This is a genomic window from Microvirga massiliensis (assembly GCF_001006805.1).
GTDB classification, from domain to species: domain Bacteria; phylum Pseudomonadota; class Alphaproteobacteria; order Rhizobiales; family Beijerinckiaceae; genus Microvirga; species Microvirga massiliensis.
In genome coordinates this window covers 95,858-153,528 of the sequence record NZ_LN811367.1, presented here as the reverse complement: position 1 = coordinate 153,528, position 57,671 = coordinate 95,858, and the positions used below count along the sequence as shown (strand labels likewise).

Below are 57,671 nucleotides of genomic sequence, written 5' to 3'. Positions count from 1 at the left end.
TCGACCCTCATAGGCGTATTTGACCGCGTTCGTCAGGAGTTCCGTGACGACGAGGGCCAGCACGACGGCCTGATTGGTCGGGATCAGCACGCTGCGCGCGTGAACCCTGATCTGCCCGGCCCAGGAACTTCCCCACGCTTCGAGCAAGCCCTCGCTCAGCTCTCCGAGATAGACGCCGAAATCGACGCTCTGAATGTGATCGGACCGCCACAATCGCTGATGCACCGTGCTCACCGCCATGATGCGCCGCGAGGCCTCCTCGAAATAGGCCTTCACCTGAGTGTCGGTCGCTTGTCGCGACTGGAGATTGAGCATCGAGTTGACGAGTTGCAGGCTGTTCTGCACCCGGTGATGGACCTCCTGCATGAGAAGATCCTTCTGAGTGAGCAGCGCCTCCTTCTCGGACAGCGTGCGCCGAAGCTGCACGTTCAGTTCCTTCAGCGCATTCTGGTGGCGCAGGTCGAGGAGCGTTCGCCCGAATCTCCGGGCCGCATCGATCTCGGCAATGGTCCAGGATCGGGACTGATGCCGAACGGTCTCCTTCCAGGTCTCGAACGATTTGCGCGGCGTCAGCGTGCCGTATTCCGCACCCGGCTCTGCCGGCTTGTGGGGATTTCCGGCCCAATTGATCGTCTCGATCTGTTCCGCTCTGAACCAGAGCAGTACGATGGGCTCCTCGCGGGATATGACGGTGGCGAGAAGGCCGCTCGCTTCGGCGGCAAAGGCCTCGCCAGGAGCATACTGCCGGACAAGGCTGTTCGTGGCGAAAGGCTCCAACGGGGAAGAGGGAAGCAACCAGGCCGCAAGCTCGCGGGTCTGCTCCTCCGAAGGCGTGTGGCCGATCTGGCGTATCGCGTCCCGACACAGAACCGCGGCTCCATGGGCCGGGAGCAGATTGCGGATCTCGTCGATGCGTTCGAGCAGATCCTGCTCGAACGAGACTGCTCTCGCCAGAGTTGTCACGAGTTCGTCGCGCGCCCTCGCGAAGCGCAGCGTCTGCTGGTGCAGCGCGCTTTCCTCGCGCGCCTTGATCTGCTGACTCAGAACCTGCCCGAGATGCTTGCAGACCTCCCGCAGCTCATAGGGAACGAGCTTCGGAGTACCGTGGTGGCATGCGATGAGACCCCACAGGCCTCCGTCGACGACGATCGAGACCGACATGGATGCACCGACACCCATGTTCCTGAGATACTGTAAATGGATCGGCGAGACGCTGCGCAGGGCGCAATCGCTCATTTCGAGCGGTTTGCCGATCCTGGGGTTGAGAGCCGGAATGAGCGGTGCCGGCGTGTAGCTTGCATCCGGAATGACCCGGACGAGATTTCGAAGGTATAGCGCCCGCGCCTGCTTCGGAATGTCGGATGCCGGGTAGTGGTGGTGGAGGAACGGGACGAGCGTCTCGATCCTGTCCTCGGCGATGACGGAGCCGCTGTCATCCTCGAGAAAACGATAGATCATCACCCGGTCGTATCCGATGAGGCGCCGTATCTCGCGGGACGCGACCTGAAGCATGGCGTCGAGATCAGGCGCTGCTTCCAGCTCGGTGCTGATGCGGCGCACTTCGCCCAGCATCTGTGCCGCGGTGCCTCGGCGGACCGCAGCTGGCTCGAGTTCCAGGATGAGAACGCCGTCGCGGGTATGCGCCGTCAGATCGAACAGCCGTGCGGGATCGGCAGGCGAGGGGAGCGAGCCCACATAGAGCGGCTCTGCCAGTCCCACGTTCGAGGAGCGGATCAGAGAGGTTGCCTCGCTACCCAGGACATGGCCAATTGCCAGGTTGATGAGGCCGCCATGGTCGCGCCCTAGAATTGCTTCCACGTCGCCAGCGGCCTGAAGGATCGTAAGCTCTGTCGGATCGAGGGCCAGCAGAGTGCCGTGCGGCTGGATCGACCCCGGGATATGGATCGGCTCCCGATCGCAGTTCGTGAGATCGAGTGATGGAGAGGGTTCGGTCATCGTGCCAGCAGGCTATCCTGGCTGGCCCGGTCTGCGCCGGCCGACCGGATCCGGAGGAGTGGAGGCGGGGTCTTTGGCATGATCTCCTTCCGGCTGGCCCTGCGGCGGAAAGCACCGCTGGAGAGTGTCCCGTAGCGAGTATCGCCCTTGGCATTGTGCACAGGATGGTCGTCTCGCGGGAGCTGAGATACCCTTACATAGTGCGATGCTCGCATTCGAGAATAGAAATCCCGCTGCGTGCCGGTCGAATCGGCAGCTCCATAAACGTGTTCCCGGGACATCTGTCCACCCGAAATACGTTTCTAGCGAAGCATGAGTCCCTGGAGTGCTTTGATCGTGTCGGGCGGAAGCGGCTTCGATCGGCGTGTTGCTTCGTCCTGCATGACGATCACGCCTTCCACGGTTGCAACGCATCGCCCTTCGTTGAACAGTCCCTGCGCGAGAGTCATCGAGCTGCGGCCGACACTGAGCACGCCGGTGCCGATCTCCACGGTGCCCGGCCAGAAGAGCTCAGCCCGGAAATCGATCGCGAGCCGGGCGATGACGAAGCTCGTGCCGTCGGGGGCGAGCGGCCGCTCGGGATCATACAGGAACGCGACCCGGCCGATTTCGCAGAAGGTCGCGAACACCGCGTTGTTGACATGGCCCTGCCGGTCGAGGTCGGCATAGCGAATGTCTGTGGACGTGTGGCTCGGATAGGCATCGAGAGGCAACGGCTCGGAACGGGCCATGAGGGCTCCATGGTCTGAGGTGAATGACGCAGCGCAGGCGCGGATTGCTGCTTACACGATCGTCGCGGTGGCCTGAAGCACCATCGGGCGTCGCCGGCGGCCCCAGTGACCGGGCGCATCCTCGAATACGCCGGCGCAACGCGTACCGCATGTGCCGCAGCACCCATCCGGAGTCAGGTTCCAGGTCGAGAGCTCGTACCAATCGCGTCCGATCAGCACCGTCCCGCAGGCATGACAAAAGGTGCTCTGCCCTTCTTCATCGTGCGTGTTGCCCGTGAACACGTGATGCAGCCCGATGTCCTTTGCGATACGGCGGGCCGTCTTCAGCGTAGCAGTCGGAGTCGCAGGCTTGTCGAGCATTTTCCAGTCCGGGTGGAAGGCCGTGAAATGCAGCGGCACGTCGGGCCCGAGATGCTCCAGCACCCAGCGGCTCAGCGTTTCGATCTCGGTGGGCGAGTCATTCTCGCCCGGGATCAGGAGCGTCGTGATCTCGAACCAGACCTGCGTCTCGTTCTTCAGATATTCCAGGGTCTCGAGCACCGGGCCGAGGCGCGCCGAGCACAGGGTTTTGTAGAAGTTCTCTGTGAAGCCCTTGAGGTCGATATTCGCGGCGTCCATGTGCCGGAAGAATTCGATCCGTGGCTCCGCGCAGATATAGCCGGCGCTCACTGCGACCGACTGGATGCCCCGCTCCCGGCAGGCCTGCGCGACGTCGACGGCGTATTCCAGGAAGATCACCGGATCGTTGTAGGTGAAAGCGACCGAGCGGCAGCCGGTCGCGATGGCAGCCTCGGCGATCGCTTCGGGCCTTGCCAGATCCTGCAGCCGATCGAATTCGCGGGCCTTCGAGATGTCCCAGTTCTGGCAGAACTTGCAGGTGAGATTGCAGCCGGCCGTGCCGAAGGACAGGACCGGCGTTCCGGGCAGGAAATGGTTGAGCGGCTTCTTCTCGATCGGGTCGATGCAGAAGCCGGAGGAGCGGCCATAGGTGGTCAGGACGATTCGGTCGTCCTGACGCGCGCGGACGAAGCACAGGCCGCGCTGTCCCTCGTGGAGCTTGCACAAACGAGGACAGACGTCGCACTGGATGCGCCCGTCGTCGAGCCGGTGCCAGTAGCGGCCGGGTTCACCGGAGAGGATCTGTTGAGGCATGCCGAAGCCCACCATCTATCCCGGTAGATCTGGGCATGGCTTCAGCCGGGAGGAGCCTCCTGTGACACCGAGGCAGCATCGATCGCACGTCAGACCAGCCGCCGTGGCGGGCCAGTTCTATCCGCGCCTGCCGGCTCGGCTCCGCGCCGATATCGAGGCATTCCTCGCGAGAGCGGGAACGGCCGCGACGACGGCGCCGAAAGCACTGATCGCACCTCATGCCGGCTATATGTATTCCGGAGAGGTCGCGGGGGCGGCCTTTGCCACGCTCCGGGATCATGCTCGCACGGTCGGCCGGGTCGTGCTGATCGGGCCGGCTCACTACGTTCGCTTTAGCGGGCTTGCCCTGCCGAATGCCGACGTTTTCGAGACGCCGCTCGGGCCTGTGCCCGTGGCGCGCGACGCTGCTTCCGCCCTCGAAGACCTCGCTTTCGTCGTTCGGGCGGATGCGCCGCACGCGCCGGAGCATGCGCTCGAGGTCGAGCTTCCCTTCCTGCAGGTGCTGCTGCCAGCCTTCGAACTGGTGCCGATCCTCGTCGGCGAGGCGCATCCGGAACAGGTGGCCGCGGCGCTCGAGCGGGTCTGGGGCGGCCCCGAGACACTGATCGTGATCAGCTCCGACCTGTCGCATTTCCACACCTACGAGATGGCGCAGCGCCTCGATGCCGCGACGGCCGCATCGATCGAACGAGGCGACTGGGCCAGCCTCGGCCCGAATGACGCCTGCGGCTATCTCGCGGTCGCGGGTCTGCTCATTGCGGCGAAGAAGCGGGGCCTCGGGGCGCGGCGCCTGAGACTGTGTTCGTCCGGCGATACGGCCGGATCGCGGGACCGGGTGGTCGGCTACGGTGCATGGACCTTCCCGGCATGCACCTGATCTCGAGCGCGCAACGACATAACCGGAAGAACAAGCGACCCTGTGACGATCAAAGCCGGAGCAGGACGCCGAAACCCATGGCCACCACATGGGCCAAGGCGTGGCCGAGCATCGCCGCTTCCAGCCCATCGCGAACGAAGAGGAGGCCGAAGGCAAGCCCTGCCAGAGAATTGGCTGCAATGACGAACACCACGAGCCAGAGAGGCGGCGACAGGAGTGCCGCATGGAGAATCGGAAGGTGGCCCGCCGCGAAGAGGAGCGCTGCAACAGCCATCCCGATTCCATAGGCACTCCGGGAAGGTCTCGCGGGACGGCCCGTCAATCGCCAGACGATCCAGACGACCAGGGTCATGATGCCCCAGCGGGCGATGATCTCCTCGGTGATTCCGCCATACAGGACCCGAACCACAGCCGGCGCCTTCAAGGCTTCGATGCGGGCAAGTGCGTCGTTTTCGGCCGAGGCGACGAACGTCTCGAAGGTGATGCCATAGGCGATCAGGAGAAGGCCAACCACGACTGCGACCGGCACGGCTCGTCCGAGCTGGCGCAGCAGAGCCCGCATTGGCGATCGCCCGTTCGCGAGCAGCCGGATTGCAGGAGCATCGAGGCTGACTTTCGGCGCAAGCCTGGTGCCAAGATATCCCGCTCCAATCGTGAGCAGGAGCGGTTGGATCAACGAGAGTGCGCGTATGAGGCCGGTCGGAAGCGGCGGCGCCTCCGGGCCGAGCGTCTCGACCGGCAGAACGAGAAGGGACGCCACGCCGATCAGGCCCAAGGTGATCAGCAGCAGCGTGAAACGGGTTTGGATACGCATGCAGCCCGTGTAGCCCGACCCCGAGGTGAATCGATAGGGGCTCCGGGCGACGTCCCTCGGCGGGGCCGGGAGGAGCAGTTCTCGCTCAGAGCGGCACGGGAGAGTTCCGCCGATCTGTCGTATGTGACCTCTCGCACGGAAACACGCGTCGAAGCCGCTCATAACTCGCCTTCCGAGTTTACTTCGGAAACCGCGGAGCGAGGCCATGAAAGCACCGCAGGTCAGAGCAGCCAGATCCGGTGACGAGAGGCGGGTCATCGATACCCTCGTGCTCGCGTTCAGCACGGATCCTGCTGCACGTTGGATGTATCCTGAACCCGAGCGATATCTCCGGAATTTTTCCGAGTTCGTGCAGGCCTTCGGCGGGCGGGCCTTCGACTATGGGACCGCTCACCTGACGCAAGACGCTCTGGGGGCCGCGATGTGGCTTCCGCCGGGAGTGCACCCGGATGACGAGGCCGTGACCAATCTCATCCAGCGCACCGTTCCGGAGCGCGATCAGGAATCCCTCTTCGTCGTCTTCGATCAGATGGGGCGCTACCATCCCGACGAGCCGCACTGGCATCTTCCGCTGATCGGCGTCGATCCAACCCGGCAGCGCAACGGCTATGGCGCGGCCCTGCTCGAATACCTTCTCTGGCTCTGCGACGACGACGGCACGCCGGCCTATCTCGAATCCTCGAACCCGGTGAACATCTCGCTTTATCAGCGCCACGGCTTCGAAGTGCTCGGCACCATTCAAGTCGGCACGTCTCCGCCGATTACACCGATGCTGCGCCCACCGCTGGGCAGCATGGATCGCCGGACGCGAGAGATGGATGCTGTATTGGCTGGATGAGAAGGGGCGGGAGTCGTGCGTGAAGGATTCGCGGTGCGTTGATCGCGCGTGAGTCTTTGCACTGTGCCCTCCTCACATCCTCCTCGTCATTGCGAAGTGAGGCAATCCAGCAGCGCGTCCGTCGACGGGTAGATTGCTTCGCCTGCGGCTCGCAAGGACGGCAGTACAATGGGAGAGCCAGTGCATCGCGCCTGCGGCGCGCAAGGACAGGAGTGGGTCCGGCACGATTCCGTCTCCAGACGCTCTCTTCGCTCCCTCACGCCCACCTCGTCATTGCGAACGAAGTGAAGCAATCCAGGTCTCTGGCTCAGAATGAATTACTCCGCCTGCGGTTCGCAGCGGCGCGGTGGGTGCGACGATATCCACCTCATGATGATCTCCCTATCGGAGAACTTCTGCCCACAGTGGAGTAATGGATCAGCCGCCGGTGCGCTTGAGTACGCCGAGTCCGAGCGCGTTCAGGTCATCGATCTTGACCCCAATCGCCTTCTGGTCCGGCCCAATCTCGAACGTGATCGCAGCCGGCATGGTCGGCATCTCGGGGGACGGGTGATAAGTGAACAGGTCGCGATCGAAATGGCTTAGCGGAAAGGCCCTCTTGCCGTCCGGCCCGAGCCGGATTTCGAGCCTTCCGTCCTTTTCGACGACCACGGCTTCGCCGATATACGGATTGGCGTAGGTCCCGGCATAAGCCGACAATGGCAGCGCGGGCAGTCGTGAAGTAGGCGGTGTGCTGTAGCGCTGGATCGCTGCTTCGATAGCCGGCCCGAAGAGCTGACCATAGAGGCTGTCCCAGTCCGCAACCCAATCGCGGGTCGTCATTCCCGACATCACGAGGTCGAAGAAGGTATCTGCGAGGCTTTCGGGCACACCGGTCGGGAAGGCGTTGGAGAGAACCACGATGCCGAGTTGCTCCGCCGGAAGCAGGCTGACGAGCGTGCGTGCGCCCATGCTGAAGGCGCCGGCATGACCCCAGACCTCTCCATAGCGGCCATACTCCACGTTCCAACCGAGGCCGTAGAAAACCGGTGCTCCGGTGATGGGGTGTTTCCCGCGCTGCATGAGCGGCAGATGCGTCTCGCCGATCGCGTCCGCGTCGATCAACTGCTTGCCATCATATTGGCCCTTGCCGAGTTCGAGCCGCATCCAAGCCGCGAGGTCGCGTGCGCTGGAACTGACCCCGCCGGCTGGCGACTGCGCGTCGGGATCGCGCTTCGCGAGCGGCCGCCATCGGGCGTCGAGTTGTGCGTGGAGAGTGGCGCGATTCTCGCGCGAGACGAAATCCGCATACCGTGAGCTGGTCGAGGTCATGCCGAGCGGCTTGTAGAGCTTCGCCTCGGCGGCATCCTCCCAGCTCATGCCCGCCGCCTTCGCAGCGGCAACCGCACCCTCGGTGAGGCCGAAATTGCTGTAGGAGTAGGCTGAGCGGAAACTGCTCGCCGGCTTGACCTGCCGGAGACGGTGCAGAATCGTGCTGCGGTCATAGCCGAGTTCCTCGAGCTCGTTTCCGGCGTCTCCGGGCAGCCCGCTGCGATGGTTGAAAAGGTCACGGACGGTGACCTGCTGAGTCGGATAAGCCTCGTAGAGTTGGAAGATCGGATCGATGTCGGCGATGCGCGAATCCCAGCTCGCTTGACCATCACTCACGATGGCCGCGACGACGGTCGACGCCATCGGCTTGGAGAACGAGGCAAGCTGAAAGACCGTGTCGGCATCGACCGGCACGTCCTTGCCTTCTTCCCGTACGCCGAAGCCGTTCAGGTAAACGACCTCATTCTGATAGACGACAGCGATCGACAGGCCCGGCACCCTGTCCTCGTCGACCATGCGCTGCGCCATCTCCTCCAGCGTGGGCAGAGCGGCCGTCAGCTTTTCTTTGTTCACATGCTCGAAGGATTGACCACGCGCAGCAAGCGGCGCGAGGGACGCCAGTAGAGCCAGGAAAAGACAAAAGCTGAGACTGGAGAAGCGGGTACGCCGAGTACCTTGCTCGGATGTGTCAGCCACGACCACCCTCCCGTTTGGCAATTACGCGACTATAGCTGGCCTGCCCGATGGTTGACACTTGGGTCCGCCGAAAGGGTGTGTATTCCACGCTTTGCAGCTGGAAGAGATCGGCATCATCGCATCATAGACGCACCGCAGCGAGCCGGAATGAGAACCGTTGGTCGTCGCGCTCGCGCTTGTCGAGAGACAGGTGTATTATTCTCAAGCGCTGTCGCACCTGCCAGCAGAGGGCGACCGGCTGGGGCGGCGTAAGCGGGATCGGCATTTAACGATTCTCTTTTCCGTATCGACCGTTCACGTACACGCTTCGCTGCCAAGCTTCTTCCCAGCCGGTCCAGGGTCCCTCCGACGCAACAGCAATGGAGGATCGAGATGCAATTCCGTATCGCACAGAGCCTCGTCGCCGGTGTCGCATCGAGTCTGGTCTTCGTCATAGCGCCTCCCGGGCGTGCCGAAATCACGAAAGTCACCGTCACCTCGGCCAAGGATATCGGGCCGTTCGGCGGAAAGGCATATCGGGAAATCGACGCCACGATGGAGGGCAGGGCACCAGGAGGGCCTTACTCCGTGCCCGTCACTCTGGCCTTTCCGACGAGTCCGGCCGACCATAGTGGCGTGGCCGTGGTGGACATCGTGAACACCGCAACGATCGGGAGAGCACAGTGGGTGATCGGCGGTCGCGCGCTTCCGCTGGCGCGCATTCACATGGGCGATGCATTCCTGTTCGGGGGCGGTCGGTCCTATGTGGCTCCCATCTGGGACAAGGCTGCCATCGAAGCGCTCAAGACCGGATCGATTGCCGCGCCTGCCGACGGCTACACGATCATTGGAGATGCCGGTGAACTCGCACGTAACTCTGCCCGGTATATGGCGGACGGACCGCCGCCCGTGAAGACCATCATCGCCTATGGCTTCTCGCAGACGGGCGAGCTGCTCCGCGGTTGGCACGCGGACAAGTATAACACCCGTTCCGGCCGCCCAGCCTTCGATGGTAGTCTGGTCGGCGGAGCCGGTGGCAGTTGCCGCGATCTGATCGTGCAGAAGGGAAAGCGCTGCCCGGGCGCGGTGGCTGATGGTGGAAAGGTCATAATCTTCGCGACGGAGACGGATGTCGAGTCCGGAGGGTTCGAAGAGCGCGCCGACCGCCCGGACTACCGTGTTATCGAGGTTGCCGGGGTCTCGCATATTCCCGCCAGCGCGGCGGACTTTCGCCAGTCCGGAATGCCCGAGCAGAGCCCGGTCGATTTCGGTCCTGCGCTGCGCGCTGCGCTCGTCAATATGGAAGCCTGGATCGAAGGGACGGAGCCGCCGCCGAACGTCCTGATCGAGCTGACGGACGATCCCGTGCGGGACGTACAGGGATCGCCATACAGAAAGGCGAAGCGCGATGCAGATGGAAATGCGCTCGGCGGAGTGAGGCTCCCGCATTTGCCGAGAACGTTGGAGAACGGCTCGACGGCCGGTGCACCGGTCGGCAGCAACAATGGCCTTGCGTGGAAACATGAGAATGGGAATTTTATCTTCTTCATCAGCGGAAGCTTCGAACCCTTCCCGCCCGAGAAGCTGAAGACCCTTTATCCGAATCAGGCGGCCTACGTCGCTTCCGTCGCCGCTGCAGCGGACGAACTCGTCAGGCTTCGGCAGATTCTACCGGAGGATGCTCGAGGTTATGTCCTGGCTGCCGAGGCAGTGAAGCTGGATTGATCAGGATCGCACCTCGAGCGGCGTCCATTTGCATTGGGCGACATGTGTTCATGACAACGGTGAGAGGCTGTCATGGAAACCGAGCTTTCTCAGTCCACCCTTCTGGCCTCGCCGGTGCGGCGGGCTGCTTCGGGACGGACCTTCGCCTGCGATGACCCAAACAGGCGGGATGTGGTTTGCGGCGGAGGGGCTGCCGTCTTCAGCCTGATTCTCGCGGGCCTCCTCGGCGAGTCGAAGCCAGCGGTAGCCCAATCCCTCACGGGCTCGGTTCCGGAACTGGACAGAGTTGCCGTCCGCATCGTGACCGACAGCTACCAGTTTGCCGTTGCGCCCAGCCGCAATTTCGATGGGCTCGACATCGAGAATTTCGGATGGGGCATCAGTCCCGACCGGCCACCCGGCAGAACGCTCGTGAGCGAGTTCGGCCTCGCCATGCATGTCGAGGCACGCCGCGGAAACGAGACGCGTCAGATACTCGTCGATTTTGGCTTCACGCCGGAGGCGCTCAACAACAACCTTGCGATGCTCGGCATCGAGCCGAGCGCGCTCGACGCGCTTGTGTTGAGCCACGGGCACTACGATCATTTCGGCGGGCTCGTCGGCTTCCTTCGGCAGAACGAGGGACACCTGAAACCGAGGCTGCCTTTCCATGTCGGAGGCGAAGACTGCTTCTGCGCCCGTGAGTGGACTGCGCCGCCTGTAAAGGGTGACTTTGGCGTGATCGATCGCGAGGCGCTCGAGAAGGCAGATCTTGCCGTGACGTCGACGCCGCAGCCCTCCCTCATTGGGGAGCACGGATTCACGTCGGGGCGCATCCGGCAGGAGAGCTTCGAGAAGCTCCTCTCGCCGAGTGCCATGCGGCTCGGTTTCACGCATGGATCGGGCTGCTATGCGGATCGCTTCACGGAGGCGGAGCGCGCCCAGGGCGTGATGCCGGATCAGTTTCAGCACGAAATCGCCACGGCGTTCAATCTGAAGGGACGGGGCCTCATTGTCCTGACCTCGTGCAGCCATCGAGGAGTCGTGAATGCAATGCGACAAGCGCAAGCGGTTTCGGGCATCGACAAGGTGCATGCCGTGATTGGCGGTTTCCATCTGGCACCCTATCCACCCGATTACCTGCGCGAGACCGTCGTCGCCCTGAAGGAAGCGAATCCGACCTATGTCGTTCCACTACATTGTTCCGGTGAAGCATTCTACGAACTTGCCAAGGCGGAGATGCCGGAGAAACTGGTGAGAGCCTATACGGGGACACGCCTCGTCTTCTCCGGCACCGCCTCGTGATCACCTCCGCTCCGACTTCCGGCTGTGCACGCCCGCGACCCTGTTCCGGTGGGAGTGGTTGCCGCGTGCCTCAAGGTTAAATTTCGGGAACATTGCCAGCTGCCTTCCGACGCTTCGGCGCGATGAGCTGGCTGGATGGAGCCGGCAGTATGCCCGATGTTCATGATCGAGCGAAGGATCACATGCGCGTGCTGCTCATCTACTGTCATCCGCGCGCCGACAGCTTCTGTGCGGCCCTGCGCGATGCTGCCGTGAGCGCGCTCGAATCTACTGGCCACGGGGTGGAGGCTCGGGATCTTTACGCCGAAGGGTTCTCACCGGCTCTGAGTGCCGAGGAGCGCGGGCGCTACTACGACGAGGACACCAACCGAGATGAGATCGAGAGCCATGTCGCGTCGCTGCAGCGCGCCGACGCGTTGCTGCTCGTCTATCCGACGTGGTGGTTCGGGCTCCCGGCCATGCTCAAGGGCTGGCTCGACCGGGTCTGGGTACCGGGCGTCGCCTTCCGCCTCGGCGGGCGCAGAGTGCTGCAGCCGCAGCTCTCGAACATCCGGCGGATCGGTGTGATCACGACCTATGGCTCGCCGCGCTGGCTTCTGTGGCTCGTTGGGTGGCCGGATTGGCGCCTGTTCAAATACGGGCTGAAGACCCTCTGCGCTCGGAACTGCAGATTGGAGTGGCTCGGCCTGCCGAACATGGATCATTGCACGGCGCTCCAGCGTAACCGGTTCCTGGCGAAAGTGCGCAGGCGGCTTGCACGCTGGCGGTGAGATTGCACACCACCGCCAAGCCACTTGCGAGGACACTCCGAGAGGTCCATTCTCTCGATAGCTCAAATCCAGTGGCCATGCCCCAGTCGGCGGCAAATCCGGAGGCGGTCGGGCAGGCTGGAGTGCAGGTCCATTTTGGGCGACGGCGGGCTTCGGGGGCATTCCGAAGGAGATGTGCCGTGGCGACCTATATCATGCTCGCGAACTGGACGGATCAAGGGATCAAGAGCGCCAAGGAATCGCCCCGTCGTTTCGATGCGGCGAAGCAGGTGCTGAAGGACCTCGGGGGAGAGTTCAAGTCCTTCTATCTCACCATGGGCGATTACGACATCATCGCCGTTCTCGAGGCTCCCGATGATACCGCGGTGGCGAAATTCATCCTGCAGACCGGCATGCTCGGCAACATTCGAACGCGAACCCTGAAGGCTTTCCCCGAGGACGCCTACCGGCAACTTCTCGGCTCGATGGGCTGATACGGAATGAGCGATCCGATGCTCGGTGTCGCGAGAACCGAGGGGTGGCGCAACATCGGCACGGTTGGGCAGAGGCCGCCATTCCAATGGCGACCTGTCTGCCGCCATGCAAACATTGCAGGAGGCCGACATGGCCATTGCCCCCATGCTTCAGAAATACTTGTTTGACCATAATGTCACATACGACGTGCTGGTGCATGAACTGACTGAGTCTTCGGCACACACCGCGGAAACCTCTCACGTTCCGCTGGACCGCTTGGCAAAGGGCATTCTCCTGAGGGATCGGCAAGGCTACTGGCTCGCCGTTCTGCCCGCGTCGCACCATGTGCGGCTGTCGGATCTCAAGACCGATCTCGGCGATCGCGTGGCGCTGGCCAGCGAGGACGAGACCGCCGAGGTGTTCCAGGATTGCGCCCGCGGCGCCGTCCCGCCGGTCGGCGCCTGCTATGGGCTGGATGTGATCATCGATACCAGCATCGATCGGCAGCCGGAACTCTATCTCGAGGCCGGCGATCACGCCACGCTGCTGCGGATGAGTCAGGCCGAGTTCACACGGATCAACGACCAGGCCCGGCACGGCTCGTTCAGCAGCATCGACTGAGAGTCGACGCAGCAGCACCGGAGCTCCGGTTACAAGCTCCGGCCGGCTGTGCGCTCAGGACAGAAACGCTCGGCTGGTCGGAGAGCCTCGCCGGCCAGCCTCTGCTCCGGACGGAGGAGACGCCGATGGCCTACACTCTCGAGACGCCCGATCAGGTCCTTCAGACCATCAAGGACAATGACATCGTCATGATCGATCTTCGCTTCACGGACCTCCCCGGTCTGTGGCAGCACTTCTCGGTGCCGTGCGCGGCGCTCGACCTCGACAGCTTCACGGAGGGCGTCGGCTTCGACGGCTCGTCCATCCGCGGCTTTCAGGAGATCCAGGAAAGCGACATGCTGGTCGTTCCGGATCCGACGACGGCGTTCCTGGACCCATTCAGCGAGGCGCAGACACTCGTCCTGATCTGCGATGTCGTCGACCCCATCACCGGTCAGCCCTACGCGCGGGACCCTCGCCATATCGCGCAGAAAGCCGAGACCTATCTGACCAGCACCGGGGCCGGCGACAGGGCCTATTTCGGCCCCGAGCTCGAGCACTTCGTCTTCAACGAGGTCAGCTACGATCAGGCCACGAATTACGGCTATTACGAAATAGACGCCATCGAGGCGAACTGGACCGCGAGGAGGACTGACGGGCCGAGCCTCGGCCACAAGCTCCGGCCCAAGGAAGGCTATTTTCCCGTGCCGCCGGCCGACACCCTGCAGGATGCTCGTACCAGCATGGTGCTGACGCTCGAGCAGATCGGTATCGCCGTCGAAGCCCATCACCACGAGGTCGCGACCGGCGGGCAGGGCGAGATCGACATGCGCTTCACGACGCTGAAGCGGATGGCCGACAACGTGATGATCTACAAATACGTGGTGAAGAACGTCGCGCGCGAGCGCGGCATGACCGCCACCTTCATGCCGAAGCCGCTCTTCGGCGATAACGGCTCGGGCATGCATGTCCACCAGAGCATCTGGAAGGGAGAGCGCCCTCTCTTCGCGGGCGAAGGCTATGCCGGATCGAGCGACCTGATGCGCTTCTATATCGGTGGGTTGCTCAAGCACGCGCCGGCGCTGCTCGCCCTCTGCGCTCCCACCATCAACTCCTATCGGCGCCTGGTGCCGGGCTTCGAGGCGCCCGTGAATCTCGGCTACTCGGCGCGCAACCGTTCCGCAGCGTGTCGCATTCCGGTCTATTCGCCGAGCCCGAAGGCAAAACGTGTTGAGTTCCGCTGCCCAGACCCCGCATGCAATCCGTATCTGGCCTTCGCCGCCATGCTGATGGCCGGGCTCGACGGGATCCAGAACCGCATCGATCCCGGCGAACCCCTCGACAAAAATCTTTACGACCTGCCGCCGCAGGAAAGGGCCAGAGTCCCGTCGACTCCGGGTTCGCTGGAGCAGGCCCTCGACGCGCTCGAGGCGGACCACAAATTCCTCTGCAACGGCGACGTGTTCACGACCGATGTCATCGAGATGTATCTCGACTACAAACGCTCGCACGATGTTGCGGAACTCCGCCTGCGGCCTCACCCGTACGAATTCGTTCTTTACTACGACGTGTAGCCGTTACCCGGAAACGATTGTCCGCATCATTTCAATCACCGGCGCCGCCACCCTCACACTCCTTCGGGGTGACCTTCCTTGCCGAGGGAGAGGTGATGTGCGCGCCACCGCCGCTTCACCTCGCCCCCGAAGGGGAAGGGCCGACGAAATCAGCCATTCTGCTCGACGTCCTCGCCGCAGGGCCAATCCTGCGGTCGCGAGAGACCTGCGGGCAGCCTCGTCTCGTTCGTCCCGCAGGCGAGATCGAGCTGCTCCTGCGTGAGGCCTTTGGCCTGACTCAGATCGGCACCATCCACCCGTGTGAGGTACAGATAGGAGCCCGTGAGATCGACCCCGTTCAGGTCCAGCCCCCGCAGGTCGGCACGCGCGAGATTGGAATAGCTGAACTTGACGCCGCCGACTTTCGTGTTGGTCAGGATGACACGCGCAAGCTCCGCCTTCGACATGTCGGCACCCGTAAGGTCTGCTCCCTCGAAGATCGACCGATTCACTTCCGCCTTGGAAAAGTTCGCTCCCGCGATCTGCGCCTGCTGGAAGTTCGAGCGGCCAAACTCCGAACTCTCGAAATGGGCATTGCGAAGGTTCGCCCGTGTGAAGATCGTCCGGCCGCCGGCCGCCTTGGTGAGATCGGCGCCCGAGAGATCGGCCCCCTCGAAGCGCGTAAAGCTTAGCTCGGCCTCGGCCAGTTTCGCGCCTGCGAGCTTCGTCCCAGTAAAGTCCGTCCCGGTCAGGCGAGCTCCGCGGAGCACGGCCCCCGAGAGGTCGGAGTAGCTCAGCATCAGCCGCTGCTTGAAGCAATTGGTCCAGTCGACGCCTGCTCTAGGCGCGTCCCGGCATCCGGCCTCGGCCGGCTGCGCTGCAAGGGAGAGGAGGACGAGCCCGGCCGCACTCCCGATCGCGTAGGGTCCGGCGGCTCGCACACGTGGAGCCCGTCCTGGAAACGGCACAGGGATCACTTGCTGCACGTCAGCCTCCGAGGGTTTGCCGAAGCGGTCATGGCACATATCGTCCTCAAGGGAGATAGAGCGGATGAGAGCCCTTGCGATAGCGGGGCATGGCGTCGGAACCGAATGCAGACCGGATCGATTGCACGGAGAGGGCGACGCCATGCCCGGCATCCTGCGTCGCGGAAGCAGTCCATGATGGCGCATGAGATGCAGAGCTCAGCCGAGCAGGGAGGTCACAGGCCATGAAACCGATGTCCGTGCATCATCTGGCCATCCTGCGCCGGCACATGGTTGAAGTGATCGCGATTCATGCGGACCTGATGAGCGATGAAATCGGCAAGGAATCCCTCGACGAGCGGGTACTTGCGGCCATGCAGCACGTGCCGCGCCATCAGTTCGTGCCAGCGCAGCTGGCTGCTTTGGCCTATCACGACACGCCGCTCCCGATCGGCTTCGACAAGACGATCTCCCAACCCTTCATCGTGGCCCTCATGCTCGACCTTCTGGCGCCTGAAGCGGACGAGACGGTCCTCGAGATCGGCACGGGCCTCGGCTACCAGGCCGCTCTCCTGGCCGAACTGGCCGCCAAGGTCCGGAGCGTCGAAATCGTCGAGGAGTTTGCCAGCGAGGCCAAGGTTCGTCTCCACGAGCTCGGCTATGCCAATGTCGAAGTCCGCGTCGGCGACGGCTCGAAAGGATGGGCGGAGCATGCGCCGTTCGACAAGATCCTCGTGACGGCCGCAGCCCAGCGCGTGCCGAAAGCGCTCATCGAGCAGCTCAAGCCCGGGGGGCGACTGGTCATGCCGATCGGACCTGCCGAGGCGCAGGAACTCACGGTTGTCGAGAAGCACGCCTCCGGCGAGATCGAAATGCGGGGCGTGATTCCTGTACGGTTCACGCAGCTCGAGATCGCGTGACGAACCCCCGACTGCCGCAATCATTCGGAAATCACTCATGAACCGCCTGGCATCCGCGAGCAGCCCCTACCTGCTGCAGCACAAGGACAACCCGGTCCACTGGTGGGAGTGGGGGCCGGAAGCCTTCGCGGAGGCGCAGCGCCTGAACCGGCCGGTGCTGCTGTCGGTGGGCTATGCCGCATGTCATTGGTGCCACGTCATGGCGCACGAGAGCTTCGAGGACGAGGCAACGGCCGCCCTCATGAACGAGCTCTTCGTGAACATCAAAGTGGATCGCGAAGAACGTCCGGATGTTGACCACGTCTATATGACCGCGCTCCAGGCCCTCGGCGAGCGAGGCGGTTGGCCCCTGACGATGTTTCTCACGCCGAAGGGCGAGCCGTTTTGGGGCGGCACCTATTTCCCGAAACGGGCGGGCTTTGGCCGACCAAGCTTCGAGGATGTGCTGCGCCAGATCTCCCTTCTCTATCACGCCGAGCCGGATCGCATCGCCTATAACCGGGAGCTTCTGAAAAAGAGCCTCTCCGAACAGGTGCAGCGGCAGGGAGGCGGCACACTCGGCCTCGCCGATCTCGACGCGATCGGCACGAAACTGGTCGAAGTCATCGATCCGGAGCACGGCGGCATCCGCGGCGCGCCCAAGTTCCCGAATCCGACTATTCTGGAACTGCTCGCACGCTATGCACGCCGCAGCGGCGACCGCACTGCACGCGACCGGTTCCTGCTGACCCTGGAGCAGATGGCGCGCGGCGGCATCCACGATCATCTCGGCGGAGGCTTTGCGCGCTATTCCACGGACGAACGGTGGCTCGTCCCGCATTTCGAGAAGATGCTCTACGACAATGCGCAGCTTCTCGAACTCTTTGCGCTCGCCGCGGCGGAAACGGGCCGCTCGCTCTTCCGCGAGGCCGCCACGGGAATCGTCACTTGGCTGCAGCGGGAGATGACGACGCCGGAGGGTGCTTTCGCATCGAGCCTCGATGCCGATTCGGAGGGCGAGGAGGGCCGCTATTACGTCTGGAGCCTCGCGGAAGTGAGAGAAGTTCTGGGCGAAGATGCGGCTCTCTTCGAGAGGATCTACGACATCACCGAGGAGGGGAACTGGGAGGGGACGAACATCCCGAACCGGCTTTTGTCGGGCGAGGTATCGGCCGATCTCGAGGACCGGCTGTGGCCGCTACGTGACAGGCTTCTGAAGCGGCGTGAGGCCCGTATAAGGCCTGGGCTCGACGATAAGGTGCTGGCCGACTGGAACGGCCTCATGATCGCCAGTCTCGTGCGCGCCGGGCTTCTTCTCGATCGGCCGGATTGGACCAGCCTCGCCGAGCGTGCCTACCGGTTCGTCCGGGACACCATGTCCCGGGACGGCGGTCTTGGTCATTCCTGGCGTGGCGGGTCGCTGGTCTTCCCCGGCTTTGCGCTCGATCACGCGGCCATGATGCGTGCGGCCCTCTCGGTCTACGAGGCGACGGGACGAGCCAGCTATCTCCACGATGCGCGTCGTTGGGCGGGCATTCTCGCCGACGAGTATCGGGTCCCCGAGACCGGCGTTCTCGCCATGACGGCCAAGGGTGGTGAGCACCTCGTGGCACGGCCGCAGCCGACGCATGACGATGTCGTGCCGAACGCGAATGGCGCGTTCGCGGAGGGGCTGGTGCGGCTGGCAGCCTTGACGGGAGACGAGGGCGACCGGCAAGGAGTCGAGCAGGAACTCGCCGCGCTGTCAGGCATCGCCCGGGCCTCGCTCGTGAGCCATGCCTCCATCCTCAATGCACTCGACCAGCACTTGCGGGGCCTCACGATTATCGTAACGCAGGACGAAGACGGAGCGCTCACGAAGGCAGCGCTGAAGGTGCCCTATCTCGACCGCACCGTCTGTCTGGCAGAGGATCTCTCGAAGCTGAGCGAGACCCATCCCGCCAAGGCGCAGGCCGGCCAAGGTGCAGGCCCGCAGGCGCTCGTCTGTGCTGGAATGCGCTGCTCGCTGCCGTTGACGCAACCGGACGATCTCACGAGCCAGGCATCCGAAATGGCGACAAACGTGAGCTGATGCCTCTGTTGGTCACCAGAACATTGCGCTCTCGTCATGGCTTCGCCTGCGGCTTGCAATGACGGATGGAGTCACAGTTTCATCTTGCCACTATCGTGTGTCTGTCGCCACTCGATGAAGGCGTTGTAGGAGCGCGAGCCTTGAGCCGAGGCTCGAATCGAACAGATGCCGGTCTCTGCTGCAATTCTCCGAGAGGCGCGCTGCTCCGCGGCTTGCCTGGCACTGCGGTCAAGCAGGTTCTGCGCCGGCTCGAAGCGCTGCCAGCCGGGCGCCGTAGCCGAAAGGTCGATCTCTGCCCAGCGAGGATCATGGCCTTTTTGCTTCAATTCATCGAAACGCGCATGAATGACCTCGGACAGGCGGGTCAAGCGCCGATAGCGGCTGCTCGCCCGAGGTGAATCCCGGACGGCGAGCACGCGGCCGACCGCGATGGTCTCGACTCGCTGCCCCGCCTTGACCAGATGAGGGTAGTCGTCGGCCGTGAATTGGGCCGGAATATAGTTCGAGACACTCTCCTCGAAGGGAATGGAGACGAGATGGAACTGCCCGTACGAGGGGTAGGACGGGAAGTCGAGAATTTCGCTTGAGGGACGTGACGCGAGAGAGATCGCAGCCTGGATCTCGCCGGATTGGAGGCGCTGGCGCGCGGTGACCTGATCGTCGGTCGTGAATTCTACCGTGATCCCGAGCTTGTCGAATAGCGCACGAGCCGTCAGATGGGTGCCACTTCCGGGCCTGTCGATGTTGACCTTGCGTCCCTCGAGCTGACGGATCTCGGTAATATCGCGGAGAGCCAGGACGTGCAGTTCCTGGTTGGGAACCCGAAAGAGATAACGCAGTCGCTTGCTGGCATCCGCCTGGTCCGTCATCGCCTCGAGTGCGTCCGTCTGCACGATTGCGACGTCGATGTCGGGACGGTGGAGAAGGTCCACGAGATCCTGGAGTGGCCCACGACCGGGGATCGGCCGGAGACGCAGGCGATCGCGGTCGAGGATCGTCATCAGATCGACGACAGTGCGCGAATACGTGCTGTTCTCCTCACCGGAGATGGCTCGGATCGTATTCGGATATGGCTGGGCCTGGACCCTACGTGGTGAAGCTCCTGCAGCTGGGGGCGCGCCGACGAGCGTGGTATCTCTCGCTTTTTCCGCCACAGTCGCAGTTGTACGCGGATCGCTCGAGCACCCCTCCAAGCACAGACAGGCCGCTGCTGCGAGGGCCACATAGACGCAACGAAACATGACAGTGCCCCAGCGATTCCCAGCCCTGTCGCAGTTTCACGTCACTCTGGTCTGCGTCTGCGGCACCCGTCTACCATGATGAGCCGATCGTCCGAGCTTTCCTCGCGAAATGGTTAATCCGCCGGGCCGGTGTCTTCTGCTTCCGCGCATGGCTGTGGCGAGTTCCTTGCTATCGGGTGACCCCGCCGCGTCGCAAGCAACCCGGAAGGATTAGACCGCAACGATCACCCGAGTGGGTGATGTCGCATCCCGACGTGTCAAAGAGCAGGCGGTTTCAACAACTGCCGGGCTAGCGCCGAGGGGTCGCGCCGATTGTTCATGCGCGGCCATGCTTCGCCCGACTTGGCATCTACCTTTGCCGCGCGAAAGACGGGATGTTGGGCGACCGGCGCCGACCGGCGCACGCACCGTGGAGACACACGATGGACCCGGACGAGAGGAATGGCAGCGATGCGGCAGGCGACCAGGAAGATCTCGAGGAGAACGACGAGGTCGTCGAGGACATTGAGGCCGATCGCGACGATGACGCCGGTTCCGAAGATGATGCCGAAGACGCACGCGACCTCGATATAGATTCGAATCAGGATTCCGGAACTAGCGACGATGTAGATCTTGGAGTGACGGTCATCGGGCCGCGTCCTGCGAGTGTCGAGCTCGACACCGAGATCGATCAGAACGGCGAATTGGATCAGAATGCCGACATCACGGCAGAGACCGGCGATTCAAGGGATCGGGACATCGAAATCGACGGCCAGCAAAGGCCCGAGGTCGACCAGAGGATCGACGTAGACGTGGAGGTCGGCGAAGGCGACAACGGGAACATCGTCGTCGAGGTTGACGCCGAGGTGGAGGACGACGTCGAAATAGAGAGCGACCTCGACATCGACGTCGATGACGATGATGAAGACAGTCTCGATACCGAGTTCGACCAGGACAGTGAAATTGACGAGAATTCCGACGTCGATGTGGAAATTCGCGATGACCTCGATGCCGATGTTGGTGTCGATATCGACTCTCTCGTTGCTGCCGCGGTGAGAGGCGCCGTCGATCGCGAGGAAGATGACGAAGGAACCGAGCTCTATGTAGACCTCGATGAGGAGGCAGGGATCGGTGCGGAGGTCGACGTCATTGTCGTCGTGAGCGACGTCGACGCCTAAGCCACCACCATTATGTCACGCGAAACGAGCCGGGGATCCCCGGCTTTTCTTATGCCGTCTGGACGGACACTTATTGGGGCGACGAGCCACGGCGCGTGACGCCATCAGCCATTGCAAGCCGGAGGCGAAGCAATCCGGAGGCAGGCCCGCGAACCTGGATTGCTGCGCTGCGCTCGCAATGGCAGTGAGCGCGGCTACACCCGGTATGGCGATGAAGTGATCATCGACCGACTGAACGCCAGTGTCACTTGAGCAATCAGGACTGCAATCTTGCATCACCCGATGGAGTTCATCTGTTTTGGTTGATCGTCGCCACTCCGGATGAGGCAGACCGCGTGAGAAATGGCCCGTTGGGCCAAATTCGAATTGGCAGCTATTCCAGGAACCTAAAGCGAGGAACGCTCAGCACATCGGCAGGACGCCGGAGGATCCATCCTGGATCGTCCAAGCCGTCGATCCGCTTCGGGCGCGCGCTCGCCGGGGCGGCCTTCCACGCAGGGAGTGTGCATCATGGCTGATTTTGACTACAACGATTTCGACATCGACGTTGATGCTGATATCGACCAGGATATCGATCAGGAGCAGGACCAAGACGTCGATGTCGATGCCGACCAGGACTCTGATGTCGAAACTGATCAGGACAACGACAACGACGCCGACCAGGACAACGATAACGAGAACGACCAAAACAACGATTCCGATCAGGATAACGACAACGGCACGGATCAGGATGCTGACGCTGATGCCGATGGCGGCAGTGGCGGCAAGTGGGGTGACGGTGGCGATGCCGACGCTGACGCGAACAACGATAACGACACCGATCAAGATAACGACTCCGACCAGGATAACGAGAATTATACCGATCAGTATAATGACAATGCCACCGATCAGGACAACGACAGCGATACCGATGTCGACCAGGATCAGGATGTCGACGTCGATGTGGATCAGGAACAGGATGCCGATCAGGATGCCGACATAGACGTCGACTTCCATTTTGGTTGATCGCCATCGCTGAAGTAAGGCACCCGGACCGAATCCGGGCACCGGGCCGGCGCCGTGCAGCGGCGCCGGCTGTTCAGTGACAGTTGGGAAGCGCCAGCGAACGTGCAGTCGATGTTTGTGAAGCTCCCGTGGAGACAACCCGCCCATGGCTCGTTCCTGGATGAAGGCCCGCGCAAGGACCGATATCGAGCGTGCACTCGATCTCTGCAAAACCTCCCTGCTGCTCGTCTTCGTGCTCAGCTTCTTCGTGAATCTACTGGCCCTGACGGTTCCGCTCTATCTCCTGCAGGTCTACGATCACGTCCTGTCGAGTCGCAGCCTCGATACGCTCGTGATGCTGACGGCTATCGTGATCGTCGCACTGGCAGTTCACGCAACCCTCGAGGCTCTGCGCCGTGCGATGCTCGCTCGAATCGGCATCTGGCTCGATGACCGCCTCCAAGCCTCGGTGCTCGTTGCAGCCGTGCAATCCGCCCTGCGCGGCGATCCGGCCGCGGCGGCGCAGGCCTGGCGCGACCTCGGAGGACTCCGTTCATTCTTCGGCGGCACTGCTTGCACCGCGCTGTTCGATCTCCCTTGGACACCGATCTTTATTCTCGCGATGATGCTGGTGCATCCGCTGCTCGGTACACTCGGCCTCGTGGCATCTGCCATCCTGTCCGGCCTCGCGATGCTCAACGAGATGCTGACGCGCAAACTCTTCACGCGCTCCAGCGCCGCCCTGGTCGAGAGCCAGCACCGGTTCGAATCGCTCCTGCGCAACGTAGAGGCGATCAGTGCCATGGGAATGCTGCCCGGCGTCGCCCGCCTCCTGCACGACAATCAGTCCTACGCCAAGGAAGCCCAGCTTTCCGCTGCAGGGCGCGCTTCCATCATCCAGTCATTGGCCCGCTTCCTGCGGCTTCTGACCCAGGTCGTCGTCATGGCCTGCGCTGCCTGGCTCGTGATCCGGCACGATGTCAGCCCGGCAGCGATCTTTGCGAGCTCGATTCTGCTCGGACGCTCTCTCGGGCCGGTCGAAGGCGCCATCGGCACCTGGAAGGCCGTCACGGGCGTTCGCCTGGGCTATGGCCGTCTCCAGAAGATCATGGCGGCTGCGCCTCAGCCTCGGACATCCATGGAGCTTCCGCGTCCCAATGGGGCGCTCTCGATCGAGCAGGTCACGTTCATGCCGCCCGGCGCGGATACGCCGGCCCTGCGGCGGCTGACCTTCGCAATCGGTCCGGGCGAGATCCTGGGTGTGGTCGGCCCCTCCGGGGCCGGCAAATCGACGCTTGGACGCCTGATCGCCGGCACGATAGCGCCTACCGGAGGGCATGTGCGCCTCGATGGCGCCGACATGACGATCTGGTTGGCCTCCGGCGGCCACCGACATCTGGGCTACCTCCCGCAGGATGTCGAACTCATCGGCGGCACGGTTCGCGAGAATATCGCGCGCTTGCAGGATGTCCGGTCCGACGATGTGATCGCTGCCGCCAATCTGGTCGGGCTGCATGAAATGATCATGCGTCTTCCACGTGGTTACGAGACCGATATCGGCGAGGGCGGGATAAAACTGTCGGGTGGACAGCGGCAGCGGCTCGGCCTGGCACGGGCGTTCTTCGGGCAGCCGCGCCTGGTCGTGCTGGATGAGCCCAATGCCAGCCTAGATTCCGAAGGCGAAGAGGCCTTGCGGCAGGCCATTCAGGAACTACGGGAGCATGGCTCGACGATCGTTCTCATCGTCCAGCGCCTCGGAATCCTGAATCTGGCCGATAAGGTTCTGGTCCTCGACAACGGCATGATGAACGCCTTCGGGAATCGACATGACGTCGCCGAGAAGATCAAAAGCGGGCGCACCGCAATTCCAGTCAAGAATCCGCAGATCATCGCGTCCCGCAGAAGATCGAAGCAAGCCGGCGAGGGCGAATCCTCCAAACCGTCACCACGCGTGGTGGAAGGTGGCGTGAGGATCATCGCTGCTCGACCGAGTACCGGATCATGTGATGGACAGACACTCTCCGAACCATCGACTACGGAGTCGGATGGTCGCGCATCCAAAAAGAGGTCCCGCAAGGTCGCGTCATGACAGCCTCGAAATACAGTCTCGCTCACGACCTTGCCGTCGTTCTGCCCCCACCCTCGGGCACACCGTTCCGGCGTCTGCGTCTGCTCGCCGTGAGTGCATTCAGCATCGTCGGAGTCTTCGTGATCGGTTTCGGTGTATGGGCGATACGGGCTCCCCTGGAAAGTGCCGCGATCGCGGGTGGAGCCATCGAGGCGGAGTCGAGCCGCAAGACCATCCAGCATCTGGAGGGCGGCATCATCGCGCAGATCCTCGTGAAGGATGGCGACGAGGTGGCCGCCGGGCAGACTCTCGTCCGCCTCGACGACACCAGGGCCCGTGCTGCCGTCCAGGTCCTGCAGGGGCAGCTCTGGGATGCGCAAGTCCGGGAGGCCCGCCTGCTGGCGGAGCGCGACGCGCGCGAGACGATTGCGTTCCCGCTGCCGCTCAGGGAAGCTCTCTCGCAAGATCCTGCCCTGACGGAGATCATGAGCGGCCAGATCAAGATCTTCGATACCCGCCGCAGGCTCCAGGAGTCGCGGATCGAAGTCATTCGGCAACGTAAGGCGCAGACGGAGCGGGAGATCGTCGGGCTGCATTCCCAACTGGAGGCGGCCACGAAGCGTGCAGCGATCATCAAGGAGGAGATCGCCGGCATCGCGCCGCTGGTCAGCAAGGGGCTGCAGACTCGCCCGCGACTCCTGCAGCTCGAGCGCGAGCAAGCGGAGATCGACGGGCGACGCGGCGATACGCTCGCCCAGATCGCGCGAGCGGAGCAGTCCATCGGAGAATCCGAGGCGATGATTCTCAAGCTGGAAAGCGATCTGTATTCCGAAGTTGCCCAGAGTCTGCGCGAGACCCAGGCCCAAATCTTCCAGCTCTTCGAACGCCTTCAGGCTGCAAACGACGTGCTCGCCCGAACTGAAGTTCGCGCCCCAGAGGCCGGTACCATCACGGACCTGCGGATCCACACCCCGCGCGGGGTCGTGGCCGCCGGTGAGCCCCTGATGGACCTCGTTCCGCGCCAGGATCGCCTGATCGTGACCGCCCAGGTGAAGCCGGAGGATATCGACCTGGTGCGTCCCGGGCTCGAGGCCCGCGTCCGGCTCCTGTCCTACAAGCACCGCCGGGTGCCACCCGTCGATGGCGTGCTCACTTATGTCGCCGCCGATCGCATCGTCGACAAGGAGACGCAGCGCGCCTTCTATACCGCTCGCGTTCGGATCGACGCAGCCTCTCTTCGAGAGCTCCCAGAGGTGGAGATCGTGCCGGGAATGCCGGTCGAGATCCTGATCAAGACGGGTGAGTTCACCGTCGCTCATTATGTGCTGCGTCCGATCCTCGACAGCTTCAACAGGGCCTTTCGCGAGGATTGAGGCATGGGTTTCGGAATCTCATGGGTGAGATCCGGCCTTCGCGGGATATGCTTGGCGGCTGCTTTGGCGGCCATGTCTTCGCCGCTGCGAAGCGAGCCCTTCGCGACCGGCAAGTCGGAACGGGACGTGCAGGTCGAAGAAATGACCTGGCACGTCCAAGCCTACAAGCCGGATTGCTATAGGGACGGGCCCCTCGTTGTGGTCTTCCACGGGTCGGATCGCAACCCGCAGCTCGCCCGCGACAATGCCGTGCCTCTGGCGCGGGCGGGTTGTGCACTTCTGGTCGCCCCCCTTTTTGATGAGGATCGATTCCCGCGCTGGTCTTATCAGTTCGGAGGTCTCGGCGACCTCATCCAAGAGAACGGCCGCAAGCGCTTCCGCCTCAAACCGAGAGACGAGCGAACCGGACAGCTGGTGCTAGAGCTGATCGATGCGCTTCGCGCCGAGGAAGGGCGTCCGGCGATGGACTATTCCCTCATCGGCCACTCGGCCGGAGCGCAGTTCCTGGGCCGGTTCGCGGCCTTCTTTCCGAACCGGGCGCGCCGGATCGTGCTGGCCAATCCCGGCAGCTATGTGGTCCCGGCCTGGGACCGCAAATATCCTTACGGCCTCGGGGGCTTGACCATCGTGGATGAGGCCGATCGCGAACGGTATCTGGAATCTTCGATCGTCATCCTGCTGGCCAGTCGCGACATCAAGCGGGAGGGCCTCGACAAGAGCCCAGGCGCGGAGCGTCAGGGCTCGACGCGCTATGAGCGAGGCCACACTGTCTTCGAACTCGGGCAGGCCAGCGCTGCGGCCGAGGGCTGGGATTTCGGGTGGTCGCTTCTGGAGATCTCAGGGCTCGGCCATGGGAGCGGCAAGCTCTATGCGCGCCCGGAAGCCGCCGCCGCTCTGTTCGGACCGTAGAGCGCTGTCGCGTCAGGGTCGAATCGCGACAGCCTTGGTTCCTGGCCCAAGCACGGTCTATCGGAGGACCGGTTCCCCACCTCTCTGAATCCCAAAGTTTGTCCGAGTACGATCGGGCTGGGTGACCGTTCCCCGATTTCGGATCATGCTCTATGCATGGACGGGGTTCTCTGACCGTTGATGCAGATCGGACCTGAAACGCTGAGACAGGATCACGGCCTCGGTGCGGTTGGTTGCATGCAGCTTGCGCATGATGTGTCGGATATGAACCTTGATGGTATTCTGGGACAGGTTAAGGTGGTTGGCGATCCACTTGTTGGAACGCCCTCTTTGCAGTGCCGCCAGGACCTCCGCTTCCCGATTCGTGAAGTTGACCGGAGAGCCGTTGGTCCGAAGCGCCATCGGAGGACCACCATCGTGGTTCGCAGCAATAGGTGAACCCGTCCCTCCGATCGTCAGCGGCACGGACGAGAGTGACGAGATCGGCGAGGAGTCGTGCGCATCGGCATGACCGTTCGCCTCCATCCCATTGTGCAGGGGAACCTGGTTCAGAACCGGACGGGGATAATAGGTCCCGCCGGCTATAACCAAGTGTAGGGCCGCAACGGCAATCCTGAGAGACACCGTGACCGGTATCACGCCTTGAGCGCCTGCGGCGATCGCATCACAGATGGCGGCATCGTCATCCTGGATCGAGATCAGAACGACGGGCGTTTTCGGGAATTGGCGGGTGATGAGCTTAATTTCGCCGGCAAGGGCTTCCCCGACGAGTGGACGGGCTTTCGCGTTGATGAGCACTAGCGAGACGCTCATCCCATCTGGAGGATAGAGATCTTCGATCGACGAGATACCAATCATTGAGGCCTGTGGAAAGGAGCCCCGAAGGGCTTCCATCACGCATTCCTGGGTGAATGGCTCATCGTCGATAAGGATTATGGCGTCGCGGGTTTCCTCTTCTACACGATCTGGCGACATGGAGACCCCCTTGGTCTGTCGAAGCGATCGTGTCCGGCGGAGCGTCGCCTTCTGGCGGTAACAGCAAGTACTTTGCCATGTGTAATGGGATCGACAATAGGGCGCTAAGCCGGACAAAAAAATTTCAAAAATAGATCGGGAAAGCTCCTCCCTTCCTGAGATGCTCCGCTCCCGACAACCGAGCATCGCCCATTATAACGGGGACTAAGCCCCGCCTGTGTCAAGCGTTTAACATAGGATTGGCCGTAACGGAACTGGTCTCAACTCTTCGTCGACGAAAGTGTACCGCTCGCGGGCAAGAGTCATCCGAGTAGGATCCCGGAAGCGCAAATCGACCTCCCGAAAGATCATGATCACAGAGTGACTTGGGAGCGGAATTTTCTTTCCCATGTAATCCCGCTTTAGTGCATCGAGTGGCCAAAGTCGCGATTGCGAAAACTGTTGATAGCCGTGCGAGCGAACGAAGAATTCGAGCCGCCCCTGATGGACAGCCGGGAGCTGTCGCCCGTGTGTCCGACGAGGCGGATCAAGCCAAGCGCAATACGGGCGCGAGGATCATTGGAAAGTCGAGGTAAGTGCCCACTCTCTAAGTGAGCCGGCAAATGGGGCGGTCCTTTCGACACCGTCGCTTCCCCAGCCCTTGTCCCTGTCCGGGTCGTTTGGTTTCACGGCCGCTTCGACTGGCCATGTCCGCAACAGCGTCTATGTCCTATGCCAGGGCGAAGTCGATGCGCACGAGAGTTTCCTGGTCGACGAACGCCGTTTGGATGGCCTCGATGTCCATGTCGATCTCTCCATCGTGGTCCACGATGTCCACGACGGCATCCTGATCGGTATCGGCCTCCTGCAGTATATTGACAGCCACCGTGATGCCGTAGTGCTCCTCCAGCTCGTCCTCGATATCGATGTCGATATCGACATTCTGATCGAGCTCGATGTCCTGGGAAATCGCGACGTTTCCGCCGGGAGGCCCGTCGGTGATGCTCAGGCCGAGTGTCGTGTCCTGTTCCACCTCGACCGAGTCACGCAGAAAGACATCGACGTGGAGCACATCGTCGACATCGAGGATTCTGATATCGATGTCGACGTCCTGGCTGATGCGCGTGTCCTGATCGAGCAGAACGTCGAAGTGCCCGTCACCATCGATGGCGAAGGATATGTCGACATCCTGGTCCATCGTCACGTCCTGGTCGATGTGCAGGCGTGCGCATACCTCTCCAACATAGCCCTGGACGATGATGCTCGCGTCTTGGTCGACCTCGGCGACTTGCGTCACGCCGATGCTGTGAGTGTGGTCGTCCTCTTCGGACGCCGCTCCGGCGTCACCGGGAGTGTATTCGGTCGCCTCCGACGGTTTGCTGGCGGCGCCGGAATCTTCGCCTCCGTGGCCGTTACCTCCGTCATGCCCATCCTGCCCGTCCTCATCATACTGGTGATCTGAGTTGCCGCTCCCGCCGCGATGCGCGACCGCCGGGGGCTTCGGGATCTTGAGGTTCAGAGTCAGCGACGGAGCGGATACCTCTATGTGCTCGGAATCTCCAATGACAGGGTCCGGGGTCTGAGACAGAGTGGAAGCAAAGGCCGGCGCCTTGATCGGAACCGACGCCGATCCGCTATGACCGTCGTTTTCGACAAGGCCCGGATCGGCGGTCAGGCCCGCCACGGACGGTTTTACCGGGATCGAGACTGCGTTTGCCAAGGCAGGACTGCCATCGGGCACCGTCTCGGCCGTGACGATCTCCCCTGGATCGTCCTGGATGAAAGGCAGCAGATCCCGAGTGCCCTTGTCGGCAGGATGCATCAGGCCCCCCATGCTCATAGCCACCTGCCTCTATCATGAGCATGTCGGCCGGGGCTTCCAGAGACCCGTTCCGGTAGGGTGGATTAGCCCGTTCGGGTGGGATTTCGACCGAGCGGCCTTGAGGGCTTACGCTTTGTGGTCGGGCGAAACGCACTTCGTATCGGCCACGCTGTTCATTGGTTGTGGATAACTGTCGACGTCGGCCAAGAGAAAATGCAGTAGCTGGCGCTTCTACGTCCGATCAGGCGAGCCTCAACGCTGACGGTGCTCCGCCGAGCAACAACGCTTGGTCCTGAATCCTCAGAACTCCGGTCTAGCCAGAACACGGCGCACTGTCTCAGGGTCCGGCTTGGTCAGAATCCTAATACGGCGGCCGTCCGGGAGCTCAATCGTCCGCAGATTCATGATCTCCAGTCCATTGGCAAGGACCGCTCCGCCATCGGGGGCCCGTTCCCTGCCTGATTCCCGCGCGAATGCCTGTCGTTTCGCGGCCTGCGCATTGCGGTGCTGATCTTTCGAAGCCCGGGCGCTACGTTTCCGGATTTCAGCCTTCCGGGGCTCATCCTTTGCGGGCGCTTCCTGCTCGTCGCGCGTAGCTGCCGCCTGGTGATCGGGCTCGGATTTTTCCGGAGCGCGGGCCGTCGTCTCAGGGTGGGGCACGGCATGGCTGGTCGCCGGAGCAGGCCTCGGTGGGGGATGCGGAATGGCATTCGTGACAGTGGGATCGAGTTCGGGAGCCGGTGTGAGCGCATCCTTGGCTGCCGGTGGTGCGCCTAAGGTCGAGGGAGGGTCGACCCAGGGGCGGCTCGCCTGTTGGGCGAGAGCCGTCGGAACGCCGGAGAGCAACCCGACGATCGAGGCGAAGCCCAGCATGCGACATGAACTCTTCAGCATCAGATTCTCCCACACCCAGTTCCGAAGAAACGCGTGGGCCATCCCTCCGGGTTCCCGATGGGTTAGGAGACCGAACGTCTCATGCCGTTCAGGCGCAGATCGCCGAACTCATGTCTGCGCTCTCACGCAGCTATTCACGTGTCCATTTCCAATCTGGTCATCGGTATAGCCGCGCTGCAACCTGCTCGGTCGAGATGCTTGAGTACGTATTGTGATCATCTGGGCGAGCCGTTGGTTCGCAATATCAGGAGCGGTGGCATCCGTTCGCATCATGAATGTGTGATGATGGTCACACAGCAGGTGGCGCCACGTGCTATCCGCAGTGCCTCATGCGACCGACTTCCGACGGATTACCCCGACATAATCGAGCGCGTCGGCATGCAGCCGGGCTGCGTCGCGTTCGCCCCGGAACGCACGCTCGATGACGAAACGTGCCAGGTTCTGGCGAGCTGCATGGGGATTGGGAATGCTTTCGTCGAGGGCAGGAAGCGCAGCCTCGAAGGCGTCCGCAGCAATGCGCAGATCGTCCGGATCGAGGGATTGATCGTTATGCGAAAGGATCGAATCGATTCTTCTCATGCGTGATTCTTTAGGAAGGGAGCCGGGCCGAAATTATGGCCAAGCTTTGTGCCTGCTATGCCGTGGGGCACATGCCGGACGGCGGCCGATCACTGCATGTCGATCGAACGTGGCTCAGACAGGGCCGGAATGCATCGAGGCGACGGCGCATTCGGCGTCATTCTCCTGCGGGTCGCACAGGCTTCAAGGCGTGCGTTCGTGAACACTGCTGACATGACATGGCTGCTGCCCGGGTCCGGCAAGGCACTCGACCGTGCCGGCTGCCCGAGCGCCGCTGACCTCGATCTCCCCGTTGCGACTCGTGATCGTGGCCGATTCGATGTGCCCCGAAACGGCACATCCGGGTCCGATCAGCAGGAGCGTCGAAGCAATGACCAGAATCGTCCGATGCACGCGTGATGTCCTCGTATTGCACAGGCCGCTGGCGCGAATCAGGGCGCGATGACGGCCAGCACCGCGTCAGGAATGTGATATGGGCGGGAATTTGGTCCGAAGGAGGAACCAGCGCTTTCATTCTACCTCAATCGATCGCTGTGCGTATTGCGGGCTCATCGCGAACGAACACTGATAACGCGAGCTGCTCACAGGCCCTCGCAGGTTGAAACAGAACCGGAGAGCCGTCTTCACGAGGCTGGAAGCAATGGTGAGATAAAACTTCTGCATCATCCACCCGGCGCGGGCCGAGAATAAGACACCACGTCTCGCACGATCCGCAAGATAGCGGCCACGCTTGCAAGCCTGCCCGGTAGAACGGCCTGTTGCCTCGGGTTCGCGCCCCTCCCGACTTGCGGAGGAATGCTGCGTCGGCTCGCAGACCGGGGCGCATGAAGGCCGTCGGAACCAACATCGTTCCCAAGCGCTTCACTTCCCCGAGAGCGCACCAGCGATCTCACGAGCAGCCACAATCTTCCACCGGTCTGGTGGGGCGCTATTATAGAGCAGGTCCATCTGGGCGGCCCGGTCGCTGAAGTGGTGAGGACCCGTTGTTCAAACGCCTCGTCGTCATTCTCCTGATCGGCGCCGTGGTCGCCGCCGGAGCGTATTTCTTCATGGTCCGCAGGTCCGGCGGACCTGCACCCAGCCAGACCGCCACGGCCCCGGCGAACCGGCCGCCACCGGAAGTCGGCATCATCGTCGCTCAGCCGGCCGAGGTTCCCTTGCCCGTGGAATATGCCGGCCGCGTCGTCGGCTTTCGGGATGTGGAGGTAAGGCCCCAGGTCAGCGGCGTGCTGCTGAAGCGCGAATTCGAAGAGGGCGGAAGGGTCACCCAGAATCAGGTTTTGTTCCGGATCGATCCAGCTCCCTTCGAGGTGGCCCTCAGCCGGGCGGAAGCCCAACTCCTGCAGGCGCAGGCGACGCTGCGGCAGGCCGAGCAGAATTTCGCGCGGATGCAGGAGCTCGCCAGCCGGCAGGTTGCGGCCGAACGGCAGCTCGAGGACGCTACCGCCCAGCGCGATCAGGCGCGCGCCAGCGTCCAGCTCGCCGAGGCGGAAATCAGGAGCGCGAAGCTCAACCTCGAGTACAGCGTCGTCAATTCGCCGGCCGCCGGGGTCACCTCGCTCCAGTCGCCGACGGTCGGTACTCTCGTCCAGGCGCAGCAGACTCTTCTCACCACGATCACGCAGCTCGACCCCGCCTATGTGAATTTCTCGTTCACTGAGGAAGAAGGGCAGGAGTTCCGCAAGCTGAACGAAAAGCGGACGAAGCCGCTTACGGCGCAGGATCTCGTCATCGACCTGCAGATCGGGCTCGGATCCATCTATCCGCATCCGGGCAAGATCGATGCCGCCGGACAGCGCGTCGATCCTCAGACTGGCACCATTCAGGTCCGCGCCATCTTCCCGAACCCCGATGGCGTGCTCCTTCCCGGCCAGTTCGTGCGGGTTCGAATCCGCGGCGTAACGCTCCCGGACGCCATCGTCGTTCCCGAGCCGGCCGTGAGCCAGGGACCTCGGGGACCTTCGGTCTACGTGGTCGGCGAGAACAACACCGCCGAGGTCAGACCGGTCCGCCTCGGCCACGAGGTCGCCGCCGGTTGGGTCATCGAGGACGGCCTGAAAGGTGGAGAGCGGGTCGTCGTCGACGGCGTGATCCGGGTGCGCCCGGGGGCACCCGTCAGGCCCGTGCAGATGGCCGCCGGATCGCAGTCCACGCAGGCTTCGACGCCAGCCGAGGCCAAGCCATTCGGGGCCAACCCATGATCTCGAAGTTCTTCATCGACCGGCCGATCTTCGCCTCGGTTCTGTCCATCGTGATCGTGCTCGCTGGGCTCCTCGCCATGCGAGCCCTGCCCGTCGCGCAATATCCGGAGATCGTCCCGCCCCAGGTCGTCGTGTCGGCCACCTATCCCGGTGCAAGCGCGCAGACCATCGCCGAGACGGTCGCGGCTCCCCTGGAGCAGCAGATCAACGGCGTCGAGGATATGATCTACATGCAATCGACGTCGACCGGCTCGGGAACCATGAGCCTGTCCGTCTACTTCCAGACCGGCACCGACCCCGATCAGGCGAACATCAACGTCAACAACCGCGTCCAGCGCGCAACGATCCTCCTGCCCGAAGAGGTGCGCCGCCAGGGCGTCACGGTGAACAAGCGATCGACCTCAATCCTTCAGGTCTTGACCATGTCGTCGCCTGATCGGCGCTATGACACGATCTACATCTCGAACTACGCCCTCGTGAACGTCATCGACGAGCTCAGGCGCACGCCGGGCGTCGGTGACGCCTCCCTGTTCGGCGCCTCCGACTATTCGATGCGCATCTGGCTGCGGCCCGACAAGGTCGCGCAATACCATCTCACGCCGAGTGACATCGCGGCTGCGATCCGCGAGCAGAATGCTCAATTCGCGGCCGGGCGGTTCGCGGAAGAGCCGATGAGCGGCGAGCAGGCCTTCACGTATTCGGTGACGACGCAGGGACGGTTTGCCGATCCTCGCGAGTTCGAGCAGATCATCCTGCGCTCGGATCCAAATGGCGCGGCGTTGCGGCTCAAGGATGTCGCCCGAGTCGAGCTGGGCTCACTGAACTACGCGACGGTCGCGACGCTCAATGGAGCCCCGACCGTGCCGATCGGCATCTACCTCCAACCGGGGGCGAACGCGCTGGAGGTCGCCTCCGCCGTCAAGACCACGATGGATCGTCTGTCGCAACGGTTTCCCGACGGCATACGCTACGACTCCCCGTATGACACCACCCTCTTCATCCAAGCCTCAATCGACGCAGTGATCCAGACCTTCGTCGAAGCGATCGTTCTTGTGGTGGTCGTCGTCTTCGTATTCCTGCAGAATTTTCGCGCGACGGTCATTCCTGTCCTCGCGGTGCCGGTCTCGATCATCGGCGCCTTCGCGGGCATGTATCTGCTCGGATTCTCGATCAATCTCCTGACCCTGTTCGGTCTCATCCTTGCCATCGGCATCGTGGTCGACGACGCCATCATCGTGCTCGAGAACATTGAGCGCATCATGTCGACCGAGGGCAAGAATGCCCGCGATGCCGCGATCCAGGGAATGGAGGAGGTGAGCGGGCCCGTCATCGCCATCGTGCTCGTGCTGTGTTCCGTGTTCATTCCGGTGTCGTTCCTAGGCGGTCTTGCCGGTGAGCTCTATCGGCAGTTCGCGGTGACGATCGCCGTCTCGGTCGTGATTTCAGGGACGGTCGCGCTGACCTTGACGCCGGCACTCTGTGCCGTGTTCCTCAAGGGGGGCCATGGCGAGCCCTGGCTGCCATTCCGGGTCTTCAATCGCGGCTTCGACTGGCTGGTCCAGCGCTTCACAGGGGGCGTCGCCTTTTTCCTGCGACACGCCGCGATCGCGTTCGCGATCATCGCGGTAATGCTCGGCGCCACCTGGTGGCTATTCCAGCGCGTCCCGGGAGCCCTGGTGCCGGCGGAGGACCAGGGCGTCGTATTTCTCGTGACCACTCTCCCGCCGGCCGCCTCCCTCGATCGCACGATCGACATCACCTCGAAGGTGACTGAGGGCGCGATGCAGAACCCGGCAGTCAGGAGCGTCGTGACGATCGCAGGCTTCGACCTGCTCTCAGGCGCGCAGAAGACGAATGCAGGCATTTCCTTTGTGAGCCTGAAGGACTGGTCGGAGCGCACGGATCCCAGGCTCGATGCGCGCAATCTCGCCCCCGCCTTCGGGGCGCTCAACGCCGGCTTTCGCGACGGTGTCGTCATCGGCTTCAACCCTCCCCCGATCCCGGGGTTGAGCACGACCGGTGGCTTCGAGTTCTACCTTCAGGATCGCTCCGGCGGTAGCCTGGAGAGCCTTGCGCAAGCCGCACAACGCGTGATCGAGGCGGCGCGCCAGCGTCCCGAGCTCGCCGGCGTAGCGACGACTTTCAACACGAACGTGCCGCAGTACCGGGTCGATGTCGATCGCGACAAGGCCAAGGCGCTCGGCGTGCCGATCACGACGATTTTCGACACGATGCAGAGCACGTTCGGAAGCCTCTACGTCAACGATTTCAGCTTGTTCGGGCGGACCTATCGCGTGAGCCTCTCCTCGGAAGCCCAGTTCCGGGAAACGCCCGACGACCTGCAGCACGTCTTCGTGCGATCGACCAACGGCACCATGGTGCAGCTCAACGTCCTGGTCTCGGTGTCCCGCATCGTCGGCCCGGATGTAGTCGATCGCTTCAACGTCTTTCCGGCGGCCAAGATTCAGGGCAACCCCGCTCCCGGGGCCTCTTCCGGTCAGGCCATCGCTGCCATGCAGCAGGTCGTGTCGCAGACGCTCTCTTCCGACTACTCCATCGGCTGGACCGGATCCGCCTATCAGGAACTGCAGAGCGCCGGGACAGGTTACCAGGGGTTCCTGTTCGGGATCGTCATGGTGTTCCTGATCCTCGCCGCGCAATACGAGCGCTGGTCGTTGCCGCTCGCGGTGATCACGGCCGTTCCCTTTGCGGTATTCGGGGCCATTCTCGCCATTTATCTGCGGGGCATCGAGAATGACATCTATTTCCAGGTCGGCATCGTCACCCTGATCGGTCTTGCCGCCAAGAACGCGATCCTCATCGTCGAGGTCGCGGCGGAACGGCACCGCGATGGCACGTCCGTCTACGATGCGGCCGTAGAAGCCGCGAGGCTGCGCTTCCGGCCCATCGTCATGACCTCGCTCGCCTTCATTCTCGGCGTCGTTCCACTGGCGATCGCAACCGGCGCCAGCTCGGCGAGCCGCCACTCGATCGGCACCGGCGTGATCGGCGGCATGCTCTCGGCGACGTTCATGGCCGTGCTGTTCGTGCCGCTGTTCTTCCGGCTCGTGACCCGCGAGCGAAGGAAGCCAACAGAGGCGCGGAGGGTCACGGAGCCCGCATGAGCTTGTTGGAGGAGGCGCTCGAAAGCGAGACCAGAATTACCTCGATCCTGTCCGGACGGAGCAGAAGCACCACTGTCGATGTAAGTCCATCAAGAGTTCGTGTGGCGTCGCCGCCGGAGAAACCGGCCGCATTTCAATGCGTTGACCATCGATGCTGAGAAACGGCGGCATCCTGCTGCCGTCGGGTTCCGGAGGCCATGATGAAGAAACTCGCCCTCGGGAGCATTGGCGCATTTGCAGCCGGTGTCGCGCTCCTGGCCGCTCCGCAGGCCGCGGAGGCGCAATACGTGGGCATCAGCACGCCCTGGGGTTACAGACTGGTCTACTCTGTGCCGCCTCCCCCTCGACATACTGGCTACAATTACGGCGTACCGGCTGCTGGCACGCCGTACTCGCCATTCCCATGGGCCATGGACTACGAGATCCGCTATTACAACGGAATGGCCTGCCGCACCCTGTACGAGCGGGGCGTCGGTCGCATCCCGGTGGCGTGCGTACACTGATCTCCCGCGCGCTTTACCCTCATGCCCCCGCGTGCGTGGGGCCGATCTCCTCGCGAATCTCGGCCAGGATCTCGTAGGAGCGGAGACGCGCGGAGTGGTCGTAGATGGCGGCGGCTACGATGAGCTCGTCGGCGCCGGTCTGGGCGATGAACGCCTCGAGACCTCGCCGAACAGTCTCTCGTGATCCGACGAACGAACAGGCCAGCATGCTCGAGGCCTGCGCTTTCTCGACAGGCGTCCAGTAGGTCTCGATGTCGTCGATCGGCGGCTGGAGCTGGCCGCGGGCGCCGCGGAACAGATTCGTGAATTGCTGCTGGGCCGAAGTAAAGAGATAGCGGGCCTCGTCGTCGGTATCCGCCGCGATCACGTTCACGCCGGGCATCGCGTAGGGCCGCTCCTGCTGCGCAGACGGCTGGAACTTGGCCCGATAGACCTGCAGCGCCTGCATCAGGGCTCCGGGCGCGAAGTGTGACGCGAAGGCATAAGGAAGTCCGAGCGCCGCGGCCAATTGCGCGCCGAACAGGCTCGATCCGAGAATCCAGAGGGGCACGTTGAGGCCCGTGCCGGGGACGGCCTGCACGGCCTGCCCGGGCTGAAGCGGGCCAAGGAGAGCCTGCAATTCCAGAACGTCCTGAGGGAACGTGTCGGCGCTCGTCGGATCGCGCCGCAAGGCGCGAAGCGTGAGCTGATCCGTTCCGGGCGCACGGCCGAGGCCCAGATCGATCCGGCCGGGATATAGCGATTCTAGTGTGCCGAACTGTTCCGCGATGACGAGCGGTGCGTGGTTCGGCAGCATGATCCCGCCAGCGCCAACCCGGATCGTGTGCGTGCCGCCCGCCACGTAGCCGATGACCACCGAGGTCGCAGCGCTGGCGATGCCGACCATGTTGTGGTGTTCCGCCAGCCAGAAGCGGTGATAGCCCCATCTTTCCGCATGCTGCGCCAGGTCGAGGGTGTTTCGCAGCGCGTCGGCGGGAGTGCTTCCCTGTGGGACGGGGGCAAGATCGAGGATCGAAATGGGGAACATGTGCCTGCGCTCCATGGGGTGACGGGAAAGATGACAGGGTACGTGATCAGAATGCCTGGAGCTGTTCGGATGCGGCGCCGAAACGGCGCTGATGCCCACCGACCTGGCCTCGGTCCTCCTCGCCGGCGCGGACGGGTCCGAATCTCATGGCGGTGGGGCGGCACGCACGGGGACATGCGTCCGCCACGGCGGCTTACGCGATAGCCGTTCGGGGCGAGGGAGGATCAGGGCTCCGGGGCGGCCGTCCCTCCTGCGTCGTCGCTCCGGAGGCACGCAGCGACTGAATGAGGCCCGTGATCATCCGTGTCCCGACCTCAATGATCGAGAAGGATTTTCCGTTCCGCAGCCATTCCTGCAGGAGACCCGTGAAGGTGCACTGAAGGGCTTTGACGGCAAGAGGGGGGCTCCAGTCCCGAGACAGCGAGCCGTTCCGCTCCGCCATTTCCATGAGCTGCAGAAGATTCTTGTACATGGCTCGATTGGCATCCGTGATGCGGACGAGGATGTCCGCCATCTCGCCGACGTCCTCGCAGCGATGGGACAGGATCGTGTAGATTCGCTGCCGCCGCGTGTCCTTGGCCAGCACAGCGAGTGCCGAGAGTGCAGTCTCCTCAATGAGACTCAGCGGATCCTCGTGCCCATGCACGAGCGCTTGCTCGATGAGGAGTTCCTCCTGCGGAAGCCGGACACGCTCCTGGAGCGCCTTGAAGATCTCGGCCTTGTCCTTGAAATGCCAGTAGACAGCGCCCCGGGTCACGCCCGCCCTCACGGCGATCTGTTCCAGGGTCGACCGGCTGACGCCGTTTTCGAAGAAGACGGCCTCGGCTGCATCGATCACCGCCTCTCGTGTCTTTGCCGCGTCTGCCTTGGTCCTTCGCATGGATCACCGCCTCGTGACCGGCCTCGTGCCGGCCGGCGCGATCAACATGTATATGCGGTGGACACTTTACAAGCAAACATGAACGTATATATGTTGCTCCGCACCATGCTAGGCTTGCCGGGTTGGGAGACCGCCAGTATCCGGCGGAGCTTGCCTCAGCGGAGCCGTGCCGGGCGCGACCACGCCCCTCAGCCCGCCCCTATCGGACGACTATCCTCGATGCGCATTGTTATCCCGACACAGCTCGCTGCCGCGCTCGCTTTTTGCTCGCTCCTCGCAGCGTGCACCGAATCGAAGAGTTCCGCCCAGACGGCGCCGACTCCTCCGCCGACGGCCGTGAGCGTCGTCGAAGTGGCGCCGGAGGCGATTCCGATCCTGAACGAGCTGCCGGGGAGAATCGCGCCGACGCGTATCGCGGAGGTCCGCCCGCGCGTTTCCGGGATCGTCGTGGAACGCGTGTTCACGCAGGGCAGCCGGGTCGAGCAAGGCGAGGTGCTCTATCGGATCGACCCGGCGCCGTTCCGGGTCCAGGTCGAGAGCGCAGAGGCCACCCTGCAGAGGGCGAAAGCCGTCCAGCTTCAGGCGCGGCAGCATGCGGACCGGCAGAAGGAGCTGGGCGAGCGCAACATCGCGAGTGCCCAGCAACTCGACAATGCCGTCGCACAGCTCGCGCAGGCGAATGCGGACGTGGCCGCTGCCGAGGCGGGTCTCGCAGCAGCCAGGCTCAATCTCGAATATGCCGAGGTCAAGGCGCCGATCACCGGCCGCATCGGCCGGGCCCTGATCACCGAAGGTGCGCTCGTCGCCGCGAACAGCACCCAGAATCTCGCCACGATCCAGCAGCTCGATCCGGTCTATGCGGATTTCACGCAATCCGCCAACGAGTTGATGAGGCTCCGCCGCCTCCTCGAAGCGGGTGCCTTGACGAGCCCGACTCCTGGCGAGGCCCGCGTGCTGCTTCGCTTCGATGACGGAAGCGAATATCCGCATCCGGGTCGGCTTCTGTTCTCAGAAGCCGCCGTGGACGAGACCACGGGGCAGGTGACGTTGCGCGGAGAGTTCCCCAATCCGAAGGGGGACCTCCTGCCCGGGATGTATGTTCGCGTGCTACTCGAACAGGGTGTGCAGAAAGACGCCATCGCGGTTCCGCAACAAGCGGTCCAACGCGACACCAGCGGACGCGCTCAGGTCTTCGTCGTGAAGAGCGACAACACGACGGAGCTCAGGACCGTCCGCCTCGGGCGCGCCGTCGGCGAGCGGTGGGTGGTCGAGGACGGTCTGGCGGGCGGTGACCGCGTGATCGTCGAGGGCCTCCAGAAGATCCGGCCGGGCGCCGTCGTGGCACCGTCGAACTGGAAGGCGTCCGCGAAAGGTGAGGCACCGGGCCAGGCCCGGGCCGAGTCGAACGGCAAGACGACCGTCGAGTAAGGATTTCGCCCGATGCCTCAGTTCTTCATCGACCGACCCGTCTTCGCATGGGTCGTTGCGATCTTCATCATGCTGGCGGGCGTCATCGCCATTCCGTTTCTGCCCGTCGCGCAATACCCGAACGTCGCCCCGCCACAGATCTCGATCACCACGAATTATCCGGGCGCCGCACCGGAAGAGATCTACCAGAGCGTCACGCGCCCCATCGAGGAAGAGCTGAACGGCGTCGAGGGGCTGCTCTATTTCGAGTCGACTTCGGATTCCTCGGGCCGGGTAAACATCACGGCAAGCTTCGCGCCCGGCACCGATTCCAACGATGCCTCGGTCGAGGTCCAGAACAGCATTCGCCGCGTCGAGCCGCGCCTGCCCAGGATCGTGACCCAGCAGGGCCTGCAGGTCCAGAAGGCCGGATCCAGCTTTCTCATGGTGGTGGCGATCACCTCGACGGATGGCTCGACCGACGTTGTCGGCCTCGGGGATTATCTGAGCCGCAACGTGCTCGGCGAGATTCGCCGCATCGACGGCGTCGGCAGCGCGCAGCTCTTCGCGACTCAGCGCGCGATGCGCATTTGGGTCGATCCCGACAAGATGGTCGGGCTCAAGCTGACCGCGAGCGACATCACCAACGCAATCCAGGCGCAGAACGCCCAAGTCGCAGCCGGACGAATCGGTGCCCAGCCCAACCCGATCACGCAGCAGATTTCAGCGACCGTGCTGGTCAAGGGCCAGTTGTCATCGCCGGAAGAGTTCGGGGCAATCGTGCTGCGCGCCAATCCGGACGGTTCATCCGTGCGGCTGCGGGATGTCGCCCGCGTCGAAGTCGGCGCGGAGAGTTATAACTTTTCGACGCGCATGGACGGGCAGCCCAGCGCGGCCATTGGCGTTCAACTGTCCTCCACCGGCAACGCCATGGCGACGTCCCAGGCGGTGCGGGCGAAAATGGCGGAACTCGAGCGGTTCTTCCCGGCTGGCATCGAATACGCGATTCCCTACGACACCAGCCCCTTCGTCGAGGTCTCGATCAAGAAGGTGATCCACACGCTTATCGAGGCCGTGGCGCTGGTCTTCGTGGTCATGTTCCTGTTCCTGCAGAACTTCCGCTACACGGTGATCCCCACGCTCGTGGTGCCGGTCGCGCTGCTGGGCACATGCGCCGTGATGATGGCGACCGGATTCTCGATCAACGTGCTCACCATGTTCGCGATGGTGCTGGCGATCGGCATCCTCGTCGACGACGCCATCGTGGTGGTCGAGAACGTCGAGCGCATCATGGCCGAGGAAGGGTTGCCCCCGAAGGAGGCCACCCGCAAGGCGATGAAGCAGATCACTGGGGCAATCATCGGCATCACCCTGGTCCTGACGGCCGTCTTCGTGCCCATGGCGTTCTTCCCCGGTGCGGTCGGCGTGATCTACAAGCAGTTCAGTCTGACCATGGTGGTCTCGATCCTGTTCTCGGGATTCCTCGCGCTGTCCCTGACGCCGGCCCTTTGCGCGAGCTTCCTGAAGCCGATCCCGCAGGGACACCACGAGAAGAAGGGCTTCTTCGGCTGGTTCAACCGGAGCTTCGACCGGACGTCGCGCGGCTACGCATCGACTGTCGGCTGGTTCGTGCGCCGGTCGGGGCGCTTCATGACCATCTATCTGGCGCTTCTGGTCGGCCTCGGCTGGGCCTTTCTCCAGCTGCCGTCGTCCTTCCTGCCGAACGAGGATCAAGGCTTCATCATCGTCGACATGCAGACGCCGCCGGAATCGAGCGCCAACCGTACGAGCGACGTGATCCGGCAGGTTGAAAACATCTTCCGGGGCGAAGAGGCCGTCGGCCGCATGGTCATGATCAACGGCTTCAGCTTCTCCGGCACCGGGCAGAATGCAGGCCTCGCCTTCATCACGCTCAAGGACTGGAGCGAGCGCGACGCGCAGAACTCCGCCGCCGCGATCGCGCAGCGTGCGAATGGCGCTCTCTTCCAGATCAAGGATGCGATCGCCTTCGCGCTCTCGCCACCGCCCATTCAAGGTCTCGGCACATCCAGCGGCTTCACGTTCCGCCTCCAGGACAGGGCGGGCCAGGGGCAGGCGGCGTTAGCGGCCGCCCGCGACCAGCTCCTGGCAGCGGCCGCGAAGAGCGGGATCGTGACCGGGCTGCGCGTCGAGGGGATGCGGGATGCGGCCCAGGTCAGCCTGCTCATCGATCGCGAGAAGGCGAACACATTCGGGGTCACTTTCGCGGACATCAATTCGACGATTTCGGCCAATCTCGGTTCGGCCTATGTGAACGACTTTCCGAATGCCGGACGCATGCAGCGTGTCACCGTGCAGGCCGATGCCGAGCGGCGCATGCAGACGGACGATCTCCTGAAGCTGAACGTCCGGAACGTGCACGGCGGAATGGTCCCCCTGTCGGCCCTGGCGAGCGTGGAGTGGCAGAAGGGGCCGGCGCAGGTCGTCGGATATAACGGCTATCCATCGGTCCGCATCAGCGGCCAGGCGGCGCCGGGCTACTCGTCGGGCGCCGCGATCCAGGAGATGGAGCGCCTCGCGGCCGAGCTGCCGCCTGGCTTCGGCTATGAATGGACCGGCCAATCCCTGCAGGAGATCCAGTCGGGTTCGCAGGCGCCGTTCCTCGTCGGGCTGAGCATCGTCTTCGTGTTCCTCCTGCTCGCGGCGCTCTACGAGAGCTGGTCAATTCCGCTCTCGGTGATGCTCGTCGTACCGCTGGGGATCATCGGCTCGGTGCTTGCCGTCATGCTCCGCGACATGCCGAACGACGTCTACTTCAAGGTCGGCCTGATCGCGATCATCGGCCTGTCGGCGAAGAACGCGATCCTGATCATCGAATTCGCGAAGGACCTCAGGGCGGAAGGAAAATCCTTGCTCGACGCGACGATCGAGGCGGCCCGTCTCCGTTTCCGGCCGATCATCATGACGTCGCTCGCCTTCACCCTCGGTGTCGTGCCGCTGGCGATCGCGAAAGGCGCCAGCGCCGCCAGCCAGAACGCGATCGGCACCGGCGTCATGGGCGGCATGATCTCCGCGACTGTCCTCGCGGTCTTCTTCGTGCCGGTCTTCTTCGTTTCCGTGATGAAGCTGTTCGGACGGCGGAGGACCGGTGTGGACAGCGGGGAGGCTGCTGCGCGTTCCGTTCCGATGGCGGCCGAGTGATGATCCCTTCAAGGTGAGCTAATTCGGCGATGCGAGGCACACCGCGTACCCGTCTGGAGTTGGAGCCTTTGTTGCAGAGCATCCCAGTGCACTGTCGCGGAACATTGCTTCGCTCCACTCGAAATGAGCGCAGTGAGTCCGGCGTTCATTCTCTTTCCGGCAGTGGTCATTCCATTCTCATGCCCTCACCGTTATTGCGTCGCCTGCGGCTCGAAAGAAAGTGGACCCGCATTAGGCTGGATAACTTTGCTTAAGGGGCAGCGGCCAGGAGGCGACATGGACCCGTTTGTTCCAGCTATCGAAGATCTCGCTGAAGCCATCCTCTCGGATGAGGAAATTGACCGAGCGCTGCAGGAGATTGCCGAGGATCATGGCTTGGCCGTTCAGGCCTTGCGGAACCGGGCCGTCCGGGCTCTTGGGCCTTTGGAGGACTACAAGACGCGCCATGCCGAACAGAAGAGAGAGGCGCAGAGAGCAGCGATGCGCCGGGATCCTGTCCTAGCCGGGGCATCCTTTGTCGCGGCGGTCTCGAACTTGAGCCCAAAGCTCACGGAAGAGCAACGGAAGGTCGAAATCCGACGGCTTGCGGAGGACTATGGCGTTGATCCAGCCGCCCATCAGGATGCGATCAATCGACTCCGACGGCGCTAGCCGGTCGGGCTCGGAAAATGGAATTTTCTCTCGATGCGATTTCCAAGCATTGAGAGCGTGAGCAGGAAAACAGGCTCGCGGCCAGACGAGGCATTCGATGTTTGAGGGATCGGCTTGACCCAGGCGCTGGTCAGTAAAAGGTCAGGGCCAGGCCAAACCGCTTTCGTGTCCGCACGCCGTCGAGCTACCCGCAACCCATTCCCTGCGTCGAAGGCGAAACTCGACCACAACGTCGGGCGTCAACAGCAGCGCTTTGCTGCGCTTCGGCGGCTGACAGCTCCAGGTGCGACATCGGCTTGTAGTCAGTGGCGAACCTGCTGATTCGCCACACCCGCGCGGCCTTGCATTCAGGCGGCCTTGCATTCAGATTGTCACCAACTCATATGCATGCTCATATTATGCTGCGTTGGTAATAAGCTTAGCCTATGAGCGCCCTGGAACGAAACCTTGGCTTTCTGTTGCACGACGTGGCGCGTCTTATGCGCAAGCGTTTCGAACAGAGTGCTCGCCAATCCGGTCTGGGCCTCACCCGCTCGCAGTGGCAGGTCCTGGCACACTTGGCCAAACACGAAGGAATCCAACAAGGAGCTTTGGCCGATCTCCTCGAGATTGAGCCGATCACCCTCGTGCGCATCCTGGATAAATTGCAGGAACTCGATCTGGTCGAGCGCCGCCCGCATGCCACCGACCGGCGGATCTGGCTCCTATATCTGAAGCCGTCCGCGGGCCCTGTTCTCGACACGATGTGGACCATCGGAGATCGAACCAGGGCCGAAGCCCTGGAACATGTGTCCAGCAAGGATCGGGACCATCTGATGCAGGCACTGTTCACCATGCGTGAAAATCTGCTCGCGGCTTGCAGCCGGGCGAATGAAGACTGAGAGGCCCACCATGGCTGATCCTCGTCGCAAACAGCACGACGCCATCTCTGACCAGCTGGTGGATGACAAGATCACCAAGCTTCGTGAAGACCCGCCCGGTCCAATCCGTGAAGAGCCCGCTCAGGCCCGCAACTCCGAGGGCAAGGAAGCACAGCGCGCCGCCACCTCGTCGCAGGAATCCAAGCCACGCTCGAAGCGATTGCGCCGGATCCTGCTGCTCCTTGGTCCGCTTCTCATGGTGGTCGGTGGCCTCTACTTCTATCTGTCGAGCGGGCGCTACGTTTCGACCGACAATGTCTATGTGCGGGCCGACAAGCTCAACGTCGCCACCGATGTCTCCGGTATCGTAGCCGAAATCGCGGTGACCGAGAACTAGAAGGTCACCAGGGACCAGGTTCTGTTTCGCCTCGACGAGGAGCCCTATCGCATCGCACTTGCCGGGGCGGAGGCCCAGCTCCGCACCGCCGGCAATGAGATTGCGACCCTGCAGGCCACCTATCGGCAGAGTCTCGCCCAGATCGAGCAGGCCAAGACCGATGTCGCCTTCTACCAGACATCCTTCGAACGGCAGCAGGATCTAAGCCGGCGGGGGGTATCCTCCCAGGCGGCGCTGGATCAGGCCAAGCGTGATCTCGACGCGGCCCAGGAGCGCATGAACGCGGCCAGGCAGCAGGCCGAGGCTGCCCTTGCGCAGCTTGGCGGCCGCGCGGATGCCGAACTCCAGGCCTATGCCCGCGTTCAGCAGGCTCAGGCACAGGTCGACAAGGCCAAGCGCGATCTCGCCCATACCATTGTCAAGGCTCCCATGGCCGGCATCGTGACCAATGTCAGCGCGCTGCAGGTGGGGCAGTATTTGCCTGCCGCACAGGCTGCCTTCAGCCTGGTCGGAACCGATCATGTCTGGGTCGAAGCCAATCCAAAGGAAACGGACCTCACCTATTTGGTGCCGGGTGATCCAGCGATCGTAACTGTCGATACCTATCCCAACCGGGAGTGGTCCGCCAAAGTGGAGAGCCTCAGCCCGGCAACGGGCGCGGAGTTCTCCGTGCTGCCGCCACAGAATGCATCCGGCAATTGGGTCAAGGTCGTACAGCGCATTCCGATCCGGCTCCAGGTGGATGTGCCCGCCGGGGCTCCGCCCCTGCGCTCGGGCATGAGCGCGAATGTCGAAATCGATACTGGCCATCAGCGCTCGCTGGCCGAGTTGATCGCAAGCCTCAGGCAAGTCGTAGGGCTCTGAGCCATGGCGGGTACGGCACCCGGGCAGAATCGGGGCATCATCACGGTCTGTGTGATGATGGCCACTATCATGCAGGCTCTCGACACGACGATCGCCAATGTGGCCTTGCCCTACATGCAAGGCAACCTGTCGGCAACGCAGGATCAGATCAACTGGGTTCTGACCTCCTACATCGTCGCGGCGGCCATCGCGACACCAGTGACCGGCTTCCTGGCGGCGCGCTTCGGGCGTCGGCGGCTCTTTCTCACTGCAGTCGCCGGATTCACCGGCGCTTCCGTTCTGTGCGGGATCGCAGGATCGCTCGAGCAGATGGTGCTCTTTCGTCTGCTTCAAGGGATCTTCGGCGCTCCTCTCGTGCCGATGTCCCAATCCGTTCTGCTCGACAGCTATCCCAAGGAACGGCATGGCTCGGCGATGGCCATGTGGGGCGTCGGTGTCATGGTCGGGCCGATCCTGGGTCCGACGCTCGGCGGGTGGCTGACGGAATCGTACAACTGGCGCTTCGTCTTCTATGTGAACTTGCCTGTCGGGATCCTTACCTTCCTGGGGCTGTCGGCCTTCCTGTCGGAGTCCAGGATTTCCAAGCTCCCATTCGACTGGTTTGGCTTTGCCACGATGAGCCTCTTCATCGGAGCGCTCCAGATGATGCTCGATCGCGGAGAGCAGATGGACTGGTTCTCCTCGATTGAAATCGTGCTCGAGGCGGCGCTTGCCGGGTTGTCGCTGTATCTGTTCCTCGTCCATACCGCCACGAGCGATCGGCCTTTCATCGATCCGAAGATGTTCAAGGACCGCAACTTCAGCATCGGTCTGTTCTTTATTTTCGTGGTCGGGATCATCCTGCTGGCGACTCTCGCCCTGCTGACTCCGTATCTTCAGAACCTGATGGGTTATCCCGTGATCACGGCCGGTATGGTGCTGGCTCCGCGCGGGATCGGAACGATGATCGCAATGATGATCGTCGGGCGTGTCATCGGCAGGGTCGACCCGCGAAGCCTAATCACTTTCGGGCTGCTGCTCACATCCTTCGCGCTCTACGAAATGGCGGGCTTCACGCCGGATGTAAGCCAGGGTGTCCTGGTTCGCACGGGGATCGTCCAGGGCTTCGGGCTCGGGTTCATTTTCGTGCCTCTGTCGACCATTACGTTTGCGACGCTGGCGCCGGAGTTCCGGACACAAGGAACGGCGTTGTTCAGCCTAGTGCGCAATATCGGTTCCAGCATCGGCATCTCTCTCGTGATCTTCCTGCTCGGTCACAATACTCAGGCGATGCATGCGGAACTTGTCGAGCACATCACTCCGTTCAATGACGCTCTTCAGACTGGAAGCGCCGGCAGGATATGGGATCTGACGACCGAAGCCGGTCGTGTCGCATTGAATGCCGAGATCACGCGGCAGGCGACGATCATCGCCTATAACGATGATTTCAAGCTCATGATGATCGTCGCGCTCGCGGCGTTGCCATTGGTCCTGCTGCTCCGTCGCGCCAAGGCGCAGGGCAACGCTGCCGAGGCCATTCTCGACTGATGGAGTAGATTATCATGATACGGGGAGCTATAAGTCGCCATCGGCCACGTGGAGGTCGACGCGGCTGATGGGCGGCATAATCTCCGCGACCGTCCTCGCAGTCTTCTTCGTCTTCGTGATGAGGCTGTTCGGACGGCGGAAGATTGGCGTGGACAGCAGGGAGGCTTCCGCACGTTCCGTTCCGATGGCGGCGTGAGGGTGCCTCGACCGGAGATTGTGTCTAGCGGATGTAATGCCATGCTAACAGGCTCCGCCCGCCAGCACACTGCCTCAGGGCAGATTGCTTCGTCTGCAGCTCGCAATGACGGCAGTGGGTCCGGCGCTGCTCCGTATTCGGCCGTGCACCTCGCGTCCTCACGCCCTCCTCGTCATTGCGAACGAAGTGAAGCAATCCAGATCACCGCTTCAGAATGGATTGCTGCGCCCGCGGCTCGCAAGGACGAAGTGAATTCTCCCAAACGCAGTGTAAAACTACCCTTACCGAAGCAGCAGGCGCTCAGCGTGGCAAGGGCGAGCGTGATGGTCCAGCCGATCCCGGTGCTGCCGCCAGTGATCCGGACGACCTTGCCATTGGAATCAAGAAGATTTCGAGTACAACCGCTTGCGGAAAGTCGGCGCGAGGATTCACCGACATCACCGGCTCTTCGTCATTGACTTTGACGAGTGACCGCGACGCGTCAGTAGTCTCGGCAGCGAGTTCAGAACGCCCAGGCCAGGAAGGCCAGCACGGCGAGGCCGATCACGGCTGTCACCGATCAACCCGGCAGCCGGACAGCGAGACGTTGAGGCGGCGCACTACCGTGCTGGGCCTTGAGGCATCCGGACAATGCGCGACAGCATGGTGCCTCGCCCGCAGTTCACGCCCAAAGAACCGCAAGAAAGAACTCATCCGGATCACACGAGCAGCACGAAATCCTGCTCCGTAATCGACGTTGCGTGGCCGATGCCGGTGAGCCGGATCGTTTGCCCCGGGTCATTGTCGATGGTGACCAGCGTATCCTTGCCGATATCGGCGATCGTCACCCGGTCCGTGAAATTACCAGCGGTAATCCCAAAGGCCGATATATCGAGGAAGTCCTGCCCGCGGACCGGGTTGGCATCGAAGTCCTTTATCACATCGTTGCCGAACCCCGGTGCAAAGACGAAGGTGTCGCTGCCCGCACCCCCAGTGAAGCGATCGTCACCCCCGAGGCCGATCAGCGTGTCGTTGCCGCCTCGGCCATTGATCCGGTCGGCCTCGGCACCGCCGGTCAGCGTGTTTACCAGGCCATTGCCGTTGGCTGTGAAGCGAGCGATACCCGCATAGTCACCGGCATAGGTTAGGTTCTCGACGTTATCACGGAGCGAATAGAACGCGCCGCCGACCACCCGGACCGTATCGTTTCCGCCGCCGCTCAGCTCGACGATTCTGTCGCAGGCTTGACCGACGACATAAGTATCGTCGCCCCTGCCGCCAATCATCCTGTCCGAACCGCCGCGCCCGTCGAGCAGATCGTTATCGTCGCCGCCCTCGAGCCGATTTCTTCCGTCATCACCAAACAGCGTGTCGGCGAACTTTGAGCCCACGACGTTCTCGACGCCGCTGGTCAAGTCACCCTGATAGCCTCCAAGCCCTCCCGCTCGATCCACCCGGATTGTGAGATCGACGGTTACGCCTTGCGAGGAGTCACTGTAATCGACCGTATCGCAACCGCTCCCCCCGTCGACGATGTTGCGGTCGTCACCAGGCATGAGCCAATCGTCGCCAGGGCCGCCGGACAGGAAGTCCTTGCCCAATCCACCCCGGATGCGGTCGCTGCCCGCTCCGCCGAGCATGTTGTCGTCGCCTGAATTGCCGTTGATGATGTCGTTGCCGCGCTCGCCATAGGCGAAGATGCCGAGGGGGCCGGCTCCGGCATTCAGCGTATCGTCGCCGTTACCACCGAACAGGGCATCGAGCCCGAGGCCGCCGTCTACAGTATCGTTTCCGTCCTCCCCATAGATCGTATCGTTGCCGGCTGTGCCGGTTATTGCATTGTCATGCTCGTTGCCGACCAGCACCAGAACTTTGTCGGCAGTGACAGGCAATGTGCTGAAGTCGTGGTTCCGCTCCCTATCGCCCAGGTCGATTCTCTGCGACACTGCGAACGCATCGTACTGCATGTGATCGAGGCCGGTATTTCGCATCACGATATCGGAGAAGTGCTGGGACTGGATATCGGCGATGAGCAGCGGCGCTTCCTTGAGCTGATTGAAATAATAGAAGCGGTCACCATCCTGCAGCCTGTCGAGCTGCTCTTGGAAGATCCAGGTGAAGGTGGAGCCCATCTGGCTCGCGCCGTACGGCTTCTCCGCGAGGCCGCCGACAAACAGCTCGACATCGTTGACGTGGATGTCGGCCTCACCATAGACGGCCTTGAACAGTGTCAGGAGCTCGGCCTGCTCGGCGGGCGTGCCGCGCAGGTTCGCTTCGAACTCCGCCCAGCTAGCATAAGGCGCGAGGCTGGGGACACGCTCGGGAACACGCGAGGTGTAGTCCGATGCCTGGCCATCCTGGGCGATGAGGCTGGTGTTGTCGCTGACATAGGATCGGAACTCATTGAGCGTCGCGAGGCCGAGTTCGCGGGCACGTTCGATATTGGCTGCGTAGAGGTCAAGCGGGATGCCGAGCAGCTCGCTGCGGATCACCTCGACGACCTGCTCGTCGATTCTCTCATGGGCGACATGGGTCTCGCCGTTGATGATGGCGGCAGCGCCGCCCACTCCGTGAGTGGAGGGATCGTTACCATCGAACATGGCCGGGTTCAGGAAGGCCGAGAGCAGAGGCACGTCCTGCGTATTGCCCGCACTGTCGGTGAACGGGATGGTCTCGCTGATCATGGAATGGCCGACGCGGTACATGGCGCCGGCGAACTCGTCCGAGATACCCGGATTGACGTCCGGATTGTAGCCGCTGAAGCCGTGCGACGAACCCGGGATGCCGCCGGACAGGGCCCCTGCGAACTCGACGAACACCGTGCGCTGGTACTCGGCCGTGGTGATGATCTTCGCAGCCTGAAAGACCTGTTCGTCGCTCCACTCCGGATGCAACGCCATGATCCGGTCGGCCTGGAAATTGTGCTCGCGGTGCCAGACCGTGTGGACGGCTGTCAGTGCGACGTTCTCGTCGGCCCGATGGTCACCGGCAATGTGATAGGAAAGCAAGCTTTCCAGACTGAATCCCGGATTGGGTGTAACGCCATCCTGCCCGACTGGAGAGGCCGTGGCGTCGTTCTTGTCGCCGAGCATGATCGTGTGGCTGACATCGCCTATATCGCCGAATGGAACGAATCCAGCCGATTTCGTGAGCTCTGTCCAGGCATCGAAGTTCGTCATCCTGCCGTCGGCCACGTCGGCGAGCAGTTGGCCAATCGCTGCCCGGGAGACGCCGTGATTGACGAGGATTCCTTCGTAATTCGGGAGATTGCCCCGGGTAATGCCATCAGGGCCGATGTCCGCGGCGCCGTCGAGGAGGCGGTGTGTCTTGACGATGTGATCAGGATCACCCTCGAAACCATTCTCATAGACGAGCTCTCCGGTTTTCGGATCACGCGCGCTCTCGCGCAGCAGATAGCTCATCTCCGGATCGGAGCCGTAGGTCTGGCTCTGGTCGACGAAGGGCGCTGTCTTGTTGAGGTGGGCGGTACCGGTGCCGTTGTTCGGCTCGGGAGAGCCATTCGCATCTAGTACGACGCTGCCGTCCGGCGAGGTGTCATAGCGGCCGGCGCGACTGCCGATCAGGAATTCGAATGGCTGGGGGTTGCTTTCGAGCTGCGCGAGAAGATTATCCGTCGGGTCCAGCTCGATAGGCGGGAGGCCCTGTGCCGCGCGGATTCCGTCGAGGCGAGACTAGGCGGCTGCGAGCTGCTCGTTCATGTCGCCGATCGGGACCAGGTCAGGACCACCGCCCCGGGCGTAGAAATCGAGGCCATGGTCGAAGAATTGGCCGAAGGACATCAGGAACAGGTTGTTTCCGAACGTGTTCGGCACGCTGACCGTGTTGCCGCCTGAATCGAGAGGCTGCTGCCCGATTACGTCGCTGATCAGCCGTGGGTTTGGGAGCAGGTTAGTTCCGTCCGCTGAGGTGACGCGGACTGCATTGGGGCTCGTCTGGGTTCCTGTCAGCGGCTCGAAATGAGCCGGCACCAAGTGCAGGAACGGTTGGCTGGCGTTTCCCCAGAATTCGCGGCCGGATGTGAGATTATTCTCGAAGCCGTTCACGTGGCGTGTGTGGAGATCCGGATCGCTCACCTGCGTCAAAAGAAAATCGAGATCGTCCGGGCGCAGCTGAATTCCTACAGCCTGTGCTTTCCTGTGATCTGCCATTTGAATCTCCGGGTTCCAACCCGCGCATATGCGCGGGTTATCGTCTGCCTGATGATATTTTGGCCCAATGTGCCATGTTCACTTCCGACGGGGGCAAGCGTGCGAAAGGCATTCTCCCCTGGGGGAATGGGGCTGTAAGGCGCAGCCGGATGAGCTCGATTTGTTGGCATTGGGCTTGAACAGCGCGGCTGCGCGTCTTTCCGAGCGTGCCTTGTGTCTTCTTAGGCGTCCTCCGCCTTCCTACGCGTACGCCGAGCTATCCGGTCTGATGCAGAGCCACAGCACGCACCGGGACTGAGGTTTCGGCCAGCGAATGCTCAGTGGAGTTGGGCAAGCCGCCGCCTGGTCGTTGCTTGCCTAAGTCCACAACCCTTCACCGGCGTGCGCCATCGCAACATATCAGTTGACGGTTTGGACGAGTGCAATGAGACACGGGCCTGCCGCAACGACCGAATCCGAATCGAGTGTGGGGCCGGGGCGCGCCAATATTCTGGTTCGTATTATAGCGCATTTCTCCTCATGTGCGCTACGGCTCCTCGTGCGCGCAGTGTAACCGCTGCGATCGTCTCGCGAATGCTCGGCGACAAGCCTGGATTGTCAGATGCCGCAGCGTCAATGTTGTCGATGACTACCAAGACTTCCCGGCAGGGTTGAAGGCTAGAAGGTCGTTTCGTTCGTACCTTGGTGCCATAAAACTCTGTGGAGACGAGTCCATTGCGTAGCTGAGCACCAGTCTAGCGGAATGAGGGCCAGGGAAGGGTGAAATGGTTCACATGAGACAATCTATTTGTCCGAGTATGCGTACTGCTACGCCGCCAAAAGTTCGAGCTCCTGTCTGTGTGTTCTCCAACTGCCGGACGATGCCGGTGATCGCGTTCTGAGCCAATTTCTGCGAGCCGGGGCCGATGGCGATAATGCTCGTGATGCCATCAAGGCGAGGGCGACGTTGACGTCGGGCGGCGCGGGCCGCAATAGCGGGAGCCGGATGCGCAGCCGGGTCGATCGGGCATAGACGCTACGCGCCGTCATCTCGGCAATCCGCTGGCCCATTCAGCTGTTGACATCGTCTCAGACGACCACGACAGGAATGACTGCAAGCAGCAACACCAACGGCTGAGAAAGAAGTCAACATGCAGATGGTCCATGACAAAATTGATGTTGATGACAGGGAAGTGGCATTACAAACGCTGCCATGAAGGGCGGTCCGCCCATGAGTCCAACCACCCCGAGCAGGAACGAGCATGGCCAAGACAGCACTGCCTCACTCCGACGATAGTGTTCATCTCCTGCACAACAAGACGTTCGACGAGATCGCGACCGGTGACACCGCCACGGTCGAGCGCACGCTGACGCCGGAGGACATTCAGGTTCTCGCCCTGCTATCCGGATATGCCGGGCCCGAGCAGCCGGATTCGGATGAAGGCTCAGCCAAGCACCTTCAGAGCATGATTGCGCACGGCGTGTGGGGAGGCGCGCTCCTCTGCTCTGTGCTCGGCACGCGCCTCCCCGGGCCCGGAACGATCTATCGGGGACAGACTCTCAAGTTCCTGGCGCCCGTAAAGGCCGGCGATACGGTGACGCTCACCGCCGAGGTCACGGAGCGCGATCCCGACAGCCGCCATGTCCGGTTTTCCTGCCGATGCACGAACCAGAATGGCGACACCGTGATCGAAGGGTCCGCCGATGTGATTGCGCCATCGGAGAAGATCAGCTGGACACGCGCGGCCCTGCCCGAGGTGAAGCTCACCATCCAGGGCAGGGGGATGAGGCGTCTGCTCGATTTCGTGCGCCCGCTCGGCGCGGTGCGGGTTGCGGTCGTGCACCCTTGCGACGAGATCAGTCTCTCTTCGGCCTTCGATGCTCGCGCGGCCGGCTTGATCGATCCGGTTCTGGTCGGGCCCCAGGCGCGGATCGAGGGCGCTGCCAGGGAGGCCGGGCTCGATCTCGAGGGAATCGCGATCGAGGATGCACCGCACAGCCACGCGGCGGCCGAGCGCGCTGTCCAACTTGCGGCTGCGCAGAAGGTCGAGGCGCTCATGAAGGGCAGCCTTCACACGGATGAACTGATGGGAGCCGTGGTCGCTTCCAGCGGAGGCCTGCGCACCAAGCGACGGATTTCGCATTGCTATGTCATGCAGGTGGCTGCCTATCCGCGTCCATTTATTATCACCGATGCCGCGGTGAACATCGCGCCGACGCTGAGCGAAAAGGTCGACATCGTCCAGAACGCGATCGACCTCGCGCATGTTCTCGGCGTGGAAACGCCGCGCGTCGCGATCCTGGCAGCCGTGGAGACGGTCACTCCCGGAATGCCCGCGACCCTCGATGCGGCCGCTTTATGCAAGATGGCGGATCGCGGGCAGATCACTGGCGCCTTCGTCGACGGACCGCTGGCCTTCGACAACGCCGTCTCCGCTGCTGCCGCGCAGATCAAGGGGATCAATTCGCCGGTCGCCGGCCGGGCCGATATCCTCGTGGTGCCGGATCTCGAGAGCGGCAACATGCTGGCCAAGCAGCTCGAATTTCTCGGAAACGCCGATACGGCCGGAATCGCGCTCGGGGCAAAGGTGCCGATCGTTCTGACGAGCCGCGCGGATGCGCGCGACACACGGCTCGCCTCCTGCGCGATCGCCGTCATGCTCGCGCATCATTACCGTGTGAGCCCTCCATGAGCGAATTGATCCTCGTCCTCAATTGCGGCTCGTCGAGCATCAAGTTTGCGCTGTTCGACGCCGGCCGCACGCTGCTCGACCGGAAACCGCTCTGGAACGGAAAAGTCGACGGCATCACGGGGCCGAGTCCCACGTTCGGAGAAACCGGTGTCAAGCCGGCTCCGATTGCGCTCGACAGGTCTCATCCCTATGCGGCCGCGTTGAGCCACATCCTGCAACGCGTCGACGCCCGGCGCGGCGGGCACATGATCCAGGCTGTCGCGCATCGTGTCGTGCACGGCGGAAGCCGCTACTTCGAGCCGGTGCTGATCAACGCGGAGGTGCTCGCGGACCTCCGAAGCTACATTCCCCTGGCGCCGCTGCATCAGCCGTTTGCGCTGGAGGCCATGGAGCGGCTCATGGCGGAGCGGCCGGGGCTGCCTCAGGTGGCTTGTTTCGACACTGCCTTTCATCACACCATGCCGGACGTGGAGCAGATGCTGCCGCTCTCCTGGGATGCATGGGAGCGGGGTATCCGTCGTTACGGCTTTCACGGCCTGTCCTATGAATACCAGTCGATTGCCCTGGCCGAGCGTCATGGCGATCTCGCCCGGGGGCGCACCATTGTCGCCCATCTCGGGAGCGGCGCGAGCCTCTGCGGCATGCTGGACCTGAGGAGCGTCGCGACCACGATGGGGTTCTCGGCGCTCGACGGGCTAATGATGGGGACTCGAACCGGAGCACTCGACCCGGGCGCGGTGATCTATCTGATGGAGATCGAAAAGCTGTCGCTCGGGGAGGTTGGAACGCTCCTCTATCACGGATCGGGATTGCTCGGGATTTCCGGGATATCTTCGGATCCGCGGATTCTCCTCCAGCAGGAGGCCGATGAGCCCCGCGCCCACGCTGCGCTCGCGCTCTATGTGCGTCGCGTCGTCCGCGAGATCGGATCGGTCAGCGCGGCGCTCGGCGGCCTCGACCTCCTCGTGTTCACGGCCGGCATCGGTGAGCACAATGCGGTGTTGCGCGAGCGTATCTGCACGGCGTTGGGCTATATGGGCGTGGCGCTCGACCCCGCGGCCAACGAGGCCCATGCGCCCGTGATTTCGGCGAATGAAAGCCCGGTCGTGGTTGCGGTCGAGCCCACCAACGAGGAATGGATCGCAGCACTTCGGGCCAAGGAGCTGGTCGCACGGGAGCCGAAATCGGGCCGGATGCCGTCATAATCGTGTTGTAGGGTGCCGGGTTGATAGAGCTTGGAGTTCCGGCCCATGCGAGCGCGCCAGGTTTCCTTCCTGTTCGATCTCGACGGCACCCTCGTGGACAGCGTCTACATGCACGTGCTGGCCTGGCACGAGGCTCTGGAGACGGAAGGCATCGAGCTCTCGGTCTGGCGCATCCACCGCAAGATCGGCATGTCGGGCGGGCTCTTTACCAACATGCTCCTGCGGGAGACCGGACTCGCCATCGATCCCGAACGGGCCGAGCGGCTGCGGCGGCTGCACGCCGAGGCTTACAAAAGGAGGGCGGACCGGATTCGCCCGCTGCCCGGCGCCCGGGAACTGTTGAGCTACTTGACCGAAGCGGGCCTACCCTGGGCGATCGCCACGAGCGGACGCATGGAGACCGCCGGGCCCGTGCTGGCCACGCTCGGCGTCGATCCGGGGCGCGTACCGGTTATCACCCGCGACAAGGTCAAGCACGCGAAGCCTGATCCGGATCTGTTCCTGGCAGCGGCCGAGGCGCTGAGCCAGCCCATCGAGGGCGCCTGCGTGGTCGGAGACAGCATCTGGGACATGCTCGCGGCGCGCAGGGCCGGTGGTCTCGGCGTCGGCCTCTTGTCCGGTGGCTACGGCGAGGACGAGCTCGTCCGGGCCAGTGCCTACAGGGTCTATGAAGACCCCGCGGACCTCCTGAAGCACATCGACGAGGTCGGGGGGAGAGGGTGAGCCCGTGATGCTCTGCGCACCAAGACCCTCACCATCATGACGAGCAGAGCGAAGCGATCCAGGAGCACATCCGTCGACGGGTAGATTGCTTCGCCTGCGGCTCGCAAGGACGGTGAGGCGGCGGGACGAGCAATCCGTTGTGCCTGCGGCTCGTGATGACGGAAACGGCAACAGGACCGGCAGTGCGTTGTGTCTGCGCTCACAATGACAAGGGAGGTCGCCTAAATATCCGCCTTGCCTCCGGATGATCGCCTGTCACGGAAGAACTGCACGATCGACGGCCAGTACGCGGCGGCGAGCACGAAGAAGGCGATCAGGAGCATCGCCACCACGCCCTGGATGACACTGAAATTGTCGGCCTCGCGCGCAACGAACCAGCTCGTGATCATCCCCGCGAGGAGCATCACAATGCGGACGACCCAGTTGAACATACCGAGTACCTCCACGTATGGCCCGTCACGGGCGCCATGCCGAAGCTACGACAGGTCAATCAGCCTGCCGTCAGGCCGGCCGGTCAGAGATGCGGTTCGTCTTTCGCATCAGTGCCAGCAAAAGATCCGTAACGCTCACGATCCCGGCGACCTTGTCGTTGGCGACGACCGGAATCCGTCTCACGTTGTGGCGTTCCATCAGTTCCGTGATCTCGCTCACCGAGGTTTCCACGCTGACGGTGAGGGGATCGGTCGACATCACGTCCGCGACGCGCCGGTCATTCAGCTGATCGGCCGTGTCCTGCCCGCTCGCCTCGTCGAGAAGGATATCGAGCCAGCGTCGCGCATCGTCCTTGCCGCGTCGTAGAAAATCGCGCTCGGTTATGATCCCGACCAGCTTTCCGGCAGAATCGACGACCGGAAGGCCGCTGATGCGATTGTCGAGCATAATGCGAGCGGCGTCGGCGAGAGATGCCTCCGGACGGATCGTGGCGGCCCCCGTCGTCATGACATCACCTGCTTTCATGGCAATCTCCCTTCCAGTGGTCGTGTGATGACGGCTTTTCATGAACTCAAACGCATCTGACCTCGACAACGATCCAGGGTGCCGTCTTTCGCATGAACCGCGTTATCCTGGATCTTCGGTATGGTCTCGTGGATGCGGCGCCGATCTTCGGCGTCGCCCGGTCATGGGCGTCATTATGCCTCCAGACGGGCCTCCGAGAGGTCGATCTCGCGAACCAGCTTCCGCACGGCCTCATCTCCGAGATGGCCATTCCGGGCGAGCCGGAGCACTTCTTCGCGTTCGGCCCTGAGACCGATGTGAGCCAGGCGTTTCTCGATGGCTCGCGCTTGCCGGATGCTTTCAGGACTGTCTTCATTGCTCTGATTCCTGGCAACCCGCTGTCGGTAGCGTGACAGGATCCGCGTGCCGGCCTGTTCATACAGCTCCGGATCAGCCTCATCTTCGGCTACCTCGTGAAGAGCGCGCTCGATGGCCTTGATGGCGGCTGTGCCTG

Annotated in this window: 47 protein-coding genes (2 of these 47 running past the window's edge); 29 read left to right on the top strand and 18 right to left on the bottom strand. The window is 62.9% G+C overall.

The window, feature by feature from the left end:
• The 3 genes from BN1233_RS37430 to amrS all read right to left on the bottom strand — a co-directional run.
• Positions 1–1,956: the 5' portion of a histidine kinase dimerization/phosphoacceptor domain -containing protein gene (locus BN1233_RS37430; protein ID WP_046868737.1), read on the bottom strand. Its footprint begins 234 nt before the window's first position; only the first 1,956 of its 2,190 coding nucleotides appear in the window; its start codon is at positions 1,954–1,956; its stop codon lies beyond the left edge, outside the window.
• A 302-nt stretch (positions 1,957–2,258) separates the two neighbouring features.
• Positions 2,259–2,687 (bottom strand): acyl-CoA thioesterase, encoded by a 429-nt coding sequence (locus tag BN1233_RS37425; RefSeq protein WP_046868736.1) that lies wholly within the window; start codon positions 2,685–2,687, stop codon positions 2,259–2,261.
• Between the two features lie 51 nt (positions 2,688–2,738).
• Positions 2,739–3,839, bottom strand: coding sequence for an AmmeMemoRadiSam system radical SAM enzyme (gene amrS / locus BN1233_RS37420; protein ID WP_046868773.1), 1,101 nt, complete (start codon positions 3,837–3,839; stop codon positions 2,739–2,741).
• A 61-nt stretch (positions 3,840–3,900) separates the two neighbouring features.
• On the opposite strand from amrS, the gene amrB reads away from it, so the two are divergent.
• Positions 3,901–4,716: an AmmeMemoRadiSam system protein B gene (gene amrB, locus BN1233_RS37415; RefSeq protein ID WP_046868735.1), complete on the top strand. Its 816-nt coding sequence runs from the start codon at positions 3,901–3,903 to the stop codon at positions 4,714–4,716.
• Between the two features lie 49 nt (positions 4,717–4,765).
• On the opposite strand, the gene BN1233_RS37410 is transcribed toward amrB, so the two are convergent.
• Positions 4,766–5,530: a CPBP family glutamic-type intramembrane protease gene (locus BN1233_RS37410; RefSeq protein WP_046868772.1), complete on the bottom strand. Its 765-nt coding sequence runs from the start codon at positions 5,528–5,530 to the stop codon at positions 4,766–4,768.
• Between the two features lie 205 nt (positions 5,531–5,735).
• Between BN1233_RS37410 and BN1233_RS37405 the strand changes: the two genes are divergently transcribed.
• On the top strand, positions 5,736–6,368 hold the full coding sequence (locus tag BN1233_RS37405) for a GNAT family N-acetyltransferase (RefSeq protein WP_046868734.1): 633 nt from the start codon (positions 5,736–5,738) through the stop codon (positions 6,366–6,368).
• A 417-nt stretch (positions 6,369–6,785) separates the two neighbouring features.
• Here BN1233_RS37405 and BN1233_RS37400 read toward each other — a convergent pair whose 3' ends face one another.
• Positions 6,786–8,375: a serine hydrolase gene (locus tag BN1233_RS37400; RefSeq protein ID WP_082145884.1), complete on the bottom strand. Its 1,590-nt coding sequence runs from the start codon at positions 8,373–8,375 to the stop codon at positions 6,786–6,788.
• A 372-nt stretch (positions 8,376–8,747) separates the two neighbouring features.
• Here BN1233_RS37400 and BN1233_RS37395 point away from each other — a divergent pair, with 372 nt between their 5' ends.
• The 6 genes from BN1233_RS37395 (at position 8,748) to glnA (ending at position 14,760) form a co-directional block, all read left to right on the top strand.
• On the top strand, positions 8,748–10,079 hold the full coding sequence (locus BN1233_RS37395; RefSeq protein ID WP_046868733.1) for an alpha/beta hydrolase domain-containing protein: 1,332 nt from the start codon (positions 8,748–8,750) through the stop codon (positions 10,077–10,079).
• Positions 10,080–10,151: 72 nt separating this feature from the next.
• Positions 10,152–11,363: an MBL fold metallo-hydrolase gene (locus BN1233_RS37390; protein WP_082145883.1), complete on the top strand. Its 1,212-nt coding sequence runs from the start codon at positions 10,152–10,154 to the stop codon at positions 11,361–11,363.
• 149 nt (positions 11,364–11,512) lie between these two features.
• Complete coding sequence (locus BN1233_RS37385) at positions 11,513–12,133, top strand: NAD(P)H-dependent oxidoreductase (protein ID WP_244470883.1); 621 nt, start codon at positions 11,513–11,515, stop codon at positions 12,131–12,133.
• A gap of 179 nt (positions 12,134–12,312) precedes the next feature.
• Positions 12,313–12,606, top strand: coding sequence for a GYD domain-containing protein (locus BN1233_RS37380; protein WP_046868732.1), 294 nt, complete (start codon positions 12,313–12,315; stop codon positions 12,604–12,606).
• 130 nt (positions 12,607–12,736) lie between these two features.
• Positions 12,737–13,207: an aminoacyl-tRNA deacylase gene (locus tag BN1233_RS37375; RefSeq protein ID WP_046868731.1), complete on the top strand. Its 471-nt coding sequence runs from the start codon at positions 12,737–12,739 to the stop codon at positions 13,205–13,207.
• A gap of 125 nt (positions 13,208–13,332) precedes the next feature.
• Positions 13,333–14,760 carry a type I glutamate--ammonia ligase gene (gene glnA, locus BN1233_RS37370; RefSeq protein ID WP_046868730.1) on the top strand — a complete coding sequence of 476 codons (1,428 nt, stop codon included), beginning with the start codon at positions 13,333–13,335 and terminating at the stop codon, positions 14,758–14,760.
• 149 nt (positions 14,761–14,909) lie between these two features.
• On the opposite strand, the gene BN1233_RS37365 is transcribed toward glnA, so the two are convergent.
• Positions 14,910–15,725 carry a pentapeptide repeat-containing protein gene (locus BN1233_RS37365; protein WP_187144462.1) on the bottom strand — a complete coding sequence of 272 codons (816 nt, stop codon included), beginning with the start codon at positions 15,723–15,725 and terminating at the stop codon, positions 14,910–14,912.
• 224 nt (positions 15,726–15,949) lie between these two features.
• Between BN1233_RS37365 and BN1233_RS37355 the strand changes: the two genes are divergently transcribed.
• Positions 15,950–16,624 carry a protein-L-isoaspartate(D-aspartate) O-methyltransferase gene (locus tag BN1233_RS37355; protein ID WP_052764102.1) on the top strand — a complete coding sequence of 225 codons (675 nt, stop codon included), beginning with the start codon at positions 15,950–15,952 and terminating at the stop codon, positions 16,622–16,624.
• Between the two features lie 37 nt (positions 16,625–16,661).
• Positions 16,662–18,674 (top strand): thioredoxin domain-containing protein, encoded by a 2,013-nt coding sequence (locus BN1233_RS37350; protein ID WP_046868728.1) that lies wholly within the window; start codon positions 16,662–16,664, stop codon positions 18,672–18,674.
• A 71-nt stretch (positions 18,675–18,745) separates the two neighbouring features.
• On the opposite strand, the gene BN1233_RS37345 is transcribed toward BN1233_RS37350, so the two are convergent.
• Complete coding sequence (locus tag BN1233_RS37345) at positions 18,746–19,675, bottom strand: TAXI family TRAP transporter solute-binding subunit (RefSeq protein ID WP_046868727.1); 930 nt, start codon at positions 19,673–19,675, stop codon at positions 18,746–18,748.
• A 662-nt stretch (positions 19,676–20,337) separates the two neighbouring features.
• Between BN1233_RS37345 and BN1233_RS37340 the strand changes: the two genes are divergently transcribed.
• The 5 genes from BN1233_RS37340 to BN1233_RS37320 all read left to right on the top strand — a co-directional run bounded on the left by BN1233_RS37340 (position 20,338) and on the right by BN1233_RS37320 (position 26,406).
• Positions 20,338–21,072 carry a midas domain-containing protein gene (locus BN1233_RS37340; RefSeq protein ID WP_046868726.1) on the top strand — a complete coding sequence of 245 codons (735 nt, stop codon included), beginning with the start codon at positions 20,338–20,340 and terminating at the stop codon, positions 21,070–21,072.
• A gap of 510 nt (positions 21,073–21,582) precedes the next feature.
• A complete protein-coding gene (locus BN1233_RS47800) occupies positions 21,583–22,077 on the top strand; it encodes a hypothetical protein (protein WP_147707755.1) in 495 nt (164 codons plus the stop codon).
• A gap of 145 nt (positions 22,078–22,222) precedes the next feature.
• Positions 22,223–24,145: a type I secretion system permease/ATPase gene (locus tag BN1233_RS37330; RefSeq protein WP_082145880.1), complete on the top strand. Its 1,923-nt coding sequence runs from the start codon at positions 22,223–22,225 to the stop codon at positions 24,143–24,145.
• Entirely contained in the window at positions 24,142–25,497 is a 1,356-nt protein-coding gene (locus BN1233_RS37325; protein WP_046868724.1) for an HlyD family type I secretion periplasmic adaptor subunit, read from the top strand. The genes BN1233_RS37330 and BN1233_RS37325 overlap by 4 nt, the downstream gene beginning before the upstream one ends.
• A gap of 72 nt (positions 25,498–25,569) precedes the next feature.
• A complete protein-coding gene (locus tag BN1233_RS37320) occupies positions 25,570–26,406 on the top strand; it encodes an alpha/beta hydrolase (protein ID WP_048709038.1) in 837 nt (278 codons plus the stop codon).
• A gap of 150 nt (positions 26,407–26,556) precedes the next feature.
• Here the strand turns inward: BN1233_RS37320 and BN1233_RS37315 are convergent, their stop codons facing one another.
• The 4 genes from BN1233_RS37315 to BN1233_RS37300 all read right to left on the bottom strand — a co-directional run bounded on the left by BN1233_RS37315 (position 26,557) and on the right by BN1233_RS37300 (position 30,655).
• Positions 26,557–27,381 (bottom strand): helix-turn-helix domain-containing protein, encoded by an 825-nt coding sequence (locus BN1233_RS37315; RefSeq protein ID WP_244470884.1) that lies wholly within the window; start codon positions 27,379–27,381, stop codon positions 26,557–26,559.
• Positions 27,382–28,090: 709 nt separating this feature from the next.
• Entirely contained in the window at positions 28,091–29,194 is a 1,104-nt protein-coding gene (locus BN1233_RS37310; protein ID WP_147707754.1) for a hypothetical protein, read from the bottom strand.
• 288 nt (positions 29,195–29,482) lie between these two features.
• A complete protein-coding gene (locus tag BN1233_RS37305; RefSeq protein WP_147707753.1) occupies positions 29,483–30,076 on the bottom strand; it encodes a hypothetical protein in 594 nt (197 codons plus the stop codon).
• 327 nt (positions 30,077–30,403) lie between these two features.
• Positions 30,404–30,655, bottom strand: coding sequence for a hypothetical protein (locus BN1233_RS37300; protein ID WP_046868720.1), 252 nt, complete (start codon positions 30,653–30,655; stop codon positions 30,404–30,406).
• 96 nt (positions 30,656–30,751) lie between these two features.
• Between BN1233_RS37300 and BN1233_RS37295 the strand changes: the two genes are divergently transcribed.
• The 4 genes from BN1233_RS37295 (at position 30,752) to BN1233_RS37280 (ending at position 36,484) form a co-directional block, all read left to right on the top strand.
• Positions 30,752–31,054 (top strand): hypothetical protein, encoded by a 303-nt coding sequence (locus BN1233_RS37295; protein WP_046868719.1) that lies wholly within the window; start codon positions 30,752–30,754, stop codon positions 31,052–31,054.
• Positions 31,055–31,638: 584 nt separating this feature from the next.
• Positions 31,639–32,856 carry an efflux RND transporter periplasmic adaptor subunit gene (locus tag BN1233_RS37290; RefSeq protein WP_046868718.1) on the top strand — a complete coding sequence of 406 codons (1,218 nt, stop codon included), beginning with the start codon at positions 31,639–31,641 and terminating at the stop codon, positions 32,854–32,856.
• Complete coding sequence (locus BN1233_RS37285; RefSeq protein WP_046868717.1) at positions 32,853–35,981, top strand: efflux RND transporter permease subunit; 3,129 nt, start codon at positions 32,853–32,855, stop codon at positions 35,979–35,981. The genes BN1233_RS37290 and BN1233_RS37285 overlap by 4 nt, the downstream gene beginning before the upstream one ends.
• A 197-nt stretch (positions 35,982–36,178) precedes the next feature.
• Positions 36,179–36,484, top strand: a complete 306-nt coding sequence (locus tag BN1233_RS37280) for a hypothetical protein (protein ID WP_048709050.1) — start codon at positions 36,179–36,181, stop codon at positions 36,482–36,484.
• A 19-nt stretch (positions 36,485–36,503) separates the two neighbouring features.
• On the opposite strand, the gene BN1233_RS37275 is transcribed toward BN1233_RS37280, so the two are convergent.
• Both BN1233_RS37275 and BN1233_RS37270 read right to left on the bottom strand, forming a co-directional pair.
• Positions 36,504–37,511: an LLM class flavin-dependent oxidoreductase gene (locus tag BN1233_RS37275; protein WP_046868715.1), complete on the bottom strand. Its 1,008-nt coding sequence runs from the start codon at positions 37,509–37,511 to the stop codon at positions 36,504–36,506.
• A gap of 193 nt (positions 37,512–37,704) precedes the next feature.
• Positions 37,705–38,391: a TetR family transcriptional regulator gene (locus tag BN1233_RS37270; RefSeq protein WP_063776699.1), complete on the bottom strand. Its 687-nt coding sequence runs from the start codon at positions 38,389–38,391 to the stop codon at positions 37,705–37,707.
• 219 nt (positions 38,392–38,610) lie between these two features.
• Here BN1233_RS37270 and BN1233_RS37265 point away from each other — a divergent pair, with 219 nt between their 5' ends.
• The 7 genes from BN1233_RS37265 (at position 38,611) to BN1233_RS37240 (ending at position 47,277) form a co-directional block, all read left to right on the top strand.
• Complete coding sequence (locus tag BN1233_RS37265) at positions 38,611–39,819, top strand: efflux RND transporter periplasmic adaptor subunit (RefSeq protein WP_046868714.1); 1,209 nt, start codon at positions 38,611–38,613, stop codon at positions 39,817–39,819.
• Between the two features lie 12 nt (positions 39,820–39,831).
• Complete coding sequence (locus tag BN1233_RS37260; protein WP_046868713.1) at positions 39,832–42,978, top strand: efflux RND transporter permease subunit; 3,147 nt, start codon at positions 39,832–39,834, stop codon at positions 42,976–42,978.
• 276 nt (positions 42,979–43,254) lie between these two features.
• Positions 43,255–43,629, top strand: coding sequence for a hypothetical protein (locus tag BN1233_RS37255; protein WP_046868712.1), 375 nt, complete (start codon positions 43,255–43,257; stop codon positions 43,627–43,629).
• Positions 43,630–44,054: 425 nt separating this feature from the next.
• Positions 44,055–44,510 (top strand): MarR family winged helix-turn-helix transcriptional regulator, encoded by a 456-nt coding sequence (locus BN1233_RS37250; RefSeq protein WP_046868711.1) that lies wholly within the window; start codon positions 44,055–44,057, stop codon positions 44,508–44,510.
• 10 nt (positions 44,511–44,520) lie between these two features.
• Positions 44,521–44,886: a hypothetical protein gene (locus tag BN1233_RS49330; RefSeq protein ID WP_052764100.1), complete on the top strand. Its 366-nt coding sequence runs from the start codon at positions 44,521–44,523 to the stop codon at positions 44,884–44,886.
• 21 nt (positions 44,887–44,907) lie between these two features.
• The gene (locus BN1233_RS49325) at positions 44,908–45,750 is read left to right on the top strand and encodes an HlyD family secretion protein (RefSeq protein WP_342341694.1); all 843 of its coding nucleotides are present in this window, start codon (positions 44,908–44,910) and stop codon (positions 45,748–45,750) included.
• A gap of 3 nt (positions 45,751–45,753) precedes the next feature.
• On the top strand, positions 45,754–47,277 hold the full coding sequence (locus tag BN1233_RS37240) for a DHA2 family efflux MFS transporter permease subunit (protein WP_046868710.1): 1,524 nt from the start codon (positions 45,754–45,756) through the stop codon (positions 47,275–47,277).
• 894 nt (positions 47,278–48,171) lie between these two features.
• Here BN1233_RS37240 and BN1233_RS46370 read toward each other — a convergent pair.
• Both BN1233_RS46370 and BN1233_RS37230 read right to left on the bottom strand, forming a co-directional pair.
• Complete coding sequence (locus BN1233_RS46370; protein ID WP_046868709.1) at positions 48,172–50,874, bottom strand: peroxidase family protein; 2,703 nt, start codon at positions 50,872–50,874, stop codon at positions 48,172–48,174.
• A gap of 270 nt (positions 50,875–51,144) precedes the next feature.
• Positions 51,145–51,621 (bottom strand): peroxidase family protein, encoded by a 477-nt coding sequence (locus tag BN1233_RS37230; protein WP_046868708.1) that lies wholly within the window; start codon positions 51,619–51,621, stop codon positions 51,145–51,147.
• 1,241 nt (positions 51,622–52,862) lie between these two features.
• Between BN1233_RS37230 and BN1233_RS37225 the strand changes: the two genes are divergently transcribed.
• From BN1233_RS37225 to BN1233_RS37215, 3 genes are read left to right on the top strand one after another with little or no spacing between them, the layout of a single operon-like run.
• Positions 52,863–54,293, top strand: coding sequence for a bifunctional enoyl-CoA hydratase/phosphate acetyltransferase (locus BN1233_RS37225; RefSeq protein ID WP_046868707.1), 1,431 nt, complete (start codon positions 52,863–52,865; stop codon positions 54,291–54,293).
• Entirely contained in the window at positions 54,290–55,498 is a 1,209-nt protein-coding gene (locus BN1233_RS37220) for an acetate/propionate family kinase (protein WP_046868706.1), read from the top strand. The genes BN1233_RS37225 and BN1233_RS37220 overlap by 4 nt, the downstream gene beginning before the upstream one ends.
• A 45-nt stretch (positions 55,499–55,543) precedes the next feature.
• The gene (locus BN1233_RS37215) at positions 55,544–56,221 is read left to right on the top strand and encodes an HAD family hydrolase (protein ID WP_046868705.1); all 678 of its coding nucleotides are present in this window, start codon (positions 55,544–55,546) and stop codon (positions 56,219–56,221) included.
• Positions 56,222–56,442: 221 nt separating this feature from the next.
• On the opposite strand, the gene BN1233_RS37210 is transcribed toward BN1233_RS37215, so the two are convergent.
• From BN1233_RS37210 to BN1233_RS37200, 3 genes are all read right to left on the bottom strand, one after another.
• Entirely contained in the window at positions 56,443–56,652 is a 210-nt protein-coding gene (locus tag BN1233_RS37210; protein WP_046868704.1) for a hypothetical protein, read from the bottom strand.
• A 70-nt stretch (positions 56,653–56,722) separates the two neighbouring features.
• Positions 56,723–57,178, bottom strand: a complete 456-nt coding sequence (locus BN1233_RS37205) for a CBS domain-containing protein (RefSeq protein ID WP_052764098.1) — start codon at positions 57,176–57,178, stop codon at positions 56,723–56,725.
• A 173-nt stretch (positions 57,179–57,351) separates the two neighbouring features.
• A protein-coding gene (locus BN1233_RS37200; RefSeq protein ID WP_046868703.1) for a Na+/H+ antiporter crosses the window boundary here: on the bottom strand, positions 57,352–57,671 show its final stretch. Its footprint extends 1,312 nt past the window's final position; only the last 320 of its 1,632 coding nucleotides appear in the window; its start codon lies off the right edge, out of view — the gene reads right to left on this strand; it ends in the stop codon at positions 57,352–57,354.

Coding starts and splice junctions, on each gene's coding strand:
- BN1233_RS37405 (WP_046868734.1), top strand. CDS start 5,736: ATGAAAGCACCGCAGGTCAGAGCAGCCAGATCCGGTGACGAGAGGCGG.
- BN1233_RS37310 (WP_147707754.1), bottom strand. CDS start 29,194: ATGGGGGGCCTGATGCATCCTGCCGACAAGGGCACTCGGGATCTGCTG.
- BN1233_RS37410 (WP_046868772.1), bottom strand. CDS start 5,530: ATGCGTATCCAAACCCGTTTCACGCTGCTGCTGATCACCTTGGGCCTG.
- BN1233_RS37355 (WP_052764102.1), top strand. CDS start 15,950: ATGAAACCGATGTCCGTGCATCATCTGGCCATCCTGCGCCGGCACATG.
- BN1233_RS37305 (WP_147707753.1), bottom strand. CDS start 30,076: ATGCTGAAGAGTTCATGTCGCATGCTGGGCTTCGCCTCGATCGTCGGG.
- BN1233_RS37240 (WP_046868710.1), top strand. CDS start 45,754: ATGGCGGGTACGGCACCCGGGCAGAATCGGGGCATCATCACGGTCTGT.
- BN1233_RS49330 (WP_052764100.1), top strand. CDS start 44,521: ATGGCTGATCCTCGTCGCAAACAGCACGACGCCATCTCTGACCAGCTG.
- BN1233_RS37325 (WP_046868724.1), top strand. CDS start 24,142: ATGACAGCCTCGAAATACAGTCTCGCTCACGACCTTGCCGTCGTTCTG.
- BN1233_RS37275 (WP_046868715.1), bottom strand. CDS start 37,511: ATGTTCCCCATTTCGATCCTCGATCTTGCCCCCGTCCCACAGGGAAGC.
- BN1233_RS37270 (WP_063776699.1), bottom strand. CDS start 38,391: ATGCGAAGGACCAAGGCAGACGCGGCAAAGACACGAGAGGCGGTGATC.
- BN1233_RS37300 (WP_046868720.1), bottom strand. CDS start 30,655: ATGAGAAGAATCGATTCGATCCTTTCGCATAACGATCAATCCCTCGAT.
- BN1233_RS37375 (WP_046868731.1), top strand. CDS start 12,737: ATGGCCATTGCCCCCATGCTTCAGAAATACTTGTTTGACCATAATGTC.
- BN1233_RS37250 (WP_046868711.1), top strand. CDS start 44,055: ATGAGCGCCCTGGAACGAAACCTTGGCTTTCTGTTGCACGACGTGGCG.
- BN1233_RS37280 (WP_048709050.1), top strand. CDS start 36,179: ATGATGAAGAAACTCGCCCTCGGGAGCATTGGCGCATTTGCAGCCGGT.
- glnA (WP_046868730.1), top strand. CDS start 13,333: ATGGCCTACACTCTCGAGACGCCCGATCAGGTCCTTCAGACCATCAAG.
- BN1233_RS46370 (WP_046868709.1), bottom strand. CDS start 50,874: ATGAGCTATCTGCTGCGCGAGAGCGCGCGTGATCCGAAAACCGGAGAG.
- BN1233_RS37330 (WP_082145880.1), top strand. CDS start 22,223: ATGGCTCGTTCCTGGATGAAGGCCCGCGCAAGGACCGATATCGAGCGT.
- BN1233_RS37205 (WP_052764098.1), bottom strand. CDS start 57,178: ATGAAAGCAGGTGATGTCATGACGACGGGGGCCGCCACGATCCGTCCG.
- BN1233_RS37220 (WP_046868706.1), top strand. CDS start 54,290: ATGAGCGAATTGATCCTCGTCCTCAATTGCGGCTCGTCGAGCATCAAG.
- BN1233_RS37225 (WP_046868707.1), top strand. CDS start 52,863: ATGGCCAAGACAGCACTGCCTCACTCCGACGATAGTGTTCATCTCCTG.
- BN1233_RS37260 (WP_046868713.1), top strand. CDS start 39,832: ATGCCTCAGTTCTTCATCGACCGACCCGTCTTCGCATGGGTCGTTGCG.
- BN1233_RS37210 (WP_046868704.1), bottom strand. CDS start 56,652: ATGTTCAACTGGGTCGTCCGCATTGTGATGCTCCTCGCGGGGATGATC.
- BN1233_RS37340 (WP_046868726.1), top strand. CDS start 20,338: ATGGACCCGGACGAGAGGAATGGCAGCGATGCGGCAGGCGACCAGGAA.
- BN1233_RS37320 (WP_048709038.1), top strand. CDS start 25,570: ATGTCTTCGCCGCTGCGAAGCGAGCCCTTCGCGACCGGCAAGTCGGAA.
- BN1233_RS37390 (WP_082145883.1), top strand. CDS start 10,152: ATGGAAACCGAGCTTTCTCAGTCCACCCTTCTGGCCTCGCCGGTGCGG.
- BN1233_RS37285 (WP_046868717.1), top strand. CDS start 32,853: ATGATCTCGAAGTTCTTCATCGACCGGCCGATCTTCGCCTCGGTTCTG.
- amrS (WP_046868773.1), bottom strand. CDS start 3,839: ATGCCTCAACAGATCCTCTCCGGTGAACCCGGCCGCTACTGGCACCGG.
- BN1233_RS37315 (WP_244470884.1), bottom strand. CDS start 27,381: ATGTCGCCAGATCGTGTAGAAGAGGAAACCCGCGACGCCATAATCCTT.
- BN1233_RS37265 (WP_046868714.1), top strand. CDS start 38,611: ATGCGCATTGTTATCCCGACACAGCTCGCTGCCGCGCTCGCTTTTTGC.
- BN1233_RS37295 (WP_046868719.1), top strand. CDS start 30,752: ATGTCGATCGAACGTGGCTCAGACAGGGCCGGAATGCATCGAGGCGAC.
- BN1233_RS37345 (WP_046868727.1), bottom strand. CDS start 19,675: ATGACGATCCTCGACCGCGATCGCCTGCGTCTCCGGCCGATCCCCGGT.
- BN1233_RS37385 (WP_244470883.1), top strand. CDS start 11,513: ATGCCCGATGTTCATGATCGAGCGAAGGATCACATGCGCGTGCTGCTC.
- BN1233_RS47800 (WP_147707755.1), top strand. CDS start 21,583: ATGGCTGATTTTGACTACAACGATTTCGACATCGACGTTGATGCTGAT.
- BN1233_RS37230 (WP_046868708.1), bottom strand. CDS start 51,621: ATGGCAGATCACAGGAAAGCACAGGCTGTAGGAATTCAGCTGCGCCCG.
- BN1233_RS37350 (WP_046868728.1), top strand. CDS start 16,662: ATGAACCGCCTGGCATCCGCGAGCAGCCCCTACCTGCTGCAGCACAAG.
- BN1233_RS37395 (WP_046868733.1), top strand. CDS start 8,748: ATGCAATTCCGTATCGCACAGAGCCTCGTCGCCGGTGTCGCATCGAGT.
- BN1233_RS37425 (WP_046868736.1), bottom strand. CDS start 2,687: ATGGCCCGTTCCGAGCCGTTGCCTCTCGATGCCTATCCGAGCCACACG.
- BN1233_RS37215 (WP_046868705.1), top strand. CDS start 55,544: ATGCGAGCGCGCCAGGTTTCCTTCCTGTTCGATCTCGACGGCACCCTC.
- BN1233_RS37255 (WP_046868712.1), top strand. CDS start 43,255: ATGGACCCGTTTGTTCCAGCTATCGAAGATCTCGCTGAAGCCATCCTC.